The following is a 57671-nucleotide window of genomic DNA, read 5'->3' on the forward strand; positions in this document are numbered from 1 at the left end:
GGGGGTGTGAGGGGAGGGAGTGGGGTGACCCTCGGCGCCCCGGGGTGTGGGGAAGGGGTGGAGTAGTGGGGGGTGGAAGTGCGGTGCTGGTCCCGGGGGAAATGGTGACGTTCCGCGTTCACTTCGTCATTGAATTGCGGCACGCCATCACCTCGCGGCATCCGAGACCAATCCGCAGGGCCCGTTCTATCACGGGGAGTATTTCTCCAACAAGATTACGCCAACCTCTTTCCATTTCTTCGATTTTTGCTTAGTCTCCGAACTGGCGGAGCAAGATCAACGCGTCGCCGACGGCCGGACCGTGATCCGGAACGGCCGGCAATACGGCCTTTCACGATGGGAGTTCGCCGTGCTGGACTACCTCATCGACGATCCGGCTCTGCGCAGCCGCAGCGTGGGCGAGGAGTTCGCGCTCGCCGTGGCACGTGCGGGCGGCGGGGACGCCGTCGTGCGGGTGCGGACGCCCCTGACCACGCTCTTCCCCCTCGCCTCCACCCGCCCCCGTCCGACCGTCCGGGAGCAGACCAAGGGCGGCACCGTCACCGACCAGGCCCTCCGCTACGTGCGCGAACTCCGCGACGACGAGGCCGGGGAGCGGTCGGACACCGCCTACGCCACCACGCCCGAGGCCGTGTTCCGGCCGTCGGTCGCGAAGGCCGAACTGACCGAACTGTCCGTGCGCGTGCCCGTCCCGGCCGACCTGTGCGCCGACCCCGCGCTGCTGGCGCGGTTCGTCGAGCACCGGGTCACGGTGCGGCTGTGCACGGTCGAGAACGAGGTGCTGCTCCGCGGCTCCGCGGACGGCGCGATCACGGGGCTGCTGTCGGCGCCCGGCGTGCGGCACGGTTCCGCCGGGCCGAAACGCCTGCTGGACGCCCTGATGGACGGCTGCGCCGACGTCGAGGAGATGGGCGGCTCGTGCGACGGGCTGGTCATGCACCCGGCGAACTACTGGAGGCTGGTGGGGTCCGGCGCGCTCGCCGCGGTGGACACGGCCGGCCTGCGCATCACCCGCACGCGCATGATCGAGCGGGACCTGGTCCTGCTCGGCGACTTCCGCGCCGGGATCACGGTGCTGGACGGCGAGGAGTCCACGCTGGCGCTGCGCCGCTCCGCCACGTCGCCGGATGGCGCCTCCACATCGCCGAACGGCGTCTCCACCTCGCCGGACGGATCCGCGAGCCCGGCCGACGGCGCCGCGATCGTCGCGACCATGCGGCTCGGCATGGCCCTGCACCTGCCCCAGCACTTCCTGCTCCTCGAGCTCTGACGCCCCCGCGCCTCCCCGCCCGCCGCCCGCTCCCCGCTTCCGACCCGCCACCCGCTCCCCCACCCCCTCCCGCTCCCCGCCTTTCCCAGCTCCTCGCCCTTTCACAGCTCTCTTCCCCCCTCCCGGGATCGCCGGGCCGCCTACGTCGAAACGGAGGTGACCGACATGCGTACGACCCAGTGGTAATCCACCGGGGATGTTTGTTTCGGCGACGAGCCGTGCGTCGCCGAATTAATTCAACGTCCCCTCAACACAAATGATCCAAATATCACGGCACACCGTAGAGAAAGGAGGATCGCCATGCGTACGCCTCCGTGGTAAAGATTCAGGTCGGCGTTGACCGGGCCGCCGCGACGTAGGGTCCGCCCTCGTCCGGACGGACGCTCCGGTCACGAAACGCCGTCAGCGGCGCGGCCGCCTCCTTGGGCCGCGTCCCGGCGCCCGTCATCCCGCTCGGGGTGGCGGGCGCCTCCCGTTCCGCCCGCGAACGCGCCGACGAGCGCCGTGAGCAGGAGGGCCACCGCCATCCCCGCCCAGACCGCCCGGAAACCGGCGTCGGACGTGCCGTGGAGCAACGCGGTGAGCCCTCCGATGCCGACCGCCGCGCCCGCCGAGCGCGCGAGCATGATGAGCGCGCTGCCGTTGCCGGACCGTCCCGCCGGGACGGCCGACATCGCCAGCGTCTGCAGCGCGATCGTCAGCACGGCCGACCCGGCGGTGCCGACGATCAGCGCCGGCAGCAGGACCAGCGCGTACGAGCCGTCCATCCCGGTGATCGCGGGCCAGCACCAGCCCACCGCGCCGATGAGCCCCCCGGCGACGAGGATCGGCGGCGTGCCCACGCGCCGCACCAGCGGCCCGCTCAGCCAGGACGACACCGCCGCCGTCAGCGGCGCCGGGGTCAGCGCGAGCCCGACGTCCAGCGTGGAGTAGTGCCAGCGCGCGGTGAAGACCATCGCCGCGGCGAGCGGAACGGCGAACGACACCACACTCGCCAGCACCATCCCGCCGTTCCCGAACGCGGTCGACCGGACCTTGAGCAGCGTGAAGTCCACCGCGGGACGCGGGTGGCGCAGCGACGCGCGCACCCCGAGCGCCGTGACCGCGCCCCCGGCCACGGCCGATCCGAGCACCCGTCCGGACGACCAACCCCAGTCGGGCCCGCGGACGAGGCCGAGCACGATCCCGGCGACGCCGAGCGCGAGCAGCGCCGCGCCCAGCAGGTCGGGCAGGCCGCGCGTCCCGTCCGTCCGCCGGCGGGCCGGAACCCCGTACGCGCCGCACCCGAGCGCCAGCAGCCCGAGCGGCAGGTTGACGAGGAAGATCCAGCGCCATCCCCCGGCCGCGAGCAGCGCCGAGCCGAGTGCCGGACCGGCCGCCGCCGCGACGCCGGACACCGCGCCGAACAGCGCGAACGCCTGCGCGCGGCGGCCGGGGAACGCGTCCACGCCGATCGACATCGCGAGCGCCACGACCGCACCGCCGCCGCCCGCCTGGAGCAGCCGCGCGGCGACCAGCGACCCCGGCCCGGACGCGACTGCGCAGGCCAGCGACCCGGCCGTGAACACCGCGAGCCCGGCCAGGTACATCCGGCGCGGCCCGTACCGGTCGGCCAGCCCGCCCGCGGGGAGCAGCACCGCCGCGAACACGACCGTGTACCCGGTGATCGTCCAGGACAGCCCCGCCAGCGTGCTCCCCCGGAAGTCGTGCAGCAACTTCGGGATCGCGACGCTGACGACGTTGAAGTCCACGACCGCCATCACCTGCGCGACGATCACCGACGCCAACGCGAACATCCGCCGCCCACCGCCCGCCACCTGTGCCGCAGGCTCCCCGGCTACCGACTCCCCACGACCGTCCGCCCCTTGTGGCGGCCCCGACTCCCCCTCACCACCGGCCACCCGGGACGGACGACTTCCCGGTGCCGACTCCCCTCCGCCGCGCGCCACCGGACGAGCCCCGCCACCCGGCGCCGCAGAGATGTCACCGTCCGACAGCGACGCCGAGCCGTCCACCGCCCCAACCCTCATGTCGTCAGGCGCAGCCCCACCCGCTGCGGCATCGCAGGCAGCCTCAGCCGCAACGACGGCATCACACGCCTCCTCGGCCACCGCAACACCACGCGCAGGCCCGTCCGCCGTGACGTCTGGCTCCGGTCCGGCCGTCGTGGCGTTGGGGGTTGGCTCGGGGGGTGTGGGGCTGGGGTTCGGCGGGGGTGCGGTGGCCGGGGAGTGGTGGCGCGGGAGAAGAAGTCTGCGGACGGCCGCCGAGGCGCGGCGGGCGATCATGGGGTCGGGTGGGCCGCGGCGCGGCGGGCGAGTTCCTCCTCGATGTCACGTTTGCGGACCTTGCCCGTTGGGGTCTTCGGGAGTTCGGAGACCAGTTCCAGCCGGTCGGGGGCGTAACCGAGGGTGAGCCCGGCGGCGCTGGCCGCGTCGCGCAGGGCGTCCAGTGTCGGGGGCTCGCCGCGCGGGACGACGACGGCGACGACGCGTTCGCCGAGGACGGGGTCCGGTTCGCCGACGACGGCGACCTCGGCGACGTTCGGATGTTCGCGCAGGACGCCCTCGACGACGACGCCCGGAACGTGCACGCCGTTCCGGTTGACCATGTCCTTCACACGTCCGACGATCTTGATGCCGCCGAGTCCGTCCGGACGGGCGAGGTCGCCGGTCACGAACCAGCCGTCGTGCAGGGACTCGGCGAACAGCGCCTCGTCGTCCTGGTAGCCGAGGCACATGTTGGCGCCGCGGACCTCGAGCCGCCCGGGTTCGCCGTCCGGGACGGGGGCGCCATCGTCGCCGACGAGCCGGAGCTCCATCCAGTCGACGGGCCGCCCGTCGCTGCGCACGGCGATGTCGGCGGGGTCGCCTGGGCGGCCTATGGTGACGCCGCCGTTCTCGGTCATCCCCCATAGCGGGAGCAAGGAAATGCCGAACACGTCGTGCAGGCGCCCAGGCATAGCGGGCGGGATCGGAATCGAGCCAGCCACCAGGTGACGCAGCTTCAGCTCGCGCGGGCGCGCGTCCTGCTCGTCGGCGAAGTCGTCGAGGGTGCTGGGGGTGATGTAGGCGGTCGTGAGTCCGTACTCCTGCGCGAGGTCGAGCAGGTCGGCGGCGCCGAACGCGTCCGACCAGACGGCCGTCGCGCCCGCTAGCAGCGGCGCGAGCATCCCGTAGAGCCAGCCGCCCTGCCCGCCGACGATGCACGGCGTGGTCAGGACGTCCTCGCCGGTGAGGCCGAGCGGGTCGACGTAGCCGCGCGCCATCGCATACAGCGTGTTGAACGAGTGCCGGACGCCCTTGGGCTGCCCGGTCGTGCCGGAGGTGTACATGATCTGGAACAGGTCGTCCGGCCCGGGCGGCTCGAGATCGAGGTCCGCGAGCGGGGTGGACGGGGCGAGCAGGGCCTCCTCGAAGCGCATCGCACCGTCGAGGATCTTCTCCCCGACGACCACCAGATGCCGCAGATCAGGCAGCCGGTCGCGCATCCGGGCGATGGCGGCGGCGGGTTCGAGGCCGCGGACCCCGTCGATCGTCACCGCGACCCGCGCGCCGCTGCGCCGCAGGATCACCTCGGTGTCGGCGTCACCCGTCGCGATGAAGTACGGCACGACCACCGCGCCGAGGCGTCCGCAGCCGAGCGCGAGGACGGTCGCCTGCCACTGGTTGACCAGCTGCATGGCGACCCGGTCGCCGCGGCGGACGCCGAGCTCGGCGAGTCCGGCCGCGCAGCGGTCGACGGCGTCCTTCAGCTCCGCGTAGGTGAAGAGCCGGTCGGGTCCGCGCGCGGTCTCCCAGGTGTGCCCGACGACGGCGAGCCGGTCGGGCGCCTCACGGGCCCAGCGATCCAGGTCGTCCAGAAAGGTCTCGTTCCGCCACCAGCCGCGCTCGTGGTAGCCGCGCCGCTCAGGGTTGATCACTTCCGGTTCGCCGGTCATCGTCGACCCTTCCCTCGGTGTCTCCAGCAGACGAACACGGACACACCACCCAGGACAACAGCCGATCATGACAAAAGATGATCTCGGGCCGTTCAAATTCGTTCGCCCGCGCGACCGCCTCCGGCGTACCCTGCGCTCTCGTGCTGATCAACGACGTGCAGGCGTTCCTGCGAAGCGTCCCGGACGACCAGCGGCTCCGGATCGGGCCGTTCACCGCCAAGATCGACCCGGACGACTCCGACTGGCCGTTCAACTACGCCGTCCCCGACGACGACGCGGACCCGACCACCGACGAGGTCGAAGCCCTGGTCGGGGCCTTCTTGGAACGGTCCCGCATCCCCCGCCTGGAGTACATCCCGCGCGCCGCGCCCAAGGTCGAGGCCACGATGCTGGCCGCCGGGTTCACCCCCGAGGGCCGCTTCCCGCTGCTGGTCTGCCCGCCGTCCGAGGTCGTCGACGCGCCGGTCGACCCGGGCGTCCGGACCGAACTCGTCCCCGCGTCCGCGACGGACGAGCTGTGGGCCGTCGCCCGCGTCACCAACGCCGCCTTCGACGTCCCTCCGCCCGCCGAGCACGACGTCACCCGCATGCTCCGCGTCCTCGCCGAGGACGGCCTGATCGCCGCCGCCCGCGACGCCGCGACGGGCGAGATCATCGGCGCCGGCCAGCTCCTCGCCCCCAAGGGCGGCGTCGCCGAGATCGCGGGCATCGCGACAGCTCCGTCCCACCGCCGCCGCGGAATCGGAGGCGCCATCACCGCCCTCCTCACCCGCGCGGGCGCACGAGCCGGCATCACCACCCTCTTCCTCACTCCGGCCAACGACCAGGCAGCCAGCGTCTACGCCCGAGTCGGCTACCAGAAGCAAGGCGAAGCCCTCTTCATCTCCCTCCGCCCCTGATCCCCCCGCACGCACGCAGGCAGGGCCCACCGCCCAACCCCGCGCACATGAGCCAGGCCCACCATCCACCCCTCCGGGCACGCACGCATAAGGCCCCGTCCCCACACGCGCGCACGAGGCGGGGCCGGGCGCCGGGCCCCGCGCACACGCACAGGGGCAGGCCCACCTCCCCGCCCACGCCCACGCGCGCGGGGGCAGGCCCACCGCCCCGCCTCCCACGCGCGCATGAGACGCCGACCCGTCAGGCTCACGCGCATGCATGAGGCAGGCGTCCCGGTGGACACCCACCGTCCCGCCCCGCACGCGCGTGAGGCGGGCTCGCCGTCCCGCCCCGCACACGCGCGTGAGGCGGACCCGCCGTCCTGCCGTCGCGCGCACGCGTGGGGCGGGCACCATCGGCGTCGTGCGCCATTGGCCCCACCTCCCGCGCGCACGCGCGCACGGGGGGCGGGCGATCTCGCTCGGTCCCTACCCCGCCCGCCTGGACGCGCGCAAGCGCGCGCATGGGGCGGGCGAACGGCCAGAGAGCGGTCCGCGGGATGAGCTGCGCGCGCACGCGCGCGCATGGGGCGGGCCTGGCGTCCTGCCTCAGGCGCGCGGTCGGCGGTTACGGGTGCGCTGGACTCTCAACTCCCATGTGCACGCGCGTGCGCGTGGGCGCGTCGATCTGGTCGAGCACGGCGATGGCGAAGTCGGCCAGCGAGATGCGGCTGGACGGTGAGCCTGGCGCTTCGTGGTACTCCCCGGTCCGTCCGGCTTCGTGGTCGAAGTCGCCGGACGGGCTCAGGACCAGCCAGTCCAGCCCGTCCCCGCCCTTCCGCAGGACGTCCACGCCCGCGAGGTGCCCTTCGCAGAACGGCCGGAACTCCGACGGGAAGTCAGGCAGATCCATCCAGGTCGGACCGGTGGCCGCTTCCAAATACGCGCCCAGCCCGACCGCGATGACCCGCGGAGCCTGGGACGCGAGCAACGCCCTGTTGGCCGCCGGAAAGTGCTCGCCGGGATCGACGCTCAGATCGGCGGCGGCGTTCACCACCGCGTCCCGCCCTTGGCTGAGGCGCGCGACGGCGTCCGCATCGGTGATGTCGCCCCGCACGTAGGCCACGACACCGGCGGCGTTCGAGTTATCCACAGTCTGGGCCTGGACTTTCACGTCCGTCCCGTCATCGGCCACGCTGGTGTGAGCGGACGGATCGCGGACGACGGCGGTGATGCGGTGGCCACGGGCGAGGGCCTCGCGGACGACGGCGCGTCCGACCCGTCCACCCGCCCCGAAAACGGTGATCTCGGTCATGGCAGGACGCTAACCAGAAGGGAGGTATCCCCTTGGATACCGTGAACGCATGCGCACCCCCCTCACGGCGGACATGTTCGACGAGCTCTGCCCGACCCCCCTGAGCCCCATCCGCGTGGGCGACAAGTGGGCGGGCATGATCATCCGCTGCCTGGAGGACGGCCCACGCCGCTTCTCCGAGCTGCGCGTCCCCCTGCGTGACATCACCCCGAAGTCCCTCACGCACTCCCTGCGCGCCCTCGAACAGCGCGGCCTCGTCTCCCGCAACGAACAACCCCGCTCCGTCGAGTACGCCCTCACGCCCCTGGGCCGCAGCCTGCTGGAACCCCTGAACGCCGCCTGCGCCTGGGCCGAAGAACACTGGGACGAACTGGTGGACGCCCACGAGGCCGCCTACCAGGAAACCCGGCACACCGCCTGACCACCCAGCTCATCCCCCAAGGCCCGGTGCGACGGCCCGCATGGGTCACCGAAGAGAAAGCAGTGGGCTGGCAGGTGATGCACCCGCCCGAACTGCTGCCGTGCCTGCCCCGTCCGGCACCGTTGTCGGGCCGTCCGCTCTGGACACCGACCCCGGTTTCGGAGTCCCCGGCCCAGGGGGCTTGGAGAACAGCGCCGAGGCCGCGGCTTAGCTCGGTGAGTGTGTGGTGAGTGGACGGCGGCTAGCCCGGTGAGTGTGCAAGTGGGTGGACGGTGACCTTGCCCCGGGGGGCCGGGCCGTTTTGGCGGTGACTTGGCCCCGAACCGGGCCCGCTGGGGCGGTGGCTCGGCCCGGGGCCGGGGGCGCTGCGGGGGGCTCGGGACTGGCGGGCGGGCTTGTGGCGGCGGCGGTTTGGCCCGGAACCGGGCCCGCTGGGGCGGTGGCTCGGCCCGGGGCCGGGGGCGCTGCGGGGGGCTCGGGACTGGCGGGCGGGCTTGTGGCGGCGGCGGTTTGGCCCGGAACCGGGCCCGCTGGGGCGGTGGCTCGGCCCGGGGCCGGGGGCGCTGCGGGGGGCTCGGGACTGGCGGGCGGGCTTGTGGCGGCGGCGGTTTGGCCCGTGGCGGGCTTTTGTGGCCGGTGGTTTGGCCTGGGGGCTTGCTGGGTGGTGGCTTGGAGTGGGGGATGAAGGGGTTCTGGCGTGTTGGGGTGGGTTACCAGGTGGCGGCGGATTTGAAGGTTGTGAGGATGGGGGTGTAGGCGAGGGCGGTTCGGGCGGCGGTGATGTCGTAGGTGCGGTCTTGGGCCAGGTGGCTGATGGCGTAGCGGGTCAGGCGCGGCGGGTGGGGGCTGCGGGCCAGGAGGTACGCGCCTTCGGCGATGGTGGCCAGGGCCTTGGCCGGACGGTGTGGAAGGTAGACGGGGCGGGCGCGGATGCCTCGTTCGGCCAGAAGGGAGCGAAGGGCTGTGTCGAGAAGGACGGGTGCGGCGTCGGTGATGTTGTAGACGCCGGGTGGGGAGGTCAGGGCCTGACGGCAGGCGTGGACGAGGTTGCCGATCGAGGTGAGGCTGATGCGTTGGCAGCCGGTGCCGACGGCGAGGAGGACGGGGCCCCTGACGGCGGACAGAACGCGGGGCAGGAGGGTCGTGTCGCCAGGGCCGTAGACGGCGTGGGGGCGGAGGATGACGGTGTCGGGGTGGCGTTGGACGAGGCGGTCGGCGGCGGCCTTGGACGCGCCGTAGGCGTTGAGGTGACAGGTGGCCGGGCCGTCGGACTCGGGTGTCATGACGTGCGGTACGTGCGGGTCGTAGACGCTCGCCGTACTGACGTGGACGAAACGGGCGTCCGGCCAGGTGGCGAGGGCGTGGCGGGTGCCGAGGAGGTTGACGGCGAAGAGGTCGGCGGCGCGGCCCCAGTCAGTGACGCTGCCCGCGCAGTGGATCACGGCGTCGACAGGCGGCGGGGTGCGGAGCGGGCCGTCGGTGAGGTCCCAGAAGCGGTAGCCGGGGCGGCGTCCGAACGTGAGGACGTCGTGGTCGGCGGCGAGGGCGCGGGCGACAGCGCCACCGACGAAGCCGGAGGCCCCGGTGACGGCGATTCTCATCGGACGGCCTCCCGCAGCAGGTCACGGTCGAGTTTGCGGGTCCGGCCGGAGCGCGGCAGCGACGGCAGGACGACGATCCGGTCGGGCAGGGCGTCGTGGTCGATGAGCTGCGGGAGGCGGCGGCGCAGGGAGTCGGGGCTGGCGCTCCCGGTCACGGCGAGGACGACCTGCTCGTCCCCGGTCTCGGGGTCGGGGACGCCGACGATGGCGGCCTCGTCCACGCCGTCCAGGGTGGTGATCGCGGGTTCGTAGAGCCCTGGGTACAAGTTGAATTTGCCGCGGATGAGCATGTCCTTCTTGCGGCCGATGAGTACCAGCCGGTCACTTTCCATGCGGACGAGGTCACCCGTGGGAAGTTCGGTGATCGGGGCCTCGCCGAGGTAGCTGCGGCACAGGTTGGGGCCGGTCAGCCAGAGCTCGCCGTCCGGTGCCACGCGCGTGCGCACGAGCGGTGTGCCGAGGAGGTCGCCGCCGCTGGTGTGGGCGAGTTTCTCCTTGGCGGACGCTATGGCGACGGGCAGGATCTCGGTCATCGCATAGACGGAGAGCACCTCGGCATGCGGTGCGGCCTCGATGGCGCGTCTCAGCACACCGGCCGGTGCGGGAGCGGCCCCGAGCAGGACGTAGCGCAGCGACTTGGGCAGGGACGGTTCGACGTCCAGAATCTCGGCGAGGTGCACCGGAACACAGAACGTGTGCGTCGCGCCGCGTTCACGAAGCTGCAACGCGAACCGCCTCGGGGACGCGAACAGCGGCGGCATCGACCAGCGCGCGCCGGATACGAGTGTCGGAAGCCCCAGCATCAGCTGGTCCGTGTGGACGACATCACCCGGCCCGAGTGGCAGCCGCTCGCGGAACAGGTCGAGCGCCGCCACAAGCGACGCCTGCGTGTGGACGACCGCGCGCGGCTTCTCCGTCGTTCCGGACGTGAAGATGACCGCCGCGGGAGCATCCGGATCCAGATCGAAGTCATCATCCAACGCGTCCATGACCAGGCCGCGCCCCTCATCCGCCGCGTCCGTGACCAGGCCGCGCTCCTCACTCGCCGCGTCCGAGGCTGGGCCGCGCCCCGCACCTGCGCTGTCCGAAACCGGGCCGCGCCCCTCACCTGCGGTGCCCGAAACCGGCCCCTGTCCCCGACCCGTCGCAGCCGAGACCTTGCCGGGGTCGATGTTCGGTGTGGCGGACGTCCGGTCGTGTCCGGGACTCGGCGGGGTCGGGGTCCTGCCGGGGTGGACGTCCGGTGGAGATGGCGGCATACCTCGCCCGGCGACAAGGACGTCACACGCGTGGGGAATGGCGTTGTTGCCGGGGGCCTCGCAGGTGTCGGAAGCGGGAGAGGTGTCTGAGGCCTCACGGGTGTGCCGGGAGGCGCTGCCGCCCGGCGCGGCGCTGCCGCTGGGCGCATGGGCGGCGTTGGTACCGGGGGCGTCGCGGGTGTCGGAAGCGGGAGTGATGCCTGGGGCGTCACGGGTGTGCCGGGCGGCGCTGGTGCCCGGCGCGTCGCAGGTGCGGGGGGCGACGCCGCTGCTGGGAGCGAGGACTGCGCTGGTGCCCGGAACCTCACTGGTGTTGGAGGCGGCACTGGTGCCGGGGGCATGGGCGGCGCTGGTGCCGGGGGCATCGCGGGTGTCGGAAGCGGGAGAGGTGTCTGAGGCCTCACGGGTTTGCCGGGCGGCGCTGCTGCCCGGCGCGGTGCTGGACTCGGGGGCGGTGGTGGGGTCGGGGGCGTCAGGGGTGTTGGGGGCGCGAGTGGTGTGCGGGGTGGGGGTGGTGAGGAGGGTTTTCAGGCTTAGGGAGTTGGGGGGGACGCCGGGGACGTGGGGGCCGGTGTGGATGTGGCGGAGGGGGAGGTCGGCGAGGTGGGGGAGGAGGAGGCCGCGGCGGCGGGCCAGGGCGCGGACGGGGCGGAGGCGGCTGGCCGCGTACAGCACGGATTCGGCCGCTGACCAGCGTGGGGACGCGAGGCGGAGGCGGGCCGCGAACATCTCCGGGCCCGCGCCCGGGTCGGCGAAGATGACCACTCCCCCGGCGGCGACGACGCCGAGCGCCAGCACCAGGCTGTCCGGGGACGGGCGCACCGAGAAGAGGACGCCGTCCCCGGCCCGCATGCCGTTCGCCCGCAACCCGTTTCGGACGGCCAGAACCCGGCGGCGCAGCTCGCCGTAGGTCAGCTCCGTGCCGTCCCCCGCGACGAGCGCGACGGCGGACGGGGTGCGCGCCGCCTGGTCCAGAAGCCGTCGGATCAGTGTCATCGAGCGTTCTCCTCCCCACCGCGCCGGACGCGGAGATGGCGGTATGTCGGAATCAGCACGCCTCGGGAGGCGCTCCGATGCGTGATCGTCAGCGGGCCCGCGGCCAGCAGCGTCCGCATGACGGCCCGGATCTCGGCCATGGCGAGCGGGTAGCCGAGGCAGAAGTGCGGCCCGGCCCCGAACCAGAGTCGCCGCAGCTCAGGAGGAGTGGTCCGGGACGGATCGAAGGGCCCGTACGCGCGGCAGCAGTTGTGCGTCGCGATGAGGACGCGGTCGCCGGGCCGCACCGGCACGTCCGCGATCCGGGTTTCGGCGTGGACGCTGCGCAGCATCACCGGCGTCGGCGTCGTCACGCGCATCGCCTCGTCGACCGCGCGGTCCAGGAACCCGGCCGCGAAAGCAGCGGAGGCAACAGGGGTAGGCGTGGGGTTCAGAGTGCCGGTGTCGTGGAGGAGGGCCAAGAGGCGGGGGACGAGGGTGGCGACGGTTTCGGTGCCGGTGAGGAAGAAGGCTCCGGCCGCGCCGCGTGCCTCGTCCTCGGTGAGGCCGAGGGCGCGCATGCGTCCCATCACCGTGGACGCGTCGCCCTCGGCGTACGCCTTGGCCGCGATGTCGCCGAGGGGATCCAGGACGGCTCGTGCGCGCGCGATCTGGGACGGGGAAAGGCGGCGGGTCCGAAGGGACACCATCGACACGATTCGCTCGCCCGCCTCGAAGAGGGCGCGGTAGTCGTGCTCGGACGTCGTGTCCAGTCCGATGACGCGGCTGATCACCGCGCCCGCCATCACGCGCATCATGGCGACGACGTCGACGGACTCGCCGCGCGCCAGCCGCTCCGACACGTCCCGCAGGGGGACGGCCAGGACGTCGTCCACCAACGACTCGGCGTAGCCGGGCGTGAAGAGGTCGGTGAGGCGGCGGCGCAGCGCGCGGTGCGCGTCGCCCTCCATGTTGAGCAGCACGGACGGGCCGAGCACCGGGGTCCACAACTCGCCCGGCGAGCCCGGGCCGTCCTTGCGGAACGTCGTGCCGTCCATCAGGACGGTCCGGGCGCAGGACGCGTCGTTCACCACGACCCCCACGCCCGGCACCCGCACCACCGGTCCGAGCCGCGCCAGCCCGCGCAGCAGCGGATAGGCCACCGGATGCGCCGCCAGGTACAGCCGCGCCTCCCAGTCCGGAACAGGCAGCCGCAGACCCATGTCGTCCCTCCCTTCAGCGGATGTCCACGACCGGCGGCCGGTAGCGGTGGTCGGCGTACCAGCCGAGCGTGCGGAGGAGGCCGAAGGCGCGGAGGCGGCGGACGGAGCCGTAGACGACGACGTCCGGGCGCAGGCCGTAGCGGTCGGTCAGGTAGCGGACGCGGTTGACCAGGGCGCGGTCCTCGTGGACGTCCTCGATGCGGGTGCGCGGGAACCCGCCGGAGCGCAGGTACAGGTCGGCGGTGATGGCGACGTTGCAGCCCGGCATCATCACGTAGGGGCCGAGGAACAGCGGGTCCTGGTTGCCCGGGCGGAAGCGCCCGAACAGGGCGGCGACGGAGACCACCGACGGCAGCAGCCGCCGTTCCCAGTACTTCAGGGGGAACTCGTCGGTACGCGGGCGCAGGGGCCCGCTGACCATGTCGAGCCCGTCGTCGAAGGCCCGCTTCACCGCCGCGACCCAGCCGCGTCCGGGCAGGCAGTCGGCGTCGGTGCGGGCGACGTGCGTGGCCCCGGCGGAGATCGCGTGCCGGACGCCGGTGTCGGCGGCGGCGCCGGTGCCCTTCTCCGGTTCGCGGACGATCCGGATCTCGGGTTTCGGGTGTTCCGCCGCGAAGGCCCGGACGACGGCGGCCGTCCGGTCGGTGCTCGCGTTGTCCACGACGACCACTGTGAACCCGGGGTCGGTCTGCTCGGCGAGGCGGCGGAGCGTCGCGCCGATGGAGCGCTCCTCGTTGTAGGCGGGGACGACGATCCAGAGGTCCATCACAACTCCATGAAGATCACGCCGAGGCTGACGCCGCCCGCCAGCCCGATCATCGCCACCCGGTCGCCGGGCCGGCAGCGGCCGTCCGCCAGGGCGGCGGCGAGCTGCGCGGGGAGCGTCGCGGACGCCATGTTCCCGTGCTCCGGCAACGTCAGGACGAGCCGGTCCGCCGGGATCCCGAGCAAGGACCGCAGCACCTCGAGATAGGGAAGTGTCACCTGGTGGACGGCCACCACGGCGAAGTCGTCCCAGGTCATGCCGTTCTTCTCCAGCGCGTTCAGGAAGATCTCGGGACCGGCGGCGAGGAACGCGTCCTTCAGCCTGCGCCCGTCCCCGCTGAAGTACGTCGCGTCCGGGTCGCGCGGACGCATCGACCCGCCGCCCGGCAGCGTCCCGATCGACCAGGCCGACGACACGGCGGCGAAGTCGCGGTAGAAGATGCCCCGGCCGTCCGGGTCGGCCTCCACCAGGACGGCGGCGCCCGCGTCCGACAGCGTGTACCCGGCGAACGCGTCGACGAACTGGGCCCGGTCGCGCACCCGCCACCGGACGGCCCGCGACGGCGCCTCGCCCGTGCAGACCAGCACCCGCTCGGCCTGCCCGGTCCGGATCAGCGCGTCCGCCGTCTGCAGCCCGTTGAGGAAGCTGTTGCAGGCGTTCTTGACGTCGAACACCGGGCAGGTCGCGCCGAGCTTGGCGGCGACGATGTGCGCGGTCGCGGGCTCGACCAGGTCCTGTGAGGCGGACCCGAAGACGAGCAGGTCCAGGCCCGCGGGGTCGACGCCGAGCCGCCGGGCGGCCTCGACCGCCAGGTCCGACGCCTGCTGGTCGGGCCGCATGACGTGCCGGGCGCGGATCCCGGTCATCCGTTCGACGATGGTCGGGTGCGGCCGGTACCCCTCGATCCGCGCCTCCACCTCGGCGCTGGTCAGCACGGTCTCGGGAAGGTACGCGGCGGCACCGGCGATGCGCGCTCTGATCACGGTCGTCCCCCGGGTCTCAGGTCCTGGTCTCTCCCCACCAGGGTCGCCCTTCGGCAGCCCCCTCACCAGGGGCTTCATACGGGATGCCCATGTGCGAGGCACTCATCCCGGACTGAGTACCTTCGCCCATCCGCCGCCGCGTCCCGGCCGGGAGGATCGGGCCGTGCTGACCAGACCTGAGGCCCGCCTGCTCTGGGCCGCCAATCCGTGGTTGTACGCCCTGCTCCGCGCCTTCCGGCACACCGGCCCGGTGACCCGCGTGCCGCGCGTCGGCTGGGTGGTGACCGATCCCGTCCTGGCCCGGCGGGTGCTCAACGACCACGCCTCGTTCACGATGGGCGGCGAGGGCGGCGTCGGGCACCTGTGGGCGCAGCTGTTCGGCCCGGAGATGGGCCGCTTCTTCGACGGCCCGCGTCACACCGAGCTGCGCACGTCCGTCCGGGACCTGTTCACCGAGGACGCCGCCGACGCTCTGATCGCGCGGACGCAGGGCCCGCACCACGCGCGTCTCGCCGACGCCCTCGCGGGCGGCGCGACCGTCGACCTCGCCGACACGGCCCGCGTCCTGGCCGGACGCATGGTCTGTGACCTGCTCGGACTCCCTGAGCAGGACTACCGCCGCCTGTTCGCGCTCGGCGAGCGCCTCGCGTCCCTCGCGCTCGGCACCACGTCCTCGACGGAGCTGCCGGGCCGCGTTCTGTCGGAGGCGCATGCCATCGTGGACGAACTGACCGCCGCCGTCCCGTCCGCGTACCGCTCGTCCGGGCCGTCCACCCTGCTGGGCCGCTGCCGCATGCTCGGGCTCCCCGAGGACGTGGCGCGCGGTCTCTCCACGCTGCTCGTCGTCGCGGGCACCGAGACCGGCGTGTCCGGAACGCTGCGCACGGTCGCGCTCCTGCACGACGCGAACCAGCAGCGCCTCCTCCTGGACGACCCGGCCCTGCTCCCCGACGCCGTCCGGGAGGGCCTGCGCGTCTCCACCCCGGCCCCGCTCATCGGCCGCCACGTGGCCCGCGACGTCCGTCTCACCCCGCACAGGACGATGCGGGCGGGCGACCGCGTCCTGCTGCTCACGCACCTCGCGAACAACAGGGTCGGCCCGTTCGACATCACGCGTCCCTACGTGCCCGAGACCCGGCAACTGTGGTTCGGCGCCGGCCGCCACCTCTGCCTCGGAGCGGCGGTCGCCCGCGCCCAGGTCACCGCGACGCTCCGCGCCCTGCACGCGTCGGGCCGTCCGTACCGGATCGTCCAACGCGCCGAGGCCCGCCGAGCCCTCGTCCCCACCTACGCGAAACTCCTGGTCAACCTCGACACACAGGACCGCGCTCCAACCTGCTGACGCCCTCCGGTCAGGTGCCGATGACCTGGCGGCAGCCGCCGTCGTAGACCGGCGGCTTGGACATGTCGTACGGGTCCTCGGTCTGGGACGCGCCGCCCCCGCCCGGATCGCCCGGATAGATCGGACGGATCCAGCCGTCCGTGATCGAACAGGGCGCGGGCGCGGCGACCCGTCCCATCCTGCTGATCCACACGCGCACGTCGCCGCCCTCGCGCGACACGGTGAAGGTCACCGTGCGCCGCACGACCACCCGTTGCACCCGGTCAGGACGCTTCGGCGGGTGGACGGCGTAGACGAAGTTGTGGTCGGTCCGCACGGTCAGCCCGTCCTTGGCGGCGGACGGCGTGACGGTGCCGTGCACCTTCACGGTCGGCGTCGCGGCCACGGCCGAGCCGGGGGCGAACGCGTTCATCCAGACCCGCCGCGACGCCAGCCCCTTGGCCTGCCCGGGGTCGAGCGCGCCCGCGAGCGCCTTGGTGTCCCCGTCGTAGACGGTCGCCGGATCGAGGTCGGCGGCGACGAGGATCCGCTTGACGCGCGCGTAGGCGGCCTCGACGTCCGTCCTGCTCAGGCCCGCCATGGCCGCAGCCGCGGGCATGACGATCCCGGCCTCGCCGTCCTCGTAGGAGGCGGCCGGGCTGCCCGCGAAGAAGTCGGACGGCGCGGGCGTCGGGCTCGGCGACCGGAACGTCACCGAGGACCGCGCGGACGAGTCGTCCCGCCCGAGCCACCACATCCCGGTCGCCGCCGCGCCGAGCACCAGCACCACGCCGCCGACCAGCCCGGACGCCTTCAGATACCCCATCGCCTCCCCGCCCGAACCCCCGCGAGCCGACCGGCGGGACGACCGGGACGACCGGCGCGGAGGACGCGGCAGGCGCACGCGCGGGCGGCGGCGGCCCGCGCGCTGGCGGGCGGACGGTTCGGAGATCGACGCGCCCGCGATGAAGTCGTCGTCGAAGGGCGGCAGTTCGTCCGGCATGAGGCCGATCGTTCCCCACACCTCCGGACGGCCGCAAGGCGCGCCCGTGCCGCCCGCGCCGCCCCGCGCCCTTCCAGAGAAAACTAGAACACGTTACAGTCAGAGTCCGAACGTCGTTCCAGCAAGGAGTCGCGGATGGGCACCCCGGTGATCGTGGAGGCGGTTCGGACGCCGCTCGGCAAGCGCAACGGCTGGTTGGCCGGTCTCAAGGCCCAGGCCGTGCTCGCGCACGCGGTCAACGCGCTGCTGGCACGGTCCGGGCTGGACGGCGCGGAAGTGGAACAGGTTTTCGCCGGTTGCGTGACCCAGGCGGGCGAGCAGGGCGGGCACGTCGGACGGTACGCCTGGCTCTACTCCGGGCAGCCGTGGCAGGCCGGGGTGACCACGCTCGACGCGCAGTGCGGGTCGTCGCAGCAGGCCGTCCACCTCGCGGCGGCGCAGATCGCGGCCGGGGCCGTGGACGTCGCGATCGGCTGCGGCGTCGAGGTCATGAGCCGTTCCCCCCTCGGCAGCAACGTGCTGCCCGCCAAGCCGCGCCCGGACGACTGGTCCATCGACATGCCGCACCAGTTCGAGGCCGCCGAGCGGATCGCGAAGCGGCGCGGCCTCACCCGCGACGACGTGGACGCGTTCGGCGTCCGCTCCCAGCAGCTCGCCGCCAAGGCGTGGGCCGACGGACGGTTCGACCGCGAGATCGCCCCGATCGACGCGCCCGTCGTAGACGCCGAGGGCAACCCCACTGGCGAGACCCGCACCGTCACGCGCGACCAGGGCCTCCGCGAAACGACCCGGGAGGGGCTCGCCAGGCTCAAGCCGGTCATGGGCGAGGACGCGCTGCACACCGCCGGGTCGTCCTCACAGATCTCCGACGGTGCCGCCGCCATCCTGGTGATGGACGAAGCGAAGGCGCGCGCCCTGGGCCTGCGCCCCCGCGCGCGCGTCAAGGCGCAGGCCCTGGTCGGTTCCGAGCCGTACTACCACCTGGACGGCCCGATCCAGTCGACCGAACGCGTCCTGTCGAGAACCGGGATGTCGATGCGCGACATGGACATCACCGAGATCAACGAGGCGTTCGCGAGCGTCGTCCTGTCCTGGGCGTCCGTCCACGGGCCGGACATGGACACGGTCAACGTCAACGGCGGCGCGATCGCGCTCGGCCACCCCGTCGGCGCGACCGGGGCACGCCTGATCACCACGGCCCTGCACGAACTCGAACGCCGCGACGCCGCCACCGCGCTCGTCACCATGTGCTGCGGGGGCGCGCTCTCCACGGCCACCGTCCTCGAACGTCTCTGACGTGCGTCCGGAATCCGACGCGCGCCCGGAAGGCGTGCGTCCGAAGGCGGAGGACCTGGGCGGCGGCCTCTGGAGCCTCCCGGTCCCCATCCCGGGCAATCCGCTCGCGTACACGCTGGTGTACGCGCTGGAAAGCCCGCGCGGGCCCGTCCTGGTGGACGCGGGCTGGGAGCACGAGGACGCCTGGGACGCCCTGACCGACGGCCTCGCCACGTTCGGCATGGAAGTCGCGGACGTCCACGGCGTGGTGGTCACGCACCACCACCCCGACCACGCGGGCCTCGCGGGACGCGTGCGCGAGGCGTCCGGCGCGTGGATCGCTATGCACCGCGCGGACGCCGAGATCGTCCGCGCCTTCCGGTCGATGGTCGAGCAGGACGCCGGACGCACCTGGATCGCCGACTCGCTCCGCCGCGCGGGCGCGGACGACGGGGACCTGGCGGACCACCCGCGCCGCCGCCACATCGACCCGCCCGCCCAGCCCGACCGCGAGCTGGAGGACGGCGACCTCGTCGGCCTCCCCGCGCGCCGCCTCCGCGCGATCTGGACGCCCGGCCACTCCCCCGGCCACCTCTGCCTGCACCTGGAGGACGCGGGCCGCGTCTTCACCGGCGACCACGTCCTGCCCCGCATCACCCCGCACATCGGCCTCTACCCCTACGACCGCGCCGACACCGACCCGCTCGGGGACTTCCTCGCCTCCCTCGCCCGCGTCGGCGACCTCGCGGTGGACGAGGTGCTCCCCGCCCACCAGTTCCGCTTCCACGACCTGGCCGCCCGCACCCGCGCCATCGCCGCCCACCACGAGACGCGCCTCGCCGAGCTCGCCGCGCTCCTCGGCGACGAGCCCCGGACCCTCTGGCGCCTCACGTCCGCCCTCGGCTGGCGCGAACCGTGGCCCGCCATGTCCCTCCAGTCCCGCCAGATGGCCGCCGCCGAGGCCGCCGCGCACCTGCGGGTCCTGGAACGCCGGGGCCAGGCCCGCCGCACCCCCGGCGAGACCCTCGCCTACACCACCGCCTGAGGGCCGAAACGTGGCGTAGGGCACAGTTGGTCTGCGGGCTAGACCCTTGATGAGACTCGAGTCTCATGTGAGAATCGCACTAGGCCGAGCAGACCAAGCAAGAGCTTGGTCGAACATGCGTGCACGTGTGTTCTCGCAGGCCACAAGGTCATCGACGACTGCCCGCAGCCCCCGACGCCCCCACGAAACCCTCCCGACCGCGAAGGCGCGACCGGTCGAACGCCCCTGCCCTCCACCCCGGCGAAGGATCTCTCATGCCCTCTGAGATCGGCACGATCGACCCGCCCGTCCTCGACGTCATCGACCCCGGCGTGTACGAGTCGGGCGGCATCCCGCACGAGCGGTTCCGGTGGCTGCGCAACCACGATCCGGTGCACTGGCACGCCGATCCGAACCCGGCGGTGCCCGGGTTCTGGGCGGTGACGCGGCACGAGGACGTGACGTGGGTGTCGCGGCACCCCGAGCTGTTCTCCTCGCACACCCGGACGGCGATGTTCGAGGAGTTCACCGACGACGAGATCGCCCTGTACGGGCAGATGATGCTGTTCCAGGACCCGCCCGACCACACCCGGCTGCGGGCCATGGTGAACAAGGGCTTCACACCCCGGATGATCAAGAAGCTCGAGGGCCACATCCGGGGCATCTGCAACGAGCTGATCGACGCCGCCGCGCCGCTCGGCGAGTGCGACTTCGTCGAGCGCTTCGCCGCGCCGCTGCCGCTGTACACGATCTGCGAGATCCTCGGCGCGCCGCTTGCGGACCGCGAGAAGATCTTCCACTGGTCGAACACGCTGGTCGCGTTCAACGACCCGGAGTTCATCGGGGACAAGAGCGAGTCGATCGCGTGCGCGGCCGACTTCATGACCTGGGCGACCACGCTGCGGGAACGGCGGATGCGCGAGCCCGGCGACGACATCGCGACCAAGCTCGTCCAGCCGGACGCGGACGGCAACACCCTCACGGTCGAGGAGTTCCAGCTGTTCGTGCTGATGCTGTCGATCGCGGGCAACGAGACCACGCGGACGGCCACGGCGGGCGGCATGCAGGCCCTGTTCGAGCACCCGGACCAGTGGGAGCTGCTGAAGGCGAACCCGGCGGTGCTGCCCACGGCCGTCGAGGAGATCGTCCGGTGGGTGAGCCCGATCAACCAGTTCCGCCGGACGGCCACCCAGGACACCGAGATCGGTGGCACGCGGATCCGCGCCGGGGACAAGGTCGTGCTGTTCTACGGGTCGGCGAACCGGGACGAGCGGGTCTTCGAGGACCCGTTCCGGTTCGACGTCACCCGCGACCCGAACCCGCAGCTCGGCTTCGGCGGCGGCGGCCCGCACTTCTGCCTCGGGACGCACCTGGCCCGGATGAACCTGCGGATGGTCTTCGAGACGATCTCGTCCCGGATGCCGGACATCCGCCCGGCCGGACCGGCGCGGCGGCTCCGCTCCAACTTCGTCAACGGGATCAAGGACATGCCCGTCCGGTTCACCCCGACGACCGCCTGAGACGGCCAGGATGCGAGCGGGGGCGGACGGGCCGCCGGACCCGTCCCCGCCTGGTCCTTCATGTGCTTTTCGAAACACTTTTGGACGCGATGCCCAATATTGAACTCTCCGGTAACGTGCGGAAGCTAAGGTCTAGTTCGATACGACAGGTGATCGAGACGCCGGCGCGGCAGGCGGCCCGGGCGTCCACCCGACGGACAGGAGTGACGCGTGGGCCGGAGCGGTCGTGACTGAGGCGGGGCCGGTGGCCGGCGAGCGGCCGCTGCGCGTGGCGCTGCTGTCCTACCGGAGCAAACCGCACTGCGGCGGCCAGGGTGTCTACCTGCGGCACCTGAGCCGGGAGCTGGTCGACCTCGGGCACTCGGTGGAGATCCTGTCCGGCCAGCCGTACCCCGAGCTCGACCGCGACGAGATCGTCCTGGCGAAGATCCCCAGCCTCGACCTGTACCGCGACGAGGACCCGTTCCGCACCCCGGGGCGCGAGGAGTTCCGCGACTGGGTGGACGTGCTGGAGTTCGCGCACATGCGCACCGGCGGGTTCCCCGAGCCGCTGACCTTCAGCATCCGCGTGCTGCGCGAGCTGAGGCGCCGCCGCCGCGAGTTCGACGTCGCGCACGACAACCAGGTGCTCGGCCTCGGCAACCTCGGCATCTCCCGGCTGGGCCTGCCCCTGGTCACCAGCATCCACCACCCCATCAGCGTCGACCGGCAGATCGAGCTGGACGCCGCGCAGGGCTGGAAGAACAAGCTCGGCAAGCGCCGCTGGTACGGCTTCGTGGCCATGCAGTCGCAGGTCGCGCGGCGGATCGGCACGGTGCTCACGGTGTCGGAGTCCTCCAAGATCGACATCGTCCGCGACTTCAAGGTCGACCCGCGCGACATCGAGATCCTGCCGCTCGGCGTGGACACCTCGGTCTTCCACCCGCGCGGCCCGCTCACCGGACGCGTGCCCGGCCGGATCGTCGCGATGGCCAGCGCGGACGCCCCGATCAAGGGCGTCGACGTGCTGCTGCGCGCGGTCGCCAAGCTCGCCACCGAGCGCGACGTCCACGTCGTGATCGTGTCCAAGCCGAAGAAGGACGGCCCGACCGAGGCGCTCGTCAGGGAGCTCGCGCTCGGCGACCGGGTGCGGTTCGTGTCCGGCATCAGCGACGACGAGCTGGGCGAGCTGCTGGCGTCCGCCGAGATCGCGGTCGTGCCGTCCCGCTACGAGGGCTTCTCGCTGCCCGCCGTCGAGCACATGGCGTCCGGCACCCCGCTGGTCGCCAGCCGCGCGGGCGCGCTGCCCGAGGTGGTGGGCGACGCCGGGATCCTGGTGGAGCCCGGCGACGTCGAGGAACTCGCGGCCGTCCTGCGCCGCCTGCACGACTCCCCCGAGGAGCGGGCGAGGTGGAGCGAGGCCGGACTCGCCCGGGTGCGCGAGCGGTTCGCGTGGCGGGCGGTGGCGCAGGCCACCGTCGGCCACTACCGCGAGGCGATCACCCAGCGCGAGTACCTGCGGAAAGCCGCCGGGAAGTAGCGGCGGCCCACGCGGCGGCCCACCGGGGGGCGACCGCCCACGCCGCCGCCGCGCGGGCACGGATGCGGGACCGCTCCTTCGGGAGGTCCCCAGTACGGAAGGAGCACGACCCTGCTGACCGTGGATTTCCAGCGGTTCCGCGTCACCCCCGGAGAGCGCGTCCTCGACATGGGGTGCGGCGCCGGACGGCATGCCTTCGAGCTGTACCGCAGGGGTGCGCACGTCGTGGCCTTCGACCTCGACGCCGACGAGCTGGCGGGCGTCGAGACGATGTTCGGCGCGATGCGGCTGGAGGGCGAGGTCTCCGGGGACGCGTCCGCCGAGACCGTCCAGGGCGACGCCCTGACCATGCCCTTCCCGGACGACCACTTCGACAAGATCGTGGCGTCGGAGGTGCTGGAGCACATCCCCGACGACATGCGGGCGATGCGCGAGCTGATGCGCGTCCTCAAGCCGGGCGGGCAGCTCGCGGTGACCGTCCCGTCCTGGCTGCCCGAGCGGCTGTGCTGGGCGCTGTCGGAGGACTACCACACCGCCCCCGGCGGCCACGTGCGCATCTACACGCGCGCGGAGCTCGAGGCGAAGCTGAAGTCCACCGGCTTCCGGGTGGACGGCCACCACCACGCGCACGGCCTGCACGCGCCGTACTGGTGGATCAAGTGCGCGGTGGGCGTGAACAACGACGCCAACCCGCTCGCCAAGGCCTACCACCAGGTGCTCGTCTGGGACATCATGAAGCGCCCGCTCGCCACCCGGCTCGCCGAGAAGGCGCTGAACCCGGTCATCGGCAAGAGCGTGGTCGTGTACGTCACCAAGCCCGCGCAGCCCTCCAAGCCCGTCGCGAGGGAGACCGCGGATGCGGTCTGAGGTCCCGGCGCCGTCCGTCGATGGCGTCGTGACCTCGGCGGACATCGTCGCGACCGCGCGGAGCATCGCCCGCCAGCAGGAGCAGTCCGGGGCGATCCCCTGGTTCTCCCCGGTGGGCGGCGTCCCCGGGCACGTGGACGCCTGGAACCACGTCGAGGCCGCGATGGCGCTGACCGTCGCGGGCCTCGGCGACGAGGCGCGGCGCGCGTACGCGTGGCTGGCGTCCGTCCAGCGCCCGGACGGGTCGTGGCCCGCCAAGTGGGTGCTCGGCGAGGTCACCGAGCCGGGCGGCGAGTCCAACCACGCGGCCTACGTCGCGGTCGGCGTCTGGCACGAGCTGCTGGTCACCGGGGACGAGGCGTTCGCCCGGGCGATGTGGCCGACCGTGCGCCGCGCGATCGACTTCACCCTCGGCCTGCGCACCCGGCGCGGCGAGATCATGTGGATCCGGCACGAGGACGGCTCGGTCGCGGACGAGGCGCTGCTGACCGGCTGCTCGTCGGTCTACCAGTCGCTGCGCTGCGCGGTCGCCCTGGCCGAGCGGCTCGGCGAGCCGCAGCCGGAGTGGGAGCTCGCCGCCGACCAGCTCGGGCACGTCGTCGCCGTCCACCCGGAGGCGTTCGCCGACAAGTCCCGCTGGTCGATGGACTGGTACTACCCCGTCCTGGCGGGCCCGGTCCGCGGCGACGCCGCGACCGAGCGCCTCGCCGCGCAGTGGGACACCTTCGTCGTGGACGGCCTGGGCTGCCGCTGCGTGTCCGACCAGCCGTGGGTCACCGCGGCCGAGTCGTGCGAGCTGGTCATGGCCCTGGACGCCGCGGGCGACCACGACCGGGCCGTGGAGCTGTTCGCGACCGTCCAGCACCTGCGGCACGAGGACGGCTCCTACTGGACGGGCTGGCAGTTCGAGAACCGGCGCCACTTCCCGGGGGACCGCTCCACCTACACGGCCGCCGCCGTCGTCCTGGCCGCCGACGTCCTGGCGGACGCCTCGCCCGGCGCGCGCCTGTTCAAGGAGATCGACGGGCGCCCGCTGGGGCCGTCCGCGCCGTCGGACCCGACGGCGTGCGGCTGCGCGGCCAGCGTCCCGCGCCAGCTCGCCAACCCCGTCCGCACCCGCCGCTGACGGCAACGGCCGGACGGCGTTCGGGCGGCCGTCCGGGCAGCGCCTGGAACGGCGACTAGAACCCGTTACAGCCGAGGGCTCCCGTGCGCACCGCGCGGGAGCCCCTGGCCATGAGACCGGTCAGGAGACCCGTTCCAGGACACGCAGCGACCCGACGACCCGGCGCTCCTCGAAGTCGCCGGACTCCAGCGCCCGCAGGTACACGTGGTACGGGGCCTGGCCGCCGTCCGCGGGGTCGGGGAACACGTCGTGGATCACCAGCGCGCCGCCCGGCGCGACGTGGTGGGCCCAGCCCGTGTAGTCGGCCTGGGCGAGGTCCTCGGCGTGGCCGCCGTCGATGAACAGCAGGGCCAGCGGGGTGCGCCAGAACGCGGCGACGGTCGCCGACGTCCCGACGATCGCGACGACGACGTCCTCCAGCCCCGCCGCGGAGATCGTCTTGCGGAAGGACGGCATGGTGTCCATGCGGCCGGTGCACGGGTCGACCAGGGACGGGTCGTGGTGCTCCCAGCCCGACTGGTTCTCCTCCGAGCCGTGGTGGTGGTCCACGGTGACGACGGTCGAGCCGGTCTCCCGGGCCGCCGCGCCGAAGTAGACGGCCGACTTCCCGCAGTACGAGCCGATCTCCAGCAGCGGGGCGTCGGCGCCGAACCTCGCGCCGTAGGCGAAGGCGGTCTCGTACAGGGCGCGGCCCTCGTCGTCCGGCATGAACCCCTTGGCCGCGCGGGCGATCCGCAGCAGGTCGGCGGGCATGTCCGGCACACCGGACGGCGTGCCGTCCGGCGTCTCCGAGGTCGCGTCGGCGGGCGGCCCGGCCGGGGTGGCGGCCGGGCTGGTGGTCGTCCCCGCGAGGGTGGACGCCGTTGAGTCGCTCATTGATCTCCTCCGCCGGGCACTTTATCCGGTCCGCCCGAGCTCTTGTGACACCAGACTGAAACGTGTTCTACTTTCCGCGTGGGCGGGTGCGATGGGGCCGTTCGGCCCATGGCCCGCGTAGAACGCAGTTCGGTATGTTGGCCGTCCGCGCGCCCACCGGCAAGGGAACGGAGATCGCGATGAGAGTGAAAGTCGACCCGCTGGTGTGCGAGGCCAACGCCGTCTGCGTCGGCATCGCCGAGGAGGTCTTCGATCTCACCGACGACGACGAGCTGGTCATCCTGCGCGAGGAGGTCCCGGCCGAACTGGCGGACAAGGTCCGGCACGCGGTGCGGTCCTGCCCGAAGGCCGCGCTGACCCTGGAGGAGTAGCGCCCGCCCGCCGCCCGGCCGCCGCCCTCGGCCGCCGGACGCCCGGCCACGCGTCGCGCGCCCGCCCGGACGTCCCGTCCCCGATCGCCGGCACCACATCCCACCCACCCCTCGGGACGCCGCCGCCCGCGTCCGGGCCCGGCGTCCGCCCTCACTGTGGAGGCGTCTCATGGCACGAGCCGCGGTACTGCACGCGGTCGGCGACAAGGAACTGGACCTGCGGGACGACGTGACGACCGTCGACCCCGGGCCCGACCAGGTGAAGGTGCGCGTCAAGGCCACCGGGGTCTGCCATTCGGACCTGTCCACGATGTCCGGGGTGCTGCCGTCGGTCCCGCCCGCGGTGCTCGGCCACGAGGGCGCGGGGATCGTCGAGGAGGTCGGCGAGCACGTCACCAACGTCAAGCCCGGCGACCACGTCGTCGTCAACTGGACGCCCGACTGCGGCGTCTGCCCCGAGTGCCTGCGCGGCGAGCCGTACCTGTGCATGGGCTTCATCGGCGCGGCGTTCTCGGAGCCGCGGTTCAAGCTCGGCGACGGCACCCCGGCGTTCGGGATGGCGGGCGTGGGCACCTGGGCCGAGTCCCTGGTGATCCCGTGGCAGGGCGTCATCAAGATCGCCGAGGACGTGCCGTTCGAGTACGCGGCGCTGCTCGGCTGTGGCATCCCGACCGGCGTCGGCGCGGCGGTCAACACCGCCCGGGTCGCGCCCGGGTCGAAGATCGCGGTCGTCGGCGCGGGCGGCGTCGGGCTGTCGGTCATCCAGGGCGCCCGGATCTGCGGCGCGTCCACGATCCTCGCGGTCGACCCGAACGAGGCCAAGCACCCGGCCGCCAAGCAGTTCGGCGCGACCCACACCGCGACCCTGGAGAACCTCGAGGAGACCAAGGGCCTGCTCACCCTCGGCCAGGGCTTCGACCAGGTCTTCGAGGTGGTCGGCAAGTCGTCGGCGATCACCACGGCGTGGAACCTGACCCGGCGCGGCGGCGACGTGATCGTCGTCGGCGCGGGCGCGGCCGACGACACCTGGGAGATGTCGGCGTTCTCGCTGCTGTTCGAGGGCAAGAACGTGAAGTCGTCGCTGTACGGCGGCTGCGACCTCAGGCGCGACATCCCGATGTTCGTCGACCTGTGGCGGGCCGGGAAGCTCGACCTGGACGGCCTGATCAGCCGCCGCATCCGGTTCGAGGACCTCAACGACGCCGTCCAGGCCCTCACCAAGGGCGACGTCATCCGCCAGGTCGTCCTGTTCGACTGACCCACCTGCTCGACGGGCCCGCCTGCCCGACCGGTGCGCCCGTTCGACCGGTGCGCCCGTCCTCGTTCTCGGCGGCCGGGACACGCCCTGTCCGGTCCGGTCCGATCCGGACCGCGCGGGGCGTGTGCCGCGGCACGGCCCCGAAGGCGAGGGCGCGCCGAGAGTTCCGCATGACGGCTATCGGGAAGATCGATCGACGTGTCATGCTGGCAGCGGTCGGTCGGACGGGAACTGTGTGGAGCGTGGTTGACCAGGTCAGCGGCGGGTGAACGGGTGGTGGCGGTCGCCACCGCGGCGGTGCTCGCGGCGCCGCTCGGAGCCGTCGTGCTTCCCGCCGTTGTGCTGTCGTCCGCCGCGCACGCCGACCCCGGCGCAGCGGTGAGCGCGCGCATCCGTGACGTCCAGGGCGCGGGACACGTCTCGCCGCTGAACGGACGGAGCGTCACCGGCGTCGGCGGCGTCGTCACGGCCGTCACCGACTCCGGCTTCTGGATGCAGGACCCGGCCCCCGCCAAGACCACCAGCGCCGCGTCCTCGGGGATCTTCGTGTTCACCCGGACGCGTCCGCAGGTCAGGCCCGGCGACGCGGTCCGCGTGGACGGCCGGGTCAGCGAGTTCCGGCCCGGCGGGCCCGCGTCGTCCAACCTGAGCCGCACCGAGATCGACGCGTCCGAGACCGTCGTCTCCTCGCACGACCAGCCGCTTCCGCCGCCCGTCGTGCTCGGCGGCCCCAAGGGACGCGAGGCTCCGTCCTCGTTCCCGACGGCGCAGCGCGACCCCGAGGCCGACCAGCTCGACCCGAAGTCCGACCCGCTGGCGTTCTACACCTCGCTTGAGGGGATGCGCGTCCGCGTCGAGAACGCCGTCGCCGTCGGCCCGACGCGGGACGGCGCGCTGCCCGTCCTGCCCGCGGGCGGTGCGGGCGCGCGCGACCGCACCCGGCGCGGCGGCTCGCTCGCGCGCGCGGGCGGGCTTCCCGACCCGGCGCGGATCGTGCTCGGCGACGCGCTCGCGCCGCTGCCGTCCGCCGACGTGGGCGACCGCCTGCCCGGTCCGGTGGACGGCGTCCTCGACTACACCGTGGCCGGGTTCGTGCTGCTCCCGACGTCCACGCCCGCGCGCACCGACGGCGGCGTGAAGCCGCAGGCCGCGCCCCCGGCCGGACGGGACGAGCTGTCGGTCGGCGCCCTGAACCTGGAGAACCTCAGCCCGGACACCCCGTCCGACCAGGTCGGCGACCTGGCGGGTGACCTGGTGGACGGCCTCGGATCGCCCGACCTGGTCACGGTGACCGGCGTCGAGGACAACTCGGGCGCCTTCGACGACGGCACGGTCGCCGCCGACCAGACCGTCGCCGAGCTGATCACCGCGATCAGCGCGGCGGGCGGCCCGGCCTACGAGTGGCGCTCGATCGCCCCGCACGACAACGCCGACGGCGGCGAGCACGGAGGGAACGGACGCCTCGGCTTCCTGTTCCGGACCGACCGCGGGCTGGCGTTCTCCGACCGTCCGTCCAGATCGTCCGACCTCGGCGCGCCCGGCGTGCCGGACCTCGCGGTCGCCCCCACCCGCGTCCGCCCGGACGGCAGGGGCGGTGCGCGCCTCACCCTCAGCCCCGGACGCGTCGCGCCCGCCGACCCGGCCTGGACCGAGACCCGCAAGCCGCTCGCGGGCGAGCTGACCTGGCGCGGACGGCGGCTCATCGTGATCGCGAACCACTGGTACGGACGGACGTCCGCCGACCCGATCGCCTACGGCCGCCGCCAGCCGTTCGACCGGCCGAGCGAGACCCGCCGCGAGGCGCAGGCCAGGAGCCTCGCAGCGTTCGTCCGGACGCTGCGCCGCACCGCCCCCGACGCGAACGTGATCGTCACCGGCAACCTCGGCACCGGCGACGGGTCCGCCGCGCTGCGCGCCCTCACCGCCCCCGGCGTCGGCCTGCGCGACCTCGCGTCCGGCCTCGCCCCGCAGGACCGCTACACCGCCGACTCGGGCGGCGTCGCCGAGGACCTCGACCACATCCTGATCAGCCCGGCCCTGGCGAAGCGTCCGCACAGGTACCAGATCGTCCACCGCGCCTCGGAGTTCGCCGACCGCGCGGGCGCCCACGACCCGTCGGTCGTCCGCATCACCCTCACCCCGTCACCCGCCCCGCCCTCCACCCGCGTCCCCCGCCCCGGCGACCCCGCCAACCGCCCAGACGCCCCCTCCCCGCCCCCTGACACCCCGCCTCCCGCGACGCTGCCGCTTCCCGTGACACCGCGCTTCCCGTGACACTTCGGCTTCCCGTGACACTTCGGCTTCCCGACGCTGCGGCTTTCGGTGCCGCCGTGTCTCCCCTGACGTGGTTTCCTCCTGACCGAAATCTGTTGGGCGGGGTGCTCTTGAGGGGGCGGCCGTTTCACCTGCCGCGGGGCCGGGCAGCCGTGGGGGCGACGGCGTCCGCCGTCGGCACGGCGTCACCACGGAAAGGGAGGCCGCCGCGATGGCGTACCGATACCGGCCCCACCTCGGACTGCTGGGGACCCTCTACCTGGTGGCCGGGTTGTTCGTGGCCTGGAACCGGGGCTACCTGACCAGCGACCTGCTGCGCCGCATCGCGAGCGCGCTGCTGGCGATCCTGCTCTGGGTCCTGGTCCTGGCGGGCGCGGACCTGCACGTCCACGGGTGAGGTGACCCGCACGTGCACGGCCGACCACGGTCGGCGTGGCTCCGGGGGCAGGCTTCCCTCCCGGAACCGGTCATATCCCCGTCCATGTTCGGGGGCTATGTTCCGAATCATGACGAGTGGTGGATGCAGTTGCGGACACGGTGGCGGTTGCTCCTGCCCGAAGGGTTGCTCCTGCGGCTGCAACGGCTGACCGAAACCCGACCGACCGTCCGATCGACCGACCGACCCAAGCCCGCCGTCCCCGATCACGGGCGGCGGGCTGACCCTTCCCAGGCCGCGGCGTCACGCGCGACGCGGGGCGCCCGCTGAGGCGTCGCCCGGCCGCGTCGCCGAGGCGCGGCCGGGTGGGTCGGCTACGCTCGGCGAGATGATGATCACTCGTCTCGGGCCCGGGCGGTCATGACCGCGAAGGCCGGTCATCCGCACGGCCCGTACACGCTCTACGACCTGGAGGAGCTGCCCGAGGAGGGGCGCCGCCACGAGCTGGCCGACGGCTGGCTGCACGAGCTGCCCGGCGACCTGTGGCACGACTACGCGGCCGAGCAGCTGCGCACGATCCTCAAGGAGGCGGCCCGGCAGGCGACCGCCGACGTGCACGTGGCGGGCGCGCCGCAGGAGGTGGCGACCTCGGCGGGCATCCGCCGCCCGGACGCGTTCGTGGTCGACCGCGACGTCGCGCGGCTCGCGCTTGAACGCCGCGCCCGCACCTACTACGCGCCCGACCTGCTGCTCGTCGCCGAGGTCGTGACGCCCCGGACGGCCAGCGAGCGCACCGACCGCGTCCGCAAGGTCGCCGAGTACGCCGCGACCGGCATCCCGCACTACTGGATCGTGGACCTGGAGCCCCGCCCGTCGGTGACCGTCCTGGAGCTCGACGGCCTGCCGTACCGTCCCGCCTACCAGGCGGTGCGGCGCGCGCGGGCGGGCGAGGACGTCCGGCTGGAGCTCCCGTTCCCCATCGAGTTCGACCCCGCCCGCCTCTCCGAGATGGAGTGAGACCGGGCGGTCAGACCTCCCGCAGGTAGGCGTCGCGGTCGAGCGGATCCGGCCCCGTGCGCGGACGCGCCGGAGGACGTCCCGGAACCGGCCGGTCCCCCGCCGGACGCGGCCACCAGACCCCCTCCCCGCCGGTCAGCCCCGGCAGCTCCCGCTCGAACGCGCCGACCCGGCGGGCGGGCAGCTCCCCCTCGATCCGCCAGCCCTCGGGATCGGGCTTGGCGTCCCGTAGGTCCGCGCCGAGGGCCGCGAGACGTGCGGTGACCGCGCTGAGCGCGTCCTCGGGGATCTCCAGCTCGAACCGCCGGTACGGCTCGTACACGCGCGTCCCGGCCTGGGCGAGCGCGCGCATGAGGACCATCGGCGTGAGGCCCCGGAAGTCGGCGGCCGTGCTCACCGGCCCGGCGAACCCCGACGCCGTCAGCGTCACCACGCAGTCGGTCACCGGCCAGCCGCGCAGCCCCTGTTCCAGGGTCAGGTGGACGGTCTCCACGATGGCCCGGTCGAACGCGGCGGGCAGCGCCCCGAGCTCGGTCTCACGCCGGAACACCACGCCCGAGCCGGGCGGCCCCGGCTCGACGCGCAGCCCGATCGTCGCCCAGAAGTCGGGGCGTCGCCGCCGCCAGTCCATGTCCTCGGCCGCCTCGCCCACTCCGGCGGGACGCTCCAGGTGGACGGTCCGGCTCTCCTCGAATTCGGCGTCCACGCCGAACGTCTCGCGCAACGTCGTCGCGATGACCTCCTTCTGGACCTCCCCGAACAGCCGCACGGACGTCGTCCCGCCGGGCAGCGGCGACACATCGATCAGCGGATCCTCCTCGGCCAGCCGCAGAAGCGCGGCGCGCAGCCGCGACGCGTCCGCGCCGTCCCGCGCGCGCACGACCGTCTCCAAGGTCGGACGTCCGAACTCCGGTTCGTCGACGTCCGCTGTGGTCGCGCTGCCGGACGTCGTGACGACGTCTCCGACGCGCGCCTCGGCCAATCCCCGCACGCGCGCGATGTCGCCGGGTCCGGCCGTCCGTCCGTCACCGGCGACCTGAAGCGACGTGACACGCGCCTGTCGATCCAGAACGCCCACGCTGCGCAGGGTCACTTTCTCCCTCGGACGAAGCTCCCCGTCGAAAAGGCGCAGCAGAGCGGTCTTCTCACCAGACGCGGCGCGTTCCAGAGCGAAAATCGTCCCGCGCGGCGGAGCGGACGCGTCGCCCCGCGCGGGCGGCAGATACGCCGCGATCGCATCGAGCAGATCCTGCGTGCCCTGCCCGTTGAGCGCCGAGCCGAACACCAGAGGTGTCGCCTGCGCCGCGGCGGTCTGTGAGCGCAGGCCCACGCGCACGCGCGACGGCTCGGGCACACGACCGTCCACGAGGTCGGCCAGCAGAGCGTCGTCGTGCTCGGCGAGGGTCTCGGCGACGAACTCTCGGAACATCGGGTCGGCGAAGTCGTGCGGCGTCACCCGGACGGCCTTGGTGCCGATGCCGTGCACGGCGTTCAGCGCGACCGCGCCGGGGAACAGGCGACGCCGGACGGCCGCCAGCAGCTCCGCATCGCGCGCGCCCGTGCGGTCGACCTTGTTGACGAACAGCAGCGTCGGGACGCCCCGGCGGCGCAACGTGCGGGCCAGGACGCGCGTGCGCGCCTGCACGCCCTCCACGGCCGACAGCACCAGGACGGCGGCGTCCAGCACGCCGAGCGCGCGCTCCACCTCGGCGGTGAAGTCGGTGTGGCCGGGCGTGTCGACCAGGTTGACGGTCAGCCCGCCGAGCGCGAACGTCGCGACGGCCGAGCGGATCGTGATGCCGCGGCGGCGTTCCAGATCACCGGTGTCGGTGTGGGTGTCGCCGCCGTCGACGCTGCCGAGGCGGCGGATCGCCCCGGCGTCGAAGAGGAGTCGTTCAGTGAGGCTGGTCTTCCCCGCGTCCACGTGCGCGAGCACGCCGAGGTTCAGGGTGGTCATGGGTGGTCAGGTCCTTGGGAACGCTCGTCCGGATACGGCTCTGAGTGATCACCTGGACCTGGCGCATTCCGGACCGTTCCCCCCGCTCGGATACCTGACCGCCCCACGATGCCGGGACGGCGGATCGAGCGTCAACCCGATAAACGGGACCGGCCGGTGGATGACCGTGGTGGTCCCCCTGGGTCACGGTCATCCATCCGGCGCAAGTCCGCACGGCCCACCGCGACCGGACGGCCCCCGTACGGGTTCCCCTGACCCCGCAGTCGTCCCGGCGCGGTCCCAGACCGTGCACGGCATACTCTTCCGAACCGCGATCAACATCCGATCAACGCACGTCGGAGGGGGTGTTGATCGGTCGGGCGGCCCCGTCCCGGCTACAGTCGACACGTGCTGCTGCTGACGACGCTCGACGCGTGGAACGGCCGTTCCGGAGCCCGGTTCGTCCTGGCGGACCACGGCGCGGTGTGGGGGCCGGACGTGCCCGACGGCGCCGACCCCACCGACCTGCTCGCGGTCGCCGACTCCGCGTTCGCCCCCGCGGACGGCCAGGTGCTGGCGGTCGAACTCGACGCCGCCCCGGTCCCCGGCCCGCCGCGCGGCGTGGTGGACGCCTCGTCCGCCCGCCAGGTCCGCTACCTGCGGCGCGGCCCGGACGGACGGCACACCGCGCTGCTCGTCCGGCCCTCGACGGCCGCCGCCCTCGACCTGCTCCCGCATCCCGAGGGCGGCTGGTACCGGCAGACCTGGCGGACCTCGCACGAGTTCACCCCGGGCGGCTACCCGGGCCCGCGCGCGAGCGCGACCGGCATCTACTTCCTGCTGCCGCCCGGCGAGGAGTCGATGTGGCACGCCGTCCGCTCGGACGAGGTGTGGCTGTGGCACGCCGGCGGGCCGCTCCACCTGATCCTCGGCGGGAACGGCGCGCGGCCGTCCGTCCGGACCGAGACGGTCGTGCTCGGCCCGGACGTCACCGGCGGGCAGACGCCGCAGGCGATCGTCCCGGCGGGGCAGTGGCAGGCGGCGCGTCCGTCCGGGGACACCGAGGTGCTGGTCAGCTGCGTCGTCTCCCCCGGCTTCGACTTCGCCGACTTCAGCACCTGACCCCGCGTCCACCGCAACCGGCCGGACCCGAACCCGCGTCCGCGCCTGAACCGGCGTCCGTACCCGGACCTGACCCCGCGTCCGGGCAGGGGCGCGCCGCCCCGCGCCCACGCGGGGCACGGGGCGGGACGGCCGGATCAGCGGGTGAGCGCGCCCGGGTCGCGGCGGACCATCGACCGCATGATGTGCTCGACCAGCGTGATGAGCACCTGCTTGGCCGACTCGCGGTCGCGCACGTCGCAGCTGATCACCGGGATGTCGGGCGACAGGTCCAGGGCGTCCCGGACCTGGTCGGCGGTGTGCAGGCCGGAGCCGTCGAACTGGTTCACGCCGATGATGAACGGCAGGCCGCGCCGCTCGAAGTAGTCCACCGACGGGAAGCAGTCGGCGAGCCGGCGGGTGTCCACCAGCACGACCGCGCCGAGCGCGCCCTTGGCGAGCTCGTCCCACATGAACCAGAACCGGTCCTGGCCGGGCGTGCCGAACACGAACAGGACCAGGCCGTTCGGCAGCGTGATGCGGCCGAAGTCCATCGCCACCGTCGTGGTCGTCTTGCCCGCCACGGCCGAGGTGTCGTCGATCCCGATGCTGCGTTCGGTCAGCGCCTCCTCGGTGCGCAGCGGCCGGATCTCGCTGACCGCGCTCACCAGGGTGGTCTTGCCGACGCCGAAGCCCCCGGCGACCAGGATCTTGACGGTCAGCGCCGAATCGCCCTGCGGGGAAGGATCAGAGCGCACGGATTCCATCAATCACTTCCTTGAGTACGCGCTCGCCGGGGAACTGGGCCACCGGTGCGGGCCGGCGGACCCGGACCAGCGAGCGGTCGAGCAGGTCGCCCAGCAGAACCCGGACGACCCCGAGGGGGAGTTCAAGGTCCGACGCTATCTCGACGACCGACAACGGAGTGCGGCAAAGAGACAAGATCATCTCATGTTCCGGGTCCAGGGCGTCCGCGCGCCCGCCCCGGTGCAGACCGTGGACCTGACCGGAATCATCCGGTTCGTCCACGGTCTCGATGAGCGCGACCATGTCCAGGTCGTGGCCGTCGTACTGGGTGCGGCCACGGGTCAGCGCGTACGGCCGGACGACCGGGCCGGCCGCCTCGTCGTACCAGCCCTCGCCGCCCTGCGACGGCGCGGACGGCACAGGCGGCGCGGGCGACGCGGAGGCCCCGGACGGTCCGCCCTGCTCGGCGGGCGCGCCGGCCGCGGCCGCGTCATCGGCGTCGGGGGCGGCGGCGGACCGCTCCCCCTCGCCGGTGAACGCCTCGTCCACGGGCCCGTCCACGCCGGGCCCGGGCGGCTGCTCGGGCGCTGCCATGGCTAGGCGCCGCCCTGCTGACCGGCCGTGACGGCCGAGCGCGGGTCGGCCGACAGGTGCTGGCCCACCCGGGTCACCAGCATCGCCATCTCGTAGGCGATCACGCCGAGGTCGGCCCCGGCGTCCGCCAGCACGGCCAGGCACGCGCCGTGCCCGGCCGCCGAGATGATGAGGAACGAGTTCTCCATCTCCACGATGGTCTGCCGGACGGCCCCGCCGCCGAAGGTCTCCCCCGCGCCGCGGGCGAGGCTCTGGAAGCTCGCCGCGACCGCCGACATGTGCTCGGAGTCCTCCCGCGCGAGCCCGCTGGACGCCGCCATGCGCAGCCCGTCGCTGGACAGCACCACCGCGTTCTGCACCTGCGGCACGCGCTGCACCAGGTTGTCGAGCAGCCAGTTCAGCTCGCCTGCCGCCGCACCACCGGCCTGTTGGGCTTGAGTCATCGGTTTCGGTCCTCCTGGTCGGATGGAGTGGTGGTCGGTTCCTGGGCAGCTGTGGGAGCGGCGGGCAGGTTCGCGTCCTCATGTCCTGCGGCAGGTGAGTGTGCCGCGTCGGGGGGCTGTGCCGCGCGGGGCGCGGCGGGATCGGTCCTGGGCTGTCCGGCCTCGTCGCCGATCGCGCCGTCCGGCGCTCTGCCGCCGGACGATGCGGTGCTGCCGGACGATGCGCTACCGGACGGGGACATGCCGAACGGGGGCGTGTCGGTGCCCTCCGCACGGCCGCGCTGCCAGCCCGCCTGCATCGCCGAGAACATCGAGCGCAGCGCCTCGGGCGAGCGGTCGGCGTCGCCCGCGCCGGGAGGCACGGGCGCGGCGAACGGTCCGGTCGCGCCCGTCTCCGGGATGTCGACCTGGATCGGCAGCGGACCGGTCGTCGCGGCGTCCAGGTCGCCGGGCGCGACGTGCGGCTCGGCCGGGTAGCCGCCGTCCGGCGCGTCCGGGCGGGGCCTGGCGGTGCGTCCCTGGGCGGCGAGCCGCGCGTCCACGCGGTCGCGCAGCTGCGGGGCCAGGTGCGTCTGCCGCCTGCGCCGGGGCAGCCCGTTCGCGCCGAGCTCGCACTGCTCTTCCGTGCCGGGCGCGAGCTCGGACGAGGATCCGGTCACCGCCATGTCCTTGACCGTGCGCGCCGGGTCGTCGTCCGCCCTCCTCGACACGCCCTCGGCGCCGGTCAGGCCGTTCGACCCGTTCGCGCCGCCTGGGCGCACCGAGGCGTTCGGGTCGAGGCTCTTGCGGCGGCGGCGCGGCAGGCCGTCCGGGCCGACCGGCGGCTCCGGACGAGCCTCGGGGGCCCGGCCCGGCTCCGGCGTGTCGTCGTCCGCGGCAGGCTCGGCGACCAGCCGGACGGCCGGGGCGACCGCGACGCGACCGCCGCTCGCCGAGACCGTGCCGTCGGCCAGCGGGGCCGCGGTCATCGAGCCCGTGGGACGGCGCATCACCGCGACCGGCTCCGGGTTGTCGACGAGCAGCGCGTCCGGCAGCAGCGCGATCGCGGTCGTCCCGCCGTACGGGGACGGCCGCAGCGTGACCTTGATGTCGTGCCGCGCGGCGAGCCGTCCGACGATCGCCAGGCCGAGCCGGGCGCTGTCGGAGGGGTCGAAGTCGGGCGGGTCGCTCAGCCGGGAGTTGGCGTCGGCGAGCGCCGCCTCGTCCATGCCGAGGCCGCGGTCCTCCACCTCGACGGCCAGGCCGTGCCCGACCCGGTGGCCGGTGACCAGCACGGGCGCGCCGGGCGGGGAGAACGCGGTGGCGTTCTCGACGATCTCGGCGAGCAGGTGGACGACGTCGGTGACGGCCGAGCCGACCACCGACAGCCGGGGCAGCGGCTGCACCCGGACCCGCGGGTAGTCCTCCACCTCGGCGACGGCGCCGCGCACCACGTCCACGAGCGGGACGGGGTTGCGCCAGCCGCGTCCGGCGTGCTTGCCCGCGAGGATGACCAGGCCCTCCGCGTGCCGCCGCATGCGGGTGGCGAGGTGGTCGAGCTTGAACAGGTCGGCGAGCTCGGCCGGGTCCTCGGTGCGCCGCTCGAGCGTGTCGAGCAGGCCGAGCTGCCGGTGGAGCAGCGCCTGGTTGCGGCGGGCGAGGTTGACGAACACCTCGTTGACGCCGCGCCGCGCGGCCAGCTCGCCCGCCGCGGCCGTGAGGACGGCGTCGCGGGTGCGGACGAACGCGCGCGAGATGCGCCGGATCTCCAGGATCCGGTAGTCCCGGTTCTCCTCGCCGCCGAGCGCGTCGGCGAGGTCGAACGGCTTGCCGTGCCGGGCGGCGTCGGTGAGCACCGGCAGCCGGTTGCGCGCGAAGTCGCCCACCTGGGTCGCCAGGCGGCGGCACTCCTCGACGAGCCGCCGGGCGACCCGCCAGGCGATCAGCGACGAGGTCACGATCGCGATGAGGCCGAGCCCTCCGGCCACGCCGAGCTGGAAGAACACCTTCATCCCGACGCCGCGCGCGCTCTGGACGATGTGGTCCAGCACCTGGTTCTCGAACTTGTACAGCCGGTCCCGCATGATCTCGGACGCGGACCGCCAGGCGTCGTCGTCCACCGGCGGCGCGCCGTGGCGCAGCCGCGCCCCGGACGGCGACAGGTTCTGGACGACCTGGTCCTCCATCTCGCGCAGCTGGACCATCGTCGGCGTCTGCTCGATCTGGGCCCACTCGACGCGGTCCTCGTGGGTCAGCATCGGCGCGGTGTCGGCGTACAGGGTGCGCTGGGCGCCGCTCAGCCGGGCGAACTCGCCGCGCTCGGCGACGGTGACCCGGCCCGCGGCCAGGGCCCCGGCGAGCAGGGCGTCCTCGCGGGACAGGTACTCGTGGGCGCGGGCGAGGGCGGTCAGCGTGCGGGCGTCCACGGCGAGCGTGCCGTCCCCGCTCGGGGTGCCGTTGTTGTAGACGAAGAAGCCCGCGTCGATGACCGCGCCGAACTCGGTGAGCGCGCCGGGCCGCTGCAGGTTGCCGCCGTCGATCGCGCGCCGGACGTTCGGAAGGTTCCGCGCCTTGGCGACGAGCGCGTCCATCGCCTTCAGCTCGCCGGTGCCGACGGTGCCGCGCAGGCCCTTGTCGCGCGCGCCGTCCCGGACGACCGCGGCGGCGGCGTCGGTGTGGTCGCGCTGCGCCGACAGGTCGACCTTGTACCGCGTGCCGTGCGAGCCGATGTAGACGGCGGTGAGGCGGCGCTCCTTCTGCAGTTCCACGATGAGCCGCTGCGTGGGCAGCAGCCACTTGTTCTGGAAGTCGCCCCCTTGCAGAAGGGCGTTGGCATTGCCGAAGAGCACCGTCGTGACGAACGCCCAGAGGGCGACCAGGGACACGAGCGGCACCAGGGCCAGCACGGCGATCCTCGTCCGAATCGAGGAGAACCGCCGTCGTTTAGACGACATCTGCGGGATTACCTCCCGATGCGTATTGTGCGGGGGTCTGCGGAGCCTACTATGCCGGGATCACGGCGCGCCGCCCCGTCCGCGATCAGTTCGTGACCGGCCCGTTGTCCACCCGCCTGGACGGCCGCTGTCGAGGGCGTTGTCCAGGTAACGAGGGGACCCGGCGACCCCCGCCGAACCGGGGCCACTCCGACACCGTGAGTTCCGGAGCGCAACCGACGGCGTTACGATTCCCGCCGTGACTCCCGAAAGCCAGGCATCCGAGGCACTTCCGTCGCGCCGTTCCCGAGCCCTGCGCGGCGGACGGCACCGCGGAGACGAATCCTTCCTTCTGCCCCCGGGCTCGCCCGCGCTCATCCTGGCCGTCCCGGGACCGGCGAGCGGCCAGGCCGGGGCGGTCGCGGCCGAGCTCGCGCGGGCGGTCGAGCTGGAGAACACCGGCCAGCCCGCCGTGGTCGCGAGCCTCGGCGGCGGGCCGGACGGGCTCGGCGCGGTGCTGTCCCAGCTCGCCCCGAGCCGTCCGGACGAGCCCGCCGCCGTGGTGGTCCCGCTGGTCACCGGCCCGGACCCGGCGATCATGAGCGTGGTGGCCGCCGCCGTGGCCACCGCGCCGGTCCCGGTGGTGTTCGCCGATCCGCTCGGCCCGCACCCGCTGATCGCCGAGGGGCTGCACGACCGGCTCGCCGAGTCCGGTCTCGCCCGCGCCGACCGGATCCGGATGATGACCATGGTCACCGAGGCCGGCGGCGTCGTGGTCGCGCCGCCCGGCGACCAGTCCGCGGTCCGCCAGGCCGAGATCACCAGCGTGCTGCTCGCGTCGCGGCTCGCCTGCCCGGTCTTCACCGCGTCCCTGGACGACGAGGCCGGACTGCGCGGCGCCGCCGAGCAGCTGCGCGCCTCCGGCGTCCGGACCGTGGCGCTCGCGCCGCACCTGATCGGCCCCGAGGTCTCCCCCGACCGCATCACCCGCGCCGCCGCGGCCGTCGGCGGCACCGCCGCCGCCCCGCTCGGCGCCCACCCCGCCCTCGCCCGCCTCGCGGCACTGCGTTACGCAGAAGCACTGGCAGCAGCGTTGATTTGAGCCTCCAGCTCCGAGAACTCGCCTGGCGGCTCGCCCTCGGCCTGGAAGCTCGTGTGAATGCGACATCGCTTCGCGATCAACCCTGCGGGGGGCTCGCCTGGCGGCTTCGCCCCCCGCACGGTTGTTAGCGCATTCACGCCGGTTGCGGTCGTCGCGTGGTTTCGTATGTCACAGGTTCTTGAAGTCGGGCGGGCGCTTCTCCAGGGCGGCCGTCATGCCCTCCACCAGGTCCCTGGTGAAGAAGGCGAGGGTCTGGACGCTGGTCTCGGCCTGGAGGTGCCGCCGCAGGCCGGGGGCGTCGAGGGACGCGTTCAGGAGTTCCTTCGTCCGGCGCAGGCCGTACGGCGACTTGGCCAGCAGCCGGTCGGCCAGGGCGTGCGCCTCGGTGAGGTCCTCGCCCTCGGCGGCGCGCCGGGTGACCAGGCCGAGCGCGTCGGCGGCGTCCAGGTCGAAGCGTTCAGCCAGGTAGGCGAGTTCGGCGGACTTCGCCGGGCCGACCAGGCGCGGTAGCAGCCAGGACAGTCCGCAGTCGCCCGCCGACAGGCCGAGGTCGGTGAACGGGACGACGAAACGCGTCGTCGGGTCGGCGACGCGCAGGTCGCACGCGAGCGCCCAGGACACGCCCATGCCCGCGACCGGGCCGTGCAGCGCCGCGACCACCGGCTGCGGGATCTCGCGCAGCCGCGCGGTCACCTCGCCGCCGCGCGCGATGCCGCGGTAGAGCCGCTGGACGCGTCCCTCGCCGGACGGATCGCCCGGATCGCCGCCCTGCAGGTCCATGCCGGAGCAGAACCCGCGGCCGTCGCCGGTCAGGACGACGACCCGGGTGTCCGCGTCGGCCATGAGCCCGTTGAGGACGTCCAGCACCTCCTCGGTCAGCTCGGCGGTGACCGCGTTCAGCCGCTCGGGGCGGGACAGGGCGATCGTGAGCACCCCGTCCCGCCGGTCGAGCCTCAGCGAGCCCATCGGCTCAGGAGGACAGCTGCTGGATCAGCGGCCCCATCTGCTCGCCCACGTTGCGCGGGACGGTGTGCGGCTCGGCAGTGTTGATCGCCGCCCAGTTGTCCCGCACGGACTCGACGGTCATCGCCTCCGAGGTGCCCCAGCCCGCGCCCTCGGCGACCAGGATCTTGGCGATCCGTCCGCCGCCGACGGTGTAGACCTCGCCCGAGTCCGGGTTGGACTCGTGCGCGAGGTACGCCACGAGCGGGGTGACCCTGTCGACGCCGAGCTGGTCGGCGAAGTCGGCGGGGAGCAGGTCCTCGGTCATCCGGGTCCACGCGACCGGGGCGATCGCGTTGGCCTTGATGTCGTACTTGGCGCCCTCGTGCGCGAGCGTCTTGGTGAAGCCGACCAGGCCCATCTTGGCGGTGGAGTAGTTCGCCTGGCCGAAGTTGCCGAACAGGCCCGCCGGGGACGAGGTGTTGACGATCCGGCCGTGGCCGTTCTCGCGCAGGTGCGGCCAGGCGGCCTTGGTGACCAGGAACGAGCCGCGCAGGTGGACGGCGATGACCGCGTCCCACTCCTCGACCGTCATGTTCTTGAACGACTTGTCGCGCAGGATGCCCGCGTTGTTGACGACGATGTCGATCTTGCCGAAGGTGTCGAGGGCCGTCCCGACGATGGCCTCGGCGCCCTCGGGCGTCGCGACGTTGTCGGGGCTGGCGACGGCCTCGCCGCCGTTCTTGGTGATCTCGTCCACGACCTCCTGCGCCGGGCCGGCCGACGCGCCCACGCCCGAGCGGTCCCCGCCCAGGTCGTTGACGACGACCTTCGCGCCCCGCGCGGCCAGCTCCAGCGCGTGCTGGCGGCCCAGCCCGTGCCCGGCGCCCGTCACGATCGCGACGCGCCCGTCATAGCGCAGTTCCGTCATCCGGTTCTCCTCACCTCGCGGCGGCTGCTACTCCCAGGTAATCACTCTGGGCGGTTACTGAATACCATCCGACCGAATCCCGCTCGGCTTCGGGGGTGGACCCCCGCCCGATCTCCCGAGGCCCCTCCTGTGACTCTGGTGGCAAAACTGCCCAACCAGCCCACGTCACAGGGCATCCCGCGTAGTCTCCTCTGCTTCGGATCTCCGGCGTACCACCCCGAACCACTCCCACCCGGCGAGTACGGAGGACAGGCATGACCGACCTTCCCGGCGACCGTCCGCTCCGCGTCATCCAGTGGGCGACCGGCGCGCTCGGGCGCAGCGCCATCCGGGCCGTGCTGGAGCGCCCGGACCTGGAGCTCGCCGGGGTCCGGGTGTTCGACCCCGCCAAGGACGGCATCGACGCGGGCACGCTCGCCGGACGCGGCCCGACCGGGGTGGCCGCCACCCTGTCCACCGAGGCCCTCCTCGACCTGGACGCCGACTGCGTCATCTACGCCCCGGCCCCCGGCGGCGCTCCGTTCGCCGACCTGGACACCGTCCACGCGCTGCTGGCCTCGGGGAAGAACGTCATCGCGACCACCGGCTACGTCTACCCGCAGGCGCACGGGCAGGGCCTGGTGGACGCGTTGGAGGACTCGTGCGCGCGCGGCGGGTCGTCCCTGCACGGCTGCGGCGTCAACCCCGGCTTCATGTCGGACGTAATGCCGCTGCTGCTGTCCCGGCTGTCGCGGCAGGTCACGCACGTGTTCGCGCGCGAGTGCTCGGACTTCTCCGGGCATCCGTCCCCGCGGATGCTCCGCGACCTGGTCGGCCTCGGCCGGACCGAGGAGGAGTTCGGCGTGTTCCTGCGCCGGGCCCGCCCGGTGATGCGCACCCACTTCGGCGAGAGCCTGCACATGGTCGCCGCCGGGCTCGGCCTCGCGCCGCCCGAGGTGGACACCGACGTCGCCCACCGGGTCACCGGCGAGGACCTCGAGGCCGCCGCCGGGACCGTCCGCGCGGGCACGGTCGCGGCCGTCCGCTGGACGTTCAGCGCGATGGTCGGCGGACGTCCCGTCATCGGCCTGGAGACCGTCTACAAGGTCGGCCCGGACGTCGCGCCCGAGTGGGGACGGCCCGGCTACTCGGTGCGGGTCGAGGGCCGTCCGTCGATCACCCTCACCACCGGCGAGGACTGGGTCACCAACGGCATCGCCGCGGCGGCGGCGCACGCGGTGAACGCCGTCCCGGTCGTCTGCGCCGCGCCGGCGGGCGTCCGCACCTTCCTGGACCTGCCGCCGGTCCTCGGCCGCGCCTCGGTCCACCACATGGCCGACGTCAACCCCTGAGCGGGACGCCCGGCCGGGACGGTCAGCCCTGGACGGCCTTCTCCTCCTCGTGCTCGAGGCGCGCGGCGGTCTCCTCGGCGTCCTCCTGCTTCTTCTTGCGGAAGTGCCAGACCACCAGGGCGACGACCGCGATCACCGCGACGCCGATCGCCAGGCCCTGCCCGGCGAGCTTGGCGACGTGCTCGAACGCGGTCCCGGCGAAGTAGCCGCCGAGCGTGAAGGTCGCCACCCAGACGACGCCGCCGATGAAGTTGAACAGCAGGAACTTCGGATACGGCATCTTCGACATGCCGACGAGAGCGGGCATCAGCGCGCGCAGCAGCGCGGTGAAGCGTCCGATGAACACCGCCAGCCCGCCGCGCCTGCGGATCATGTCCTGGGTCTTGGACACCTTGCCCTCGTGCCGGCGCATGACCCGCGTCGTGAGCAGCCGGGGCCCGAGTCTCCGCCCGATCTCGTAGCCGACCGAGTCGCCGGTCACGGCCGCGACGACCGAGATCACCAGCAGCAGCGGCAGCGAGATCTTGTGCTGGCTGGCCAGGATGCCGCCGACCACGATCGCGGTCTCGCCCGGCAGGACGAACCCGAAGAACAGCGCCGCCTCGGCGAACACCAGCGCCGCGATCATCAGGTAGATGAGCGCGGGCGGCAGGCCGTCCGTCAAGGCTGTGAAGTTCTCGAGCATCCCGTCCCCCGCGGCAGGCGCTCCGCGCGGTTCGCGGTGCGTACGCCGTCATCGTAGCCAGCGGCCCGGTACCGCCGGATCCCTCTGAGGTCGCAGGGAAAGGCCCTACTTTGGAGGGGTCCGGGAAGGAATTCCGTCCACGGGAAGGATCACGGGCATGAGCGCGCAGGAGAAGACGCAGGAGAACGCCCCGGGAACGGCGTCCGGCGGCGCCGCCCAGATGACGTCCGGCGTCCCGAAGGAACTGAAGGCCGGACGGTTCGTCCGGCAGCCGAACCGGTTCACCGGGCGGATCACCGCCGACGGGTCGAGCCCCTATCCCGCCGAGGCCGGGCGGTACCGGCTGCTCGTGTCGTACGCCTGCCCGTGGGCGCACCGGAGCATGATCGTCCGCCGCCTACTCGGACTGGAGGACGTGATCACGCTCGGCGTCGTGGACCCGATCCGGGACGAGCGCGGCTGGCGCTTCCCCGAGCCGGACCCGGTGACCGGCGCGACCTTCCTGTCCGAGCTGTACCTGGCCACCGACCCCGGCTACACCAGCAGCCGGTTCACCGTGCCCTGTGTCTGGGACACCACGACCGGACGGCTGGTGACCAACGACTTCCCGCACATCACGACCATGTTCGAGACCGAGTTCGGCGCGTTCCACCGTCCGGACGCGCCGGACCTCTACCCGGAGAAGCTGCGCCCGGAGATCGACGAGGTGAACGACCTCGTCTACACGACCGTCAACAACGGCGTCTACATGGCCGGGTTCGCCCGCGCGCAGGACGCGTACGAGGAGGCCGTGGACGCCCTGTTCACGACCCTCGACCGCCTCGAGGAGCGCCTGGCGGGCCAGCGCTACCTGGTCGGGAACCGGCTGACCGAGGCCGACGTCCGGCTCTACACGACCCTCGCCCGCTTCGACGCCGTCTACCACGGCCACTTCAAGTGCAACCTGCGCCGGCTGGTCGACTATCCCAACCTGTGGGGGTACGCCCGGGACCTCTACTCCCGCCCCGAGTTCGCCGATACGACAGACTTCGACCAGATCAAGCGGCACTATTACGTGACGCACAAGTTCATAAATCCGTCCGGGATCGTCCCGAAAGGTCCGATCACCGACTGGACGGCGCCCCACGACCGCGCCCGGCTCGGCCCCGTGTGAGCCGCTTCACCCCCTTCCACTTGAACACCTGCGTAAGCGTTGAGAAGTGACGTTCAGGTAGTGTTCAGGTTGGATCGCTAGGGTTGATGGCTTTCCGGGACGCACCCCGCGCGTCGGCCACCCGAACAGGCCCGGACCCGGGCCCGAAAGGCTTCCTCAGAAAATGCGCAGCCCCTTCTTCAACAACATGGACCAGGGCGAGCCCCTCCCCGGCCACTTCGCGCTCCAGAACTCCAAGATGCTCCGCGTCCACCTCAACGGCGACGTCATCGCCCGGCAAGGCGCGATGGTCGCCTTCCAGGGCCAGATGGACTTCGAGTACCAGGGGGCCGGCGGCGTCGGGAAGTTCCTCAAGAAGGCGCTGACCGGCGAGGGCGCGCCGCTGATGCGGGCGAAGGGGCAGGGCCTGCTGTTCCTGGCGCACAACGCCGAGGACATCCATTTGTTCTACCTCGAGAACGAGCAGCTCACCGTGAACGGGGCCAACATCCTGGCCTACGACGCGCACATGCAGACCGACATCAAGAAGGTCCAGGGCGCGGGCATGATGTCGGGCGGCCTGTTCAACACCACGATCGGCGGCACCGGCTGGGTCGCCATCCACACCCACGGCGCCCCGGTCATGCTGGACGCCGGACGGGCCCCGACGTTCGCCGACGGCGACGCGGCCGTGGCCTGGAGCACCAGCCTCCAGGTCGGCATCAACCGCACCATGAAGGCCGGCGCGCTGATCGGCCGGGGCAGCGGCGAGGCCATGCAGATGGCCTTCCAGGGCCAGGGCTTCGTGCTCGTCCAGTCGAGCGAGGGCCCGACCGTCCCCGAGCACACCCACTGATCCACTCCGGAACACGTGGGACACCCGGGACACCGGGACATTCGGAGCACGGCTCCACCCGAACGGCCCGGCGCGACCCCGCGCCGGGCCGTTTCCCGTCGAATCCGGGGGCGCGTTCCGCCGGGCCGGGTCCGTTCCGGTGAGACGGTCGCCACATCGGCGGGCCATACGGTCGCGCCTGTGGCGTACGTCGCCGATTCAACCCCCGAGATTTGGGCAAAATCTATGGTTTTGGCCCGTGTCCGTTGGGGGTAGCCGGGCGCTGGCATGGCGGGGGCCCAAGTGCGAGTAGCCTTGACTCGTCTCAGAACTCACCTGCGAGCTGCGGAAGAGGGCGATCTCCGCCGTGTCGACAGAGTCAGCGCAATCCAGTGCCGACCCCAAGACCACAGACTTCGGTGCCAACGAATGGCTGGTCGACGAGCTGTACCAGAAGTACCTCGAAGACCCCAACTCCGTTGACGAGGCGTGGTGGAATTTCTTCGCGGACTACCAGCCGGGCTCCCGGCCGGCCGCGACACCCCCGGTGACCACGGCCCCGGCGGCCCCCGGCGTGCCTTCGGCGCCGCCGACGCCGGCCCCCGCGCCGAAGGCCCCGGCCAGCGCTGACGCCAAGAAGGCCGCCAAGCCCGCCGGCCCGCCCGTCCCCGCGGGCGAGCAGGAGAAGCTGCGCGGCGTGGCGGCGCGCACGGCGCAGAACATGGACCTGAGCCTGTCGGTTCCGACGGCCACGTCCGTGCGCGCGGTGCCCGCCAAGCTGTTGATCGACAACCGCATCGTCATCAACAACCACCTGAAGCGCGGGCGCGGCGGCAAGGTCTCGTTCACCCACCTCATCGGGTTCGCCATCGTCAGGGCGATGGCCGCGATGCCGGAGATGAACCACGCCTACGCCGAGGTCGACGGCAAGCCGACCCTGGTCAAGCCGGAGCACGTGAACTTCGGCCTGGCGATCGACCTGCAGAAGCCGGACGGTTCCCGCCAGCTGGTCGTCCCGTCGGTCAAGGCCGCCGAGACCCTCGACTTCCGCCAGTTCTGGGCGGCCTACGAGGAGATCGTCCGCAAGGCGCGCGGCAACAAGCTGACGCTGGACGACTTCCAGGGCACCACGATCTCGCTGACCAACCCCGGCACGATCGGCACGGTCCACTCCGTGCCGCGGCTGATGCCGGGCCAGGGCACGATCATCGGCGTCGGGGCCATGGAGTACCCGGCCGAGTTCTCCGGCGCGTCCGAGGAGACCCTCGCGCGCATGGGGATCAGCAAGGTCATGACCCTGACCTCGACCTACGACCACCGGATCATCCAGGGCGCGCAGTCCGGCGACTTCCTCCGCCGGATCAACCAGCTGCTCCTGGGCGAGGACGGCTTCTACGACGAGATCTTCGCCGCGCTGCGCATCCCGTACGAGCCGGTGCGCTGGGTGAAGGACATCTCGGCCACGCACGAGGAGGACGTCGCCAAGGTCGCGCGCGTCCACGAGCTGATCCACGCCTACCGGGTCCGCGGCCACCTCATGGCCGACACCGACCCGCTGGAGTACACCCAGCGCCGCCACCCCGACCTCGACATCCTCCAGCACGGCCTGACGCTGTGGGACCTGGAGCGCGAGTTCGCGACCGGCGGGTTCGGCGGCAAGCCGACCATGAAGCTGCGCGACATCCTCGGCGTGCTGCGCATGGCCTACTGCCGGACGATCGGCATCGAGTACATGCACATCCAGGACCCCGAGGAGCGCGCCTGGATCCAGGCCCGCGTCGAGGTCCCGCACGACAAGCCGAACCGCGAGGAGCAGCTGCACATCCTGCGGCGGCTGAACAGCGCCGAGGCGTTCGAGACCTTCCTGCAGACCAAGTACGTCGGGCAGAAGCGGTTCTCGCTCGAGGGCGGCGAGTCGCTGATCCCGCTGCTCGACTCGGTGATCTCCGCCGCGGCGACCGACTCGCTGGACGAGGTCGTCGTCGGCATGGCGCACCGCGGCCGGCTGAACGTGCTCGCCAACATCATCGGCAAGTCCTACGGCCAGATCTTCGGCGAGTTCGAGGGCAACCTCGACCCGCGCTCGGCGCAGGGCTCCGGCGACGTCAAGTACCACCTGGGCGCGCAGGGCGACTTCACCGGCGCCGACGGCTCCACCATCCACACCGAGCTGGTCGCCAACCCGTCCCACCTGGAGACGGTCGACCCGGTGCTGGAGGGCGTCGTCCGCGCCAAGCAGGACCTGCTGGACGTCGGCGAGGCCGGCTTCACGATCCTGCCGATCCTCATCCACGGCGACGCCGCGTTCGCCGGGCAGGGCGTGGTCGCCGAGACCCTGAACCTGTCCCAGCTGCGCGGCTACCGCACCGGCGGCACCGTGCACGTGGTGGTCAACAACCAGGTCGGCTTCACCACCGCGCCGGAGTACTCGCGGTCCAGCGTGTACGCCACCGACGTGGCCCGGATGATCCAGGCGCCGATCTTCCACGTGAACGGCGACGACCCCGAGGCGTGCGCCCGGGTGGCGAGGCTCGCGTTCGAGTACCGCCAGACGTTCAAGAAGGACGTCGTCATCGACATGATCTGCTACCGGCGCCGGGGCCACAACGAGTCGGACAACCCCTCGTTCACCCAGCCGCTGATGTACGACCTGATCGACGCCAAGCGGTCGGTGCGCAAGCTCTACACCGAGGCGCTGATCGGCCGCGGCGACATCACGGTCGAGGAGGCCGAGGCCGCGCTGCGCGACTACCAGGAGCAGCTGGAGCGCGCGTTCACCGAGACCCGCGAGGCGGCCAAGAAGCCGCTCGAGCCGGGCGCGGTGGTCAAGCCGGACGTCGAGGAGATCATCCCGATCGACCACGGCGCGGCGGGCTCGGCGGTCAGCCCCGAGACCGTCAAGCGGCTGATCACCTCCCAGGTGAGCCTGCCGGACGGCTTCTCGGTGCACCCGCGCCTGCAGCCGATCCTGCAGCGCCGCGTGCAGGCGGTCGACGACAACGCGTTCGACTGGGCGACCGGCGAGCTGATGGCCTTCGGGTCCCTGCTCATCGACGGCCACCCGGTCCGCCTCGTCGGCCAGGACTCCCGCCGCGGCACCTTCGGCCAGCGGCACGCGGTGCTGGTCGACCGCAAGACCGGCGCGGAGCACACGCCGCTCAAGCAGTTCGGCCAGGGCACCTCGAAGTTCTACGTGCACGACTCGCTGCTCAGCGAGTACGCGGCCATGGGCTTCGAGTACGGCTACTCCATGACCCGCCCGAACGCGCTGGTCGCGTGGGAGGCCCAGTTCGGCGACTTCGCCAACGGCGCCCAGTCGGTCGTGGACGAGTACATCTCGTCCGGCGAGCAGAAGTGGGGCCAGCGCTCCGCGGTCGTCCTGCTGCTGCCGCACGGCTACGAGGGCCAGGGGCCGGACCACTCGTCCGCGCGCATCGAGCGCTACCTGCAGATGTGCGCGCAGGACAACATGACGGTCGCCTACCCGACCACCCCGGCGAACTACTTCCACCTGCTGCGCTGGCAGGTGCTGTCCAGCCGGGGCAAGCCGCTCATCGTGTTCACGCCGAAGTCGCTGCTGCGGCTGAAGGCGGCCACGTCCGCGGTGTCGGACATCACCGAGGGCGCGTTCCAGCCGGTCATCCCCGAGGTCAACGACGGGATCGACCCGAAGGGCGTCAAGCGGGTCCTGCTCACCACGGGCAAGATCTACTACGACGTGGTGGCGCAGCGCGACAAGCTGGGCCGCACCGACACGGCGGTCGTCCGGGTCGAGCGGCTGTACCCGGCCCCGGCCGAGGAGATCAAGGCCGAGCTCGCCAAGTACCCCGCGGGCGTCGAGGTGGTCTTCGTGCAGGACGAGCCGGCGAACATGGGCGCCTGGCCGTTCATGGCGCTGAAGCTGCCGCACCTGATCGACGGGCTGAGGATGAAGCGGGTCTCGCGCCCGGCGTCGTCCTCCCCGGCGGTCGGCTCGGCCAAGCTGCACCAGGCCGAGCAGGAGGCGCTGCTCGGCCGGCTGTTCGGCGACAAGTAAGCGAGAGAGAACGGCACGACGAGGGGGTCCCGGCGCGGTGCGCCGGGGCCCCCTCCCGTGTCGGGACGGAGGATCATGTACTTCACCGATCGGGGCATCGAGGAGCTGGCGGAGCGGCGCGGCGAGGAGTCGGTGAGCTTCCACTGGCTGGCCGAGCGGCTGCGCGAGTTCGTGGACCTGAACCCCGAGTTCGAGACGCCGGTCGAGCGCCTGGCCACCTGGATGGCCCGGCTGGACGATGACGACGACCTCGACGACGAGTGACCCCGGGCCGGGCCCCGCCTACCCGGCCGACCTGGCCGAAAACGCGATACATCTTGACTTTCCGCCGACGCGACATATCGTGTTGTGCCGTAGGGTGGTCACTCGGACGGAGGGTTGAGGCGCGATGTCGCGGTGGACGATCGACGAACCGGCCACGCTGGAGTTCGACGGGGTGGTGGCGCTGCGCGTCACGCTGATCGCGGGCAGCGTCTCGGTGGTCGCCGGGAGCGGGCGCCCGTCGGTGCACGTGTCCGGCGTCGAGGGGCCGCCGCTGCAGATCGCGCACGACGCCGGGATGCTGGCGATCACGCACGAGAAGCTGATCGAGGGCGTCCTGAGCTGGCTGCGGACGCAGAAGGCGAGCGCGGTCGTCACCGTGACCGTCCCGCCGGACTGCCCGGTCAGCCTCAACCTGGTCTCGGCGGAGGCCGTGGTCACCGGCGTCACCGCCAAGACGACCGTCCGCACCGCCACCGGCGGCGTGACGCTGCACGACGTGATCGGCGACATCGAGGCGAACACGGTCGCGGGCAACGTCGAGGCGCAGGGTCTGGACGGCCGGGTCACGTTCGTCTCGGCGTCCGGCGAGCTGGCCCTGGCGGGCGGCTCGGTCGACCGGCTGTCCGCCCGCTCGATCAGCGGCCGGATCTCCGCCGACGTCGACCTGCCCGGCGACGGCCGGGCCGAGATCCAGACCGTGTCGGCCGACGTGGCCGTCCGGCTGCCCGAGCACGCCTCGACCCGGGTGCAGCTCAGCTCCGGCACCGGACGCGTCGAGGCGTCCTTCCCGGAACTGGCCCTCAAGGACCGCGCCATCGCGCGCACACTGTCGGGGACGCTGGGCGACGGCTCGGCGAACCTGACCGTGAACACCATCTCCGGCACCGTGACGCTGCTGTCCCGGCCCGCCCACGACGCCCTGGAAGACTGAAGGAGTCGAGTTGAGCCCCGTCTTCGGTCATGGCCGCCTCCGGCTGTACCTGCTCAAGCTGCTGGAGGAGTCCCCGCGGCACGGCTACGAGGTGATCCGGCTGCTCCAGGACCGGTTCCTCGGGGTGTACTCGCCGTCCCCCGGCACGATCTACCCGCGCCTGGCCCGGCTGGAGTCCGAGGGGCTGGTCAGCCACGAGGTCGTCAAGGGCAAGAAGGTCTACTCGCTCACCGACAAGGGCCGGGCCGAGCTGGAGCGGCGGATGGACGAGCTGGCCGAGCTGGAGGAGGAGATCACCGCCTCCGCGCAGGAGTTCGCCCGCGAGGTCCAGCAGGACGTCCGGCAGACCGTCCGGTCGCTGCGCGAGGAGCTGACCGCCGCCGCCCGGACCATGCGCGAGTCGGCGGGCACCACGTCCAAGGAGACGTGGAAGGAGACCTCCAAGCAGCAGAAGGACGAGTGGCGCCGCCAGAAGGAGCAGTGGAAGGAGGCCACCGGCCGGCAGAAGGACGAGTGGAGGCGGCAGAAGGAGTTCTGGCGCGAGCAGAAGGAGGCGTGGAAGGAGGAGTGGCGTCTCAACTGGGAGGACGCGTGGCGCAACGTCACCGGCTCCCGCGACGACGTCGCCCGCCTCAAGCTGGAGCGCCTCATGCGCCGCTTCGTTGAGGACGTCCGCCGCGACGCCCAGGACGCCTCCCTCGCCGACATCGACCTCGAGGCCACCGAGACCCTCCTCGCCGAAACCCGCGCCCGCCTCCGCAGCGACCTCTTCCACCGCGACCGCACGGAGCGTGAAGCCGAGAAGGAGGGGCGGGAGTGACCGGTTTCGAGAAGTGGGGCGACCTCCGCGACGAGGCCGTGGCGGAGGCCGGAGGCGAGGAGGCCGTCGCCGAGGCGGGCAAGCGCGTCCAGGAGTACATCGACGATCACCGGCTCGCCGAACGTCAAAGGACGCTCGACCTGACCTAGGGAGCGCCGGCCCCGGAACCCGTGAGGTTCCGGGGCTCTTGTGTTCTCAGAGCGCGAAGGCCGTGATCAGGCGCTCTGCGACTTCCCCGGAGTGGGCGGTGGGGGCGTTGTGGGCGCCGGGGAAGAGCATCAGTTCGCAGCCGATCAGGTCCGCGAGGAGGCGGGCGGGACGGGCCGGGAGGTTGTCGCCCGTCCGCTCCCCCACGGCGAGGACGATCCGGTCGGCGAGGGTCCGCAGGGCCGCGACGTCCGGTTGGTGGGACGTCGTGTACGACCGCAGTTCGTACTCCAGCATCACCGGCGCGTTGGCGGCCTGGCGTTCGAGCATCGCCTGGACGCGCTCGGTCCGGGGCATCTCCCGCGGCTCCATGACGTCGCCGATCGCGGCGGCGAAGCGTCCGAACGCGGCGGCCGGGCCGTCGGTCTTGAGGATCGTGTACACCTCGTCGGTCATGGTGCGGTGCTCGTCGGCGTCCGGCAGGACGGCGAAGGCGGGCGGCTCGTGCGCGACCAGCCGCCGGACGGTCTCCGGATGGCGGGCGAGCAGCTCCATCCCGACGATCGCTCCGGCGCTGCCGCCGAACACCAGCGCCTCGGTCGCGCCGAGGTGGCGCAGCAGCCGGTACGCGTCGTCGGCCGCGGTCTCGACCCGGTGCTCGGCGCGCTCGTCCGGGACGGACCGGGAGTAGCCGCGCGGGTCGAGGGCGACGAAGGTGAACCGGCCCGACAGGGCGTCCGCCAGGCCGTCGTAGACGGCGGCGTCGCCGGGGCCGCCCGGCAGGGCGAGCAACGTGGGGCCGTCCCCGCGTACCTCGTAGTACAGCGTCCCTCCGGGCACCTCGACGGTTCCGCTCCGCATCATGCTCCCCATCCTAGGATCACTAGTTTCAAAGCTAGGATACCTAGGTTAGCGGTGCGTGCGAGGATGACGGACGTGCAGTGGATCGAAGAAGGCCGTGATCAGAGCGCGCGTTGGTTGTGTGAGGGGGGATGGCCCGCGCCCGTGGACGTCGTCGTGGTGGACGACGAGCTGACGGCGGACGCGGCGCTGCGGATGGTCCGGGACGGCTCCTCGCTGCTGTGGCGCGGGGACTACCAGAACGCGCGGCAACTGCTCAGCGCGCTCGGACGGCGGGTCCGGAGCGGCGGGAAGACCCCGAAGGGGGACGCCCGGTCGGTCTTCTACGCGTACCGGGAGGCCAGGTCGCGGGAGGCGAGCCTGCTGAGCCGTCTCCTCGTCCCGCTGGACGCCGACAACTCGGTGCCGCTGCGCCGCGCGCCGGACGTCCGGCAGGCCGTCGGACGGGTGTACGGGCCGGGCGAGGAGTCGGTGATCCCGCTGCGGGAGCTGCTCGGGATCCTCGGCGCCGAGCAGTGGCGCGAGCAGGGCGTCGAGGTGCCCGCGGTGGGCGGACGCATCCATCCGCACTACGGCGTGTTCGCGCCGACGCGGCAGGAGTACGTCGACCTCGTCGCCCAGGCGCCGCTGCCGTCCGAGGACGTGGCGTTCGACATCGGCACCGGGACGGGGGTCCTCGCGGCCGTCCTCGCGCGGCGGGGCGTCGAGCGGGTCGTCGCGACCGACGCCGACCCGAGGGCGCTGGCGTGCGCGCGGGAGAACGTCGAGCGGCTCGGCCTGGACGTCGAGGTCGTGGAGGCCGACCTGTTCCCGCGCGGACGCGCCGGGGTCGTGGTGTGCAACCCGCCATGGCTTCCGGGTAAACCCGCGTCCGGGCTCGACCACGCGGTCTACGACCCGGGCAGCCGCATGCTGCACGGCTATCTGGACCGGCTCCGCGCGCACCTGCGGCCGGGCGGCGAGGGCTGGCTCGTCCTGTCCGACCTGGCCGAGCACCTCGGCCTGCGGACGCGCGACGAGTTGCTCACCCGGTTCGACCGCGCGGGCCTGCGGGTGGCGGACCGGCTCGACGCCAAGCCCGTCCACCCGCGCGCCGCCGACGCCGACGACCCGCTGCACGCCGCCCGCGCGGCCGAGGTCACCTCGCTCTGGCGCCTCGTCGGCGCGTGAGGCTCAGACCGTGAAGACGATCTTGCCGAAGAGGTCGCCCTCGGCCATCGCGGCGAACCCGTCACGCGCCTCGCGCAGCGGCAGGACGCGGTCGATCTGAGGCCTCAGCCCGGTCTTCACCAGGAACCGCGCGAGGCGTTCGAGCTGGTCACGCCGTCCCATCGTGGACCCGACGACCGACAGCTGCAGGAAGAACACCCGGTTGAGCTCAGCCGGCGGCACCTGTCCGCTGGTCGCGCCGGACACCACGATCCGGCCGCCCGGACGCAGCGACTTCAGCGAGTGCGACCAGGTGGCCTGGCCGACGGTCTCCATCACCGCGTCCACCCGCTCGGGCAGCCGCGCGCCGGACTCGAACGCCTCGTCCGCGCCGATCTCGACCGCGCGCTTCCGCTTGGCCTCGCTGCGGCTCGTCGCGTACACCCGGAAGCCCGCCGCCGAGGCGAGCGAGATGAGCGCCGTCGCGACGCCGCCGCCCGCGCCCTGCACCAGCACGGACGCGCCGGGCTGCAGCTCGGCCTTGTCGAACAGCATCCGGTACGCGGTCAGCCACGAGGTCGGCAGGCAGGCCGCCTCCTCGAAGGACAGCCCGGCGGGCTTCGGCACCAGGTTGCGGCGCGGCACCGCGACCCGCTCGGCGAACGTCCCCGGGTGCGCCTCCGACAGGAGCGTGCGCTTCGGGTCCAGGGTCTCGTCGCCGCCGCCGCGCGCCGGGTCGCCGACCACCGCGTGGACGATGACCTCGTTGCCGTCCTCGTCCACCCCGGACGCGTCGCAGCCGAGGATCATCGGGAGCCGGTCGGCGGACAGGCCGACGCCGCGCAGCGACCACAGGTCGTGGTGGTTGAGCGCGGTGGCCTTGACGGTGACCGTCGTCCAGCCGTCCGGGACGTCCGGTTCGGGCACTTCGCCGAGCGTGAGGCCGTCCAGGGGATTGTCTGCATCGAGGCGCGTGGCCGTGACAGCGAACATGCCGCCACCCTAGAGGGAGCGCTCACCGGGCCGACTGGGCGGACATGTCGTTGACCGTCTTACGGGCCAGATCGGCGCGCGTGTCGGACGTCGCGACCCGCACGTCCAGGGCCTTCCCCGCCCGGACGGCGTGCACGTCGAGCGTGTACGCGTGCCCGTCCCACCGCTCGGCGAACCACGTGGACGCGTCGCTCCGCCGCCACTCCCGTCCCGGGGGCGGCGGGCACGAGCCCGCGCACGGCCGCTGCTCGATCTCCAGCTGGAACGGCCCGACCTCCACCCCGGACGGCGTGGCGCCCGGCCGGACGCAGTACCAGCGCCCGCCGTCCCGGACGCACTGCCCGAACACCGGGCCGCGGAACGCGAACCCGAGGTCCTGCAGCGCCCACAGCCGCGACCAGTCCCCCCTCGTCCAGGTCGGCCCGGTGACGACCCGGGCCGGACGCCTCGCGTCGTACAGCCGGAACCGCTCGTCGGACGACGCGGGCAGCGGACCGGGCGGCGTGAACCGCCTGCCCGGCTTGTAGGTGGCCGGGTAGGCGCCCCGGAGCACCTGGTCGAGGACGTACATCGCCCGGTCGCCGACCCGCGCGTCGGGGACCTCGCCCCGGATCTCCAGGGTGTAGTCCTTCGACGAGAGGGTCGCGGCGGCCGAGGTGTCCCGCGCGGTCGAGAACCTCGTGACGCTCGGCGGGCTGTTCGGGGCCGGGTCGTTCTGGCCCTGCTGGCTCACGTTGGGCGTGCCGGGATTGTCGGTGATCGTCAGCGAGACGGTCAGCTCGGGACGCAGCGGGTCGCCCTCCACGTACCGGCACTCCCGCCGTCCGCGGCCCACCTCCAGGGGGGTCGCGACCAGCCCGCCGAGATGCGGCCCGAGCATGTCGCAGGCGGCCCGGTCGACCGACGATGGCGCGTGCCGCTCGACCCAGCGCAGGGCCCCGAGCAGGTGCCCGCCGTCCAGGCCGGGCAGGACGCACAGGTACAGCATGAGCAGGCACAACACCTGCATCCCGGCCATCGCACGCCAGTCCGAGAGCAGGCGCGGCTCGGTCAGCGGACGCGGCGGACGCCTCGTCTCCGCCGTGTACCGCTCGGCCAGGCGGTCGCGCAGCGCGCCGTGCCGGAACCGGTACCCGCCGCCCGACTGCCGCAGGACGCCCCGCTTCCGCGCGTCCTCCAGGAACGCCATGAGGTCGTGCGGCGTCCGGCCGCGCAGCGTCAGCCACGCGTGCGCCACCCGGAACCGTCCCCAGGAGGACAGCGTGATCCCGCCGTACCAGAGGACGGCCAGGGTCAGCGCGAACGCCGTGCCGAGCGCGGCCGGGTCCAGGTCGTCTTCCCAGCGCAACGCGAGCAGGAAGGGCGTGCCCAGCAGCAGCGGCAGCGGCCACGCCTGCCGCAGCGTGTGGTCCCAGCCGAGGGCGAGCGCGGCCCGCCGGTCCGCGCGCAGCATCCCGGGCGGCCCCGACTCCTCGGCCGGGTCGGACGCGACGCTGAACCACCACGCGAACCGCCACAGCATGACCACGGCCACGAGCAGCGTCACGGCGGCGGCGAACCGGCCGAGCGGGCCGTCCAGCCAGAGCCCGAGGGGCGCGAACAGCGCCGCGGCGACCGGCAGCGCGAACAGGCCGCCCACGCTGCCGCCCGCCTCGCGCCGGTTCAGCTCGTGCCGGACCTCGCGGAGGGAGCGCAGCCGCAGCGGCATCATCAGCCACCGCTCGCGCGCGAGCTGCGACCAGGTCACGATGCCCAGGTAGGCGAGGATCGGGAACAGCACCCACGCGGCCACCGACGCGGCGTGCGGCGCGAGATCCCGGGCGATCCAGTACCGGTGCGGGATCCGGTAGCCGAGCGCGCCGATCACGATCCCCGCCGCGACCAGCGCCGACGCGGGCCCGGACGCGCGGACGACGGCCGGGACCGCCTCGTCCAGCCGCCACCACTCCAGGTCGTTCTCGTCGTTCTCGCGCAGGTGCCAGGCCAGGTACCCGAGCCAGCGGCGCGCGTCCTCGACGTGTCCCGCGTCCTCGTCGGCGTACGCCGCCGGGACGAACCGCTCCAGCAGCCGGTTCTCGACACTCTCCGCGTCCGGGAGGTCGAGCAGTTCGGCGGGGTCGTCCGACGCCCGCGCGTACGCGGCGCGCGCGAGGCCGACCATCAGCGGCGACGCGAGCGCCTCCTTCACCGGCCCGGCCGCGTCCGACTCCAGGGCCGCCAGCACCGGACGCCAGCGGCCGTCGGCGTCCGGACTGTGGTCGGCGAGCGGCAGTGACGCCGTGATCTGCCCGGTGACCAGCGGACGCAGCTCCACGACCGCCGCGCCCGCGAGCAGCATCCCGGCGTCCTCGACCGCGCCCGTGTACTCGTTCGGACGGCTCGTCAGCACCAGCGGCAGCCGCGCCGAGCCCCGCCGGTTGAGCTCCGCCAGCGCGGCGGCGCGCGCCTCGGCGGGGATCTCGTCCAGGCCGTCCAGGACGAGCAGGACGCGGTGGCTCTCCAGCAGCCCGGACGCCACCAGCCGCGCGTCCGCGACGGACCGTCCGATCTCGGGGTACGCGGCGGCGACGCGGCGCGCCGCCCAGTGCAGCAGCCGCTGGCGGGACGGCACCCAGCCCGCCAGGGGCACCACGACGGGAACCGGGCCGGGCGCGCCTCCCGGCTTCAGCAGCTGCGACGCCAGGGCCGTCGCGAGCACCGACTTGCCCGCGCCCGCCGTGCCGAGGATGACCAGCCGCCCCGACGGGACGCTCCGGAACAGCCCCGCGGCCTCGCCGATCTCGCCGTCCCGCAGGAAGTCCCCGGCCCCCTCCGCCTGCCGGACGCCGTCCGGGACCCTCCACCGGACGGCGATCGCGCTCCGCTCGTCCGCGCCCGCCTGCTCCAGCTCCCGCAGGTACCGGGTGCGGACGGCCCCGGCGAGGACCCCGGCCTGCCCCCTGAGCCGGTCGTCGCTCGTCGCGTGCCGCTGCCAGCGGGCCAGCCAGATCCACCACGCGGCGATCCCGGCCAGCACCAGCCCGGCCGCGACCAAGAGCATCCCGGCCACGCCCGGCCTGCCGTGCAGCGTCAGCAGGTACGCCCCGACCCCCCACAACGGCACGCTCAGCAGGAGCACCGGCACCACGGGACGGGGCCCGGGGAGCCCGACGTCGGGCGGCGCCACGACGTTGATCTCGCCCTCGTTCTTCGACACCTGGACGGAGACGTTGGTCGACCCGTAGTGATTGTTGGTGTAGTGCTCCCCCACCGACCACTGCCTCCCGTCCCTACCGGCCGAACGCGCCCCTGATCGTCCCGAGGGGACACTCTCCACCAGAC

At 73.0% G+C, this 57671-nt stretch carries 47 protein-coding genes; 26 read left to right on the forward strand and 21 right to left on the reverse strand.

What is annotated here, in order from left to right:
* The first annotated feature begins 349 nt into the window (after positions 1 to 349).
* Entirely contained in the window at positions 350 to 1270 is a 921-nt protein-coding gene (locus P696_RS0120165; RefSeq protein ID WP_026413737.1) for a family 3 encapsulin nanocompartment shell protein, read from the forward strand.
* A gap of 389 nt (positions 1271 to 1659) precedes the next feature.
* On the opposite strand, the gene P696_RS46880 is transcribed toward P696_RS0120165, so the two are convergent.
* Positions 1660 to 3066 (reverse strand): MFS transporter, encoded by a 1407-nt coding sequence (locus P696_RS46880; protein WP_051467927.1) that lies wholly within the window; start codon positions 3064 to 3066, stop codon positions 1660 to 1662.
* Between the two features lie 488 nt (positions 3067 to 3554).
* Positions 3555 to 5210 carry an AMP-binding protein gene (locus tag P696_RS0120175; RefSeq protein WP_051467928.1) on the reverse strand — a complete coding sequence of 552 codons (1656 nt, stop codon included), beginning with the start codon at positions 5208 to 5210 and terminating at the stop codon, positions 3555 to 3557.
* A gap of 140 nt (positions 5211 to 5350) precedes the next feature.
* Between P696_RS0120175 and P696_RS0120180 the strand changes: the two genes are divergently transcribed.
* Positions 5351 to 6109: a GNAT family N-acetyltransferase gene (locus P696_RS0120180; RefSeq protein ID WP_026413739.1), complete on the forward strand. Its 759-nt coding sequence runs from the start codon at positions 5351 to 5353 to the stop codon at positions 6107 to 6109.
* Between the two features lie 607 nt (positions 6110 to 6716).
* Here P696_RS0120180 and P696_RS0120185 read toward each other — a convergent pair.
* Entirely contained in the window at positions 6717 to 7403 is a 687-nt protein-coding gene (locus P696_RS0120185; RefSeq protein WP_026413740.1) for an NAD(P)-dependent oxidoreductase, read from the reverse strand.
* A gap of 49 nt (positions 7404 to 7452) precedes the next feature.
* On the opposite strand from P696_RS0120185, the gene P696_RS0120190 reads away from it, so the two are divergent.
* Positions 7453 to 7824 (forward strand): winged helix-turn-helix transcriptional regulator, encoded by a 372-nt coding sequence (locus P696_RS0120190; protein ID WP_026413741.1) that lies wholly within the window; start codon positions 7453 to 7455, stop codon positions 7822 to 7824.
* Between the two features lie 710 nt (positions 7825 to 8534).
* Here P696_RS0120190 and P696_RS0120195 read toward each other — a convergent pair.
* From P696_RS0120195 to P696_RS0120215, 5 genes are read right to left on the reverse strand one after another with little or no spacing between them, the layout of a single operon-like run.
* On the reverse strand, positions 8535 to 9425 hold the full coding sequence (locus P696_RS0120195; RefSeq protein WP_026413742.1) for an NAD-dependent epimerase/dehydratase family protein: 891 nt from the start codon (positions 9423 to 9425) through the stop codon (positions 8535 to 8537).
* Positions 9422 to 11680 carry an AMP-binding protein gene (locus P696_RS58810; protein WP_281174968.1) on the reverse strand — a complete coding sequence of 753 codons (2259 nt, stop codon included), beginning with the start codon at positions 11678 to 11680 and terminating at the stop codon, positions 9422 to 9424. The genes P696_RS0120195 and P696_RS58810 overlap by 4 nt, the downstream gene beginning before the upstream one ends.
* Positions 11677 to 12882: a cytochrome P450 gene (locus P696_RS0120205; protein WP_026413743.1), complete on the reverse strand. Its 1206-nt coding sequence runs from the start codon at positions 12880 to 12882 to the stop codon at positions 11677 to 11679. The genes P696_RS58810 and P696_RS0120205 overlap by 4 nt, the downstream gene beginning before the upstream one ends.
* Before the next feature lie 13 nt (positions 12883 to 12895).
* Positions 12896 to 13648 (reverse strand): glycosyltransferase family 2 protein, encoded by a 753-nt coding sequence (locus P696_RS0120210; protein WP_026413744.1) that lies wholly within the window; start codon positions 13646 to 13648, stop codon positions 12896 to 12898.
* On the reverse strand, positions 13648 to 14631 hold the full coding sequence (locus P696_RS0120215) for a 3-oxoacyl-ACP synthase III family protein (protein ID WP_245627741.1): 984 nt from the start codon (positions 14629 to 14631) through the stop codon (positions 13648 to 13650). Before P696_RS0120215 ends, P696_RS0120210 begins: the two co-directional genes overlap by 1 nt.
* 163 nt (positions 14632 to 14794) lie before the next feature.
* Here P696_RS0120215 and P696_RS46895 point away from each other — a divergent pair, with 163 nt between their 5' ends.
* Positions 14795 to 15973 (forward strand): cytochrome P450, encoded by a 1179-nt coding sequence (locus tag P696_RS46895; RefSeq protein WP_034486011.1) that lies wholly within the window; start codon positions 14795 to 14797, stop codon positions 15971 to 15973.
* A 10-nt stretch (positions 15974 to 15983) separates the two neighbouring features.
* On the opposite strand, the gene P696_RS52685 is transcribed toward P696_RS46895, so the two are convergent.
* Positions 15984 to 16955 (reverse strand): hypothetical protein, encoded by a 972-nt coding sequence (locus tag P696_RS52685; RefSeq protein WP_026413746.1) that lies wholly within the window; start codon positions 16953 to 16955, stop codon positions 15984 to 15986.
* 135 nt (positions 16956 to 17090) lie between these two features.
* Between P696_RS52685 and P696_RS0120230 the strand changes: the two genes are divergently transcribed.
* From P696_RS0120230 to P696_RS0120255, 6 genes are all read left to right on the forward strand, one after another.
* A complete protein-coding gene (locus P696_RS0120230) occupies positions 17091 to 18251 on the forward strand; it encodes a steroid 3-ketoacyl-CoA thiolase (protein WP_026413747.1) in 1161 nt (386 codons plus the stop codon).
* A gap of 1 nt (position 18252) precedes the next feature.
* The gene (locus P696_RS0120235; protein WP_026413748.1) at positions 18253 to 19275 is read left to right on the forward strand and encodes an MBL fold metallo-hydrolase; all 1023 of its coding nucleotides are present in this window, start codon (positions 18253 to 18255) and stop codon (positions 19273 to 19275) included.
* A gap of 254 nt (positions 19276 to 19529) precedes the next feature.
* Positions 19530 to 20774, forward strand: coding sequence for a cytochrome P450 (locus P696_RS0120240; RefSeq protein WP_051467929.1), 1245 nt, complete (start codon positions 19530 to 19532; stop codon positions 20772 to 20774).
* A 226-nt stretch (positions 20775 to 21000) separates the two neighbouring features.
* Positions 21001 to 22293 (forward strand): glycosyltransferase family 4 protein, encoded by a 1293-nt coding sequence (locus P696_RS0120245; RefSeq protein ID WP_026413750.1) that lies wholly within the window; start codon positions 21001 to 21003, stop codon positions 22291 to 22293.
* Between the two features lie 111 nt (positions 22294 to 22404).
* Positions 22405 to 23160, forward strand: coding sequence for a class I SAM-dependent methyltransferase (locus tag P696_RS0120250; RefSeq protein WP_211245821.1), 756 nt, complete (start codon positions 22405 to 22407; stop codon positions 23158 to 23160).
* The gene (locus tag P696_RS0120255) at positions 23150 to 24286 is read left to right on the forward strand and encodes a glycoside hydrolase family 15 protein (RefSeq protein WP_026413752.1); all 1137 of its coding nucleotides are present in this window, start codon (positions 23150 to 23152) and stop codon (positions 24284 to 24286) included. Before P696_RS0120250 ends, P696_RS0120255 begins: the two co-directional genes overlap by 11 nt.
* Positions 24287 to 24406: 120 nt before the next feature.
* Here the strand turns inward: P696_RS0120255 and P696_RS0120260 are convergent, their stop codons facing one another.
* Positions 24407 to 25039, reverse strand: coding sequence for a class I SAM-dependent methyltransferase (locus P696_RS0120260; RefSeq protein ID WP_026413753.1), 633 nt, complete (start codon positions 25037 to 25039; stop codon positions 24407 to 24409).
* A gap of 302 nt (positions 25040 to 25341) precedes the next feature.
* On the opposite strand from P696_RS0120260, the gene P696_RS0120265 reads away from it, so the two are divergent.
* The 5 genes from P696_RS0120265 (at position 25342) to P696_RS0120285 (ending at position 30458) form a co-directional block, all read left to right on the forward strand.
* Positions 25342 to 25533, forward strand: coding sequence for a ferredoxin (locus P696_RS0120265; protein ID WP_026413754.1), 192 nt, complete (start codon positions 25342 to 25344; stop codon positions 25531 to 25533).
* Positions 25534 to 25702: 169 nt separating this feature from the next.
* Complete coding sequence (locus P696_RS0120270; RefSeq protein ID WP_026413755.1) at positions 25703 to 26791, forward strand: Zn-dependent alcohol dehydrogenase; 1089 nt, start codon at positions 25703 to 25705, stop codon at positions 26789 to 26791.
* Between the two features lie 246 nt (positions 26792 to 27037).
* Positions 27038 to 29065 (forward strand): endonuclease/exonuclease/phosphatase, encoded by a 2028-nt coding sequence (locus tag P696_RS46905; RefSeq protein WP_211245813.1) that lies wholly within the window; start codon positions 27038 to 27040, stop codon positions 29063 to 29065.
* A 211-nt stretch (positions 29066 to 29276) separates the two neighbouring features.
* Positions 29277 to 29462 carry a hypothetical protein gene (locus P696_RS0120280; protein ID WP_026413756.1) on the forward strand — a complete coding sequence of 62 codons (186 nt, stop codon included), beginning with the start codon at positions 29277 to 29279 and terminating at the stop codon, positions 29460 to 29462.
* A 399-nt stretch (positions 29463 to 29861) separates the two neighbouring features.
* Complete coding sequence (locus P696_RS0120285; RefSeq protein ID WP_026413757.1) at positions 29862 to 30458, forward strand: Uma2 family endonuclease; 597 nt, start codon at positions 29862 to 29864, stop codon at positions 30456 to 30458.
* A 10-nt stretch (positions 30459 to 30468) separates the two neighbouring features.
* Here P696_RS0120285 and P696_RS0120290 read toward each other — a convergent pair whose 3' ends face one another.
* On the reverse strand, positions 30469 to 32415 hold the full coding sequence (locus P696_RS0120290; protein WP_026413758.1) for an elongation factor G: 1947 nt from the start codon (positions 32413 to 32415) through the stop codon (positions 30469 to 30471).
* A gap of 387 nt (positions 32416 to 32802) precedes the next feature.
* Here P696_RS0120290 and P696_RS0120295 point away from each other — a divergent pair, with 387 nt between their 5' ends.
* On the forward strand, positions 32803 to 33516 hold the full coding sequence (locus tag P696_RS0120295; RefSeq protein ID WP_245627742.1) for a cupin domain-containing protein: 714 nt from the start codon (positions 32803 to 32805) through the stop codon (positions 33514 to 33516).
* Positions 33517 to 33653: 137 nt separating this feature from the next.
* Here P696_RS0120295 and P696_RS0120300 read toward each other — a convergent pair whose 3' ends face one another.
* Genes P696_RS0120300 through P696_RS46910 form a run of 4 tightly spaced genes read right to left on the reverse strand, consistent with a single transcriptional unit; the run spans position 33654 to position 38212 of the window.
* Positions 33654 to 34262: a GTP-binding protein gene (locus P696_RS0120300; RefSeq protein WP_026413760.1), complete on the reverse strand. Its 609-nt coding sequence runs from the start codon at positions 34260 to 34262 to the stop codon at positions 33654 to 33656.
* Positions 34243 to 34836: a DUF742 domain-containing protein gene (locus P696_RS0120305; protein WP_084337864.1), complete on the reverse strand. Its 594-nt coding sequence runs from the start codon at positions 34834 to 34836 to the stop codon at positions 34243 to 34245. The genes P696_RS0120300 and P696_RS0120305 overlap by 20 nt, the downstream gene beginning before the upstream one ends.
* Positions 34837 to 34838: 2 nt before the next feature.
* A complete protein-coding gene (locus P696_RS0120310) occupies positions 34839 to 35279 on the reverse strand; it encodes a roadblock/LC7 domain-containing protein (protein WP_026413762.1) in 441 nt (146 codons plus the stop codon).
* Complete coding sequence (locus P696_RS46910) at positions 35276 to 38212, reverse strand: nitrate- and nitrite sensing domain-containing protein (RefSeq protein WP_084337866.1); 2937 nt, start codon at positions 38210 to 38212, stop codon at positions 35276 to 35278. Before P696_RS46910 ends, P696_RS0120310 begins: the two co-directional genes overlap by 4 nt.
* Before the next feature lie 238 nt (positions 38213 to 38450).
* Between P696_RS46910 and P696_RS0120320 the strand changes: the two genes are divergently transcribed.
* Entirely contained in the window at positions 38451 to 39293 is an 843-nt protein-coding gene (locus P696_RS0120320; RefSeq protein WP_026413763.1) for a sirohydrochlorin chelatase, read from the forward strand.
* Between the two features lie 168 nt (positions 39294 to 39461).
* On the opposite strand, the gene P696_RS0120325 is transcribed toward P696_RS0120320, so the two are convergent.
* Together P696_RS0120325 and P696_RS0120330 are read right to left on the reverse strand one after the other, a co-directional pair.
* Complete coding sequence (locus P696_RS0120325) at positions 39462 to 40259, reverse strand: enoyl-CoA hydratase/isomerase family protein (RefSeq protein WP_026413764.1); 798 nt, start codon at positions 40257 to 40259, stop codon at positions 39462 to 39464.
* 4 nt (positions 40260 to 40263) lie between these two features.
* Positions 40264 to 41166 (reverse strand): SDR family oxidoreductase, encoded by a 903-nt coding sequence (locus P696_RS0120330; protein WP_026413765.1) that lies wholly within the window; start codon positions 41164 to 41166, stop codon positions 40264 to 40266.
* A 254-nt stretch (positions 41167 to 41420) separates the two neighbouring features.
* Between P696_RS0120330 and P696_RS46915 the strand changes: the two genes are divergently transcribed.
* Entirely contained in the window at positions 41421 to 42497 is a 1077-nt protein-coding gene (locus tag P696_RS46915; protein WP_034486020.1) for an NAD(P)H-dependent amine dehydrogenase family protein, read from the forward strand.
* Between the two features lie 22 nt (positions 42498 to 42519).
* On the opposite strand, the gene P696_RS0120340 is transcribed toward P696_RS46915, so the two are convergent.
* Positions 42520 to 43161 carry a DedA family protein gene (locus P696_RS0120340; RefSeq protein WP_245627743.1) on the reverse strand — a complete coding sequence of 214 codons (642 nt, stop codon included), beginning with the start codon at positions 43159 to 43161 and terminating at the stop codon, positions 42520 to 42522.
* 178 nt (positions 43162 to 43339) lie between these two features.
* Between P696_RS0120340 and P696_RS0120345 the strand changes: the two genes are divergently transcribed.
* The 7 genes from P696_RS0120345 (at position 43340) to P696_RS56075 (ending at position 51349) form a co-directional block, all read left to right on the forward strand.
* A complete protein-coding gene (locus P696_RS0120345; RefSeq protein ID WP_342669029.1) occupies positions 43340 to 44335 on the forward strand; it encodes a glutathione S-transferase family protein in 996 nt (331 codons plus the stop codon).
* A 163-nt stretch (positions 44336 to 44498) separates the two neighbouring features.
* The gene (locus P696_RS0120350) at positions 44499 to 45170 is read left to right on the forward strand and encodes an AIM24 family protein (protein ID WP_026413768.1); all 672 of its coding nucleotides are present in this window, start codon (positions 44499 to 44501) and stop codon (positions 45168 to 45170) included.
* A gap of 346 nt (positions 45171 to 45516) precedes the next feature.
* Positions 45517 to 49185, forward strand: coding sequence for a multifunctional oxoglutarate decarboxylase/oxoglutarate dehydrogenase thiamine pyrophosphate-binding subunit/dihydrolipoyllysine-residue succinyltransferase subunit (locus tag P696_RS0120355; RefSeq protein WP_084337868.1), 3669 nt, complete (start codon positions 45517 to 45519; stop codon positions 49183 to 49185).
* 75 nt (positions 49186 to 49260) lie between these two features.
* Positions 49261 to 49449, forward strand: coding sequence for a DUF6104 family protein (locus tag P696_RS0120360; protein WP_026413770.1), 189 nt, complete (start codon positions 49261 to 49263; stop codon positions 49447 to 49449).
* Positions 49450 to 49573: 124 nt separating this feature from the next.
* Positions 49574 to 50380: a DUF4097 family beta strand repeat-containing protein gene (locus tag P696_RS0120365; protein WP_026413771.1), complete on the forward strand. Its 807-nt coding sequence runs from the start codon at positions 49574 to 49576 to the stop codon at positions 50378 to 50380.
* Between the two features lie 10 nt (positions 50381 to 50390).
* Positions 50391 to 51200: a PadR family transcriptional regulator gene (locus P696_RS46920; RefSeq protein ID WP_051467930.1), complete on the forward strand. Its 810-nt coding sequence runs from the start codon at positions 50391 to 50393 to the stop codon at positions 51198 to 51200.
* Positions 51197 to 51349: a hypothetical protein gene (locus P696_RS56075; protein WP_034486140.1), complete on the forward strand. Its 153-nt coding sequence runs from the start codon at positions 51197 to 51199 to the stop codon at positions 51347 to 51349. The genes P696_RS46920 and P696_RS56075 overlap by 4 nt, the downstream gene beginning before the upstream one ends.
* Before the next feature lie 46 nt (positions 51350 to 51395).
* On the opposite strand, the gene P696_RS0120380 is transcribed toward P696_RS56075, so the two are convergent.
* Entirely contained in the window at positions 51396 to 52211 is an 816-nt protein-coding gene (locus P696_RS0120380) for an alpha/beta hydrolase (RefSeq protein WP_034486023.1), read from the reverse strand.
* 141 nt (positions 52212 to 52352) lie between these two features.
* Between P696_RS0120380 and P696_RS0120385 the strand changes: the two genes are divergently transcribed.
* On the forward strand, positions 52353 to 53378 hold the full coding sequence (locus P696_RS0120385; protein WP_245627744.1) for a methyltransferase: 1026 nt from the start codon (positions 52353 to 52355) through the stop codon (positions 53376 to 53378).
* Positions 53379 to 53381: 3 nt separating this feature from the next.
* On the opposite strand, the gene P696_RS0120390 is transcribed toward P696_RS0120385, so the two are convergent.
* Both P696_RS0120390 and P696_RS0120395 read right to left on the reverse strand, forming a co-directional pair.
* A complete protein-coding gene (locus P696_RS0120390) occupies positions 53382 to 54350 on the reverse strand; it encodes a zinc-binding dehydrogenase (protein ID WP_026413774.1) in 969 nt (322 codons plus the stop codon).
* A gap of 22 nt (positions 54351 to 54372) precedes the next feature.
* Complete coding sequence (locus P696_RS0120395; RefSeq protein ID WP_026413775.1) at positions 54373 to 57600, reverse strand: NACHT domain-containing protein; 3228 nt, start codon at positions 57598 to 57600, stop codon at positions 54373 to 54375.
* Positions 57601 to 57671: the final 71 nt, after the last annotated feature.

This window comes from Actinomadura oligospora ATCC 43269, from assembly GCF_000518265.1.
In the GTDB taxonomy this organism is placed as follows: Bacteria; Actinomycetota; Actinomycetes; order Streptosporangiales; family Streptosporangiaceae; genus Spirillospora; species Spirillospora oligospora.

Excerpts from the sequence above, each read along its gene's own strand:
- P696_RS46880 (WP_051467927.1), bottom strand. The coding sequence starts at position 3,066 with ATGTTCGCGTTGGCGTCGGTGATCGTCGCGCAGGTGATGGCGGTCGTG.
- P696_RS0120175 (WP_051467928.1), bottom strand. The coding sequence starts at position 5,210 with ATGACCGGCGAACCGGAAGTGATCAACCCTGAGCGGCGCGGCTACCAC.
- P696_RS0120185 (WP_026413740.1), bottom strand. The coding sequence starts at position 7,403 with ATGACCGAGATCACCGTTTTCGGGGCGGGTGGACGGGTCGGACGCGCC.
- P696_RS0120190 (WP_026413741.1), top strand. The coding sequence starts at position 7,453 with ATGCGCACCCCCCTCACGGCGGACATGTTCGACGAGCTCTGCCCGACC.
- P696_RS0120195 (WP_026413742.1), bottom strand. The coding sequence starts at position 9,425 with ATGAGAATCGCCGTCACCGGGGCCTCCGGCTTCGTCGGTGGCGCTGTC.
- P696_RS58810 (WP_281174968.1), bottom strand. The coding sequence starts at position 11,680 with ATGACACTGATCCGACGGCTTCTGGACCAGGCGGCGCGCACCCCGTCC.
- P696_RS0120205 (WP_026413743.1), bottom strand. The coding sequence starts at position 12,882 with ATGGGTCTGCGGCTGCCTGTTCCGGACTGGGAGGCGCGGCTGTACCTG.
- P696_RS0120210 (WP_026413744.1), bottom strand. The coding sequence starts at position 13,648 with ATGGACCTCTGGATCGTCGTCCCCGCCTACAACGAGGAGCGCTCCATC.
- P696_RS52685 (WP_026413746.1), bottom strand. The coding sequence starts at position 16,955 with ATGCCGGACGAACTGCCGCCCTTCGACGACGACTTCATCGCGGGCGCG.
- P696_RS0120230 (WP_026413747.1), top strand. The coding sequence starts at position 17,091 with ATGGGCACCCCGGTGATCGTGGAGGCGGTTCGGACGCCGCTCGGCAAG.
- P696_RS0120240 (WP_051467929.1), top strand. The coding sequence starts at position 19,530 with ATGCCCTCTGAGATCGGCACGATCGACCCGCCCGTCCTCGACGTCATC.
- P696_RS0120255 (WP_026413752.1), top strand. The coding sequence starts at position 23,150 with ATGCGGTCTGAGGTCCCGGCGCCGTCCGTCGATGGCGTCGTGACCTCG.
- P696_RS0120260 (WP_026413753.1), bottom strand. The coding sequence starts at position 25,039 with ATGCCCGCCGACCTGCTGCGGATCGCCCGCGCGGCCAAGGGGTTCATG.
- P696_RS0120265 (WP_026413754.1), top strand. The coding sequence starts at position 25,342 with ATGAGAGTGAAAGTCGACCCGCTGGTGTGCGAGGCCAACGCCGTCTGC.
- P696_RS0120270 (WP_026413755.1), top strand. The coding sequence starts at position 25,703 with ATGGCACGAGCCGCGGTACTGCACGCGGTCGGCGACAAGGAACTGGAC.
- P696_RS0120280 (WP_026413756.1), top strand. The coding sequence starts at position 29,277 with ATGGCGTACCGATACCGGCCCCACCTCGGACTGCTGGGGACCCTCTAC.
- P696_RS0120285 (WP_026413757.1), top strand. The coding sequence starts at position 29,862 with ATGACCGCGAAGGCCGGTCATCCGCACGGCCCGTACACGCTCTACGAC.
- P696_RS0120290 (WP_026413758.1), bottom strand. The coding sequence starts at position 32,415 with ATGACCACCCTGAACCTCGGCGTGCTCGCGCACGTGGACGCGGGGAAG.
- P696_RS0120300 (WP_026413760.1), bottom strand. The coding sequence starts at position 34,262 with ATGGAATCCGTGCGCTCTGATCCTTCCCCGCAGGGCGATTCGGCGCTG.
- P696_RS0120305 (WP_084337864.1), bottom strand. The coding sequence starts at position 34,836 with ATGGCAGCGCCCGAGCAGCCGCCCGGGCCCGGCGTGGACGGGCCCGTG.
- P696_RS0120310 (WP_026413762.1), bottom strand. The coding sequence starts at position 35,279 with ATGACTCAAGCCCAACAGGCCGGTGGTGCGGCGGCAGGCGAGCTGAAC.
- P696_RS46910 (WP_084337866.1), bottom strand. The coding sequence starts at position 38,212 with ATGTCGTCTAAACGACGGCGGTTCTCCTCGATTCGGACGAGGATCGCC.
- P696_RS0120325 (WP_026413764.1), bottom strand. The coding sequence starts at position 40,259 with ATGGGCTCGCTGAGGCTCGACCGGCGGGACGGGGTGCTCACGATCGCC.
- P696_RS0120330 (WP_026413765.1), bottom strand. The coding sequence starts at position 41,166 with ATGACGGAACTGCGCTATGACGGGCGCGTCGCGATCGTGACGGGCGCC.
- P696_RS46915 (WP_034486020.1), top strand. The coding sequence starts at position 41,421 with ATGACCGACCTTCCCGGCGACCGTCCGCTCCGCGTCATCCAGTGGGCG.
- P696_RS0120345 (WP_342669029.1), top strand. The coding sequence starts at position 43,340 with ATGAGCGCGCAGGAGAAGACGCAGGAGAACGCCCCGGGAACGGCGTCC.
- P696_RS0120350 (WP_026413768.1), top strand. The coding sequence starts at position 44,499 with ATGCGCAGCCCCTTCTTCAACAACATGGACCAGGGCGAGCCCCTCCCC.
- P696_RS0120360 (WP_026413770.1), top strand. The coding sequence starts at position 49,261 with ATGTACTTCACCGATCGGGGCATCGAGGAGCTGGCGGAGCGGCGCGGC.
- P696_RS0120365 (WP_026413771.1), top strand. The coding sequence starts at position 49,574 with ATGTCGCGGTGGACGATCGACGAACCGGCCACGCTGGAGTTCGACGGG.
- P696_RS0120380 (WP_034486023.1), bottom strand. The coding sequence starts at position 52,211 with ATGATGCGGAGCGGAACCGTCGAGGTGCCCGGAGGGACGCTGTACTAC.
- P696_RS0120390 (WP_026413774.1), bottom strand. The coding sequence starts at position 54,350 with ATGTTCGCTGTCACGGCCACGCGCCTCGATGCAGACAATCCCCTGGAC.